This is a genomic window from Bacillota bacterium (genome assembly GCA_012727955.1).
Taxonomy (GTDB): domain Bacteria; phylum Bacillota; class Limnochordia; order DTU087; family JAAYGB01; genus JAAYGB01.
In genome coordinates, this window is the sequence record JAAYGB010000036.1 from 1 (window position 1) to 57,671 (window position 57,671).

At 55.2% G+C, this 57,671-nt stretch carries 57 protein-coding genes and 3 other annotated features (1 of these 60 running past the window's edge); of the genes, 49 read left to right on the forward strand and 8 right to left on the reverse strand.

What is annotated here, in order from left to right; translation table 11 throughout:
• Positions 1-985 (reverse strand): D-alanyl-D-alanine carboxypeptidase (locus GX030_06465; protein ID NLV92018.1); only part of this gene is annotated, 985 nt, incomplete at its 3' end.
• A 68-nt stretch (positions 986-1,053) separates the two neighbouring features.
• Between GX030_06465 and ligA the strand changes: the two genes are divergently transcribed.
• From ligA to GX030_06510, 9 genes are all read left to right on the forward strand, one after another.
• Positions 1,054-3,126, forward strand: a complete 2,073-nt coding sequence (ligA, locus tag GX030_06470; protein ID NLV92019.1) for an NAD-dependent DNA ligase LigA — start codon at positions 1,054-1,056, stop codon at positions 3,124-3,126.
• The gene (gene gatC / locus GX030_06475) at positions 3,127-3,426 is read left to right on the forward strand and encodes an Asp-tRNA(Asn)/Glu-tRNA(Gln) amidotransferase subunit GatC (GenBank protein NLV92020.1); all 300 of its coding nucleotides are present in this window, start codon (positions 3,127-3,129) and stop codon (positions 3,424-3,426) included. It begins immediately after the preceding gene.
• A 12-nt stretch (positions 3,427-3,438) separates the two neighbouring features.
• The gene (gene gatA / locus GX030_06480) at positions 3,439-4,917 is read left to right on the forward strand and encodes an Asp-tRNA(Asn)/Glu-tRNA(Gln) amidotransferase subunit GatA (GenBank protein ID NLV92021.1); all 1,479 of its coding nucleotides are present in this window, start codon (positions 3,439-3,441) and stop codon (positions 4,915-4,917) included.
• Positions 4,910-6,355, forward strand: coding sequence for an Asp-tRNA(Asn)/Glu-tRNA(Gln) amidotransferase subunit GatB (gene gatB, locus GX030_06485; GenBank protein NLV92022.1), 1,446 nt, complete (start codon positions 4,910-4,912; stop codon positions 6,353-6,355). The genes gatA and gatB overlap by 8 nt, the downstream gene beginning before the upstream one ends.
• Before the next feature lie 202 nt (positions 6,356-6,557).
• Complete coding sequence (gene nifV / locus GX030_06490; protein ID NLV92023.1) at positions 6,558-7,727, forward strand: homocitrate synthase; 1,170 nt, start codon at positions 6,558-6,560, stop codon at positions 7,725-7,727.
• 27 nt (positions 7,728-7,754) lie between these two features.
• Positions 7,755-9,026: a 3-isopropylmalate dehydratase large subunit gene (locus GX030_06495; GenBank protein NLV92024.1), complete on the forward strand. Its 1,272-nt coding sequence runs from the start codon at positions 7,755-7,757 to the stop codon at positions 9,024-9,026.
• Positions 9,010-9,510, forward strand: a complete 501-nt coding sequence (locus GX030_06500; protein ID NLV92025.1) for a 3-isopropylmalate dehydratase small subunit — start codon at positions 9,010-9,012, stop codon at positions 9,508-9,510. Before GX030_06495 ends, GX030_06500 begins: the two co-directional genes overlap by 17 nt.
• Positions 9,511-9,656: 146 nt before the next feature.
• Positions 9,657-10,547: a DMT family transporter gene (locus GX030_06505; protein NLV92026.1), complete on the forward strand. Its 891-nt coding sequence runs from the start codon at positions 9,657-9,659 to the stop codon at positions 10,545-10,547.
• A 79-nt stretch (positions 10,548-10,626) separates the two neighbouring features.
• Complete coding sequence (locus GX030_06510) at positions 10,627-11,094, forward strand: transcriptional repressor (GenBank protein NLV92027.1); 468 nt, start codon at positions 10,627-10,629, stop codon at positions 11,092-11,094.
• Between the two features lie 22 nt (positions 11,095-11,116).
• Here the strand turns inward: GX030_06510 and phoU are convergent, their stop codons facing one another.
• The 6 genes from phoU to GX030_06540 are packed head-to-tail and all read right to left on the reverse strand — an operon-like array spanning position 11,117 to position 16,346.
• Positions 11,117-11,824 (reverse strand): phosphate signaling complex protein PhoU, encoded by a 708-nt coding sequence (gene phoU / locus GX030_06515; GenBank protein ID NLV92028.1) that lies wholly within the window; start codon positions 11,822-11,824, stop codon positions 11,117-11,119.
• Positions 11,825-11,845: 21 nt separating this feature from the next.
• Positions 11,846-12,601 carry an ATP-binding cassette domain-containing protein gene (locus tag GX030_06520; GenBank protein NLV92029.1) on the reverse strand — a complete coding sequence of 252 codons (756 nt, stop codon included), beginning with the start codon at positions 12,599-12,601 and terminating at the stop codon, positions 11,846-11,848.
• Positions 12,594-13,406 (reverse strand): hypothetical protein, encoded by an 813-nt coding sequence (locus tag GX030_06525; GenBank protein ID NLV92030.1) that lies wholly within the window; start codon positions 13,404-13,406, stop codon positions 12,594-12,596. Before GX030_06525 ends, GX030_06520 begins: the two co-directional genes overlap by 8 nt.
• Complete coding sequence (locus GX030_06530) at positions 13,406-14,191, reverse strand: hypothetical protein (protein ID NLV92031.1); 786 nt, start codon at positions 14,189-14,191, stop codon at positions 13,406-13,408. Before GX030_06530 ends, GX030_06525 begins: the two co-directional genes overlap by 1 nt.
• Before the next feature lie 38 nt (positions 14,192-14,229).
• A complete protein-coding gene (locus GX030_06535; GenBank protein NLV92032.1) occupies positions 14,230-15,624 on the reverse strand; it encodes a cell wall metabolism sensor histidine kinase WalK in 1,395 nt (464 codons plus the stop codon).
• Positions 15,621-16,346 (reverse strand): response regulator transcription factor, encoded by a 726-nt coding sequence (locus tag GX030_06540; GenBank protein ID NLV92033.1) that lies wholly within the window; start codon positions 16,344-16,346, stop codon positions 15,621-15,623. The genes GX030_06535 and GX030_06540 overlap by 4 nt, the downstream gene beginning before the upstream one ends.
• A 146-nt stretch (positions 16,347-16,492) precedes the next feature.
• Positions 16,493-16,749 (forward strand) — a binding site (T-box leader).
• A gap of 141 nt (positions 16,750-16,890) precedes the next feature.
• Here GX030_06540 and GX030_06545 point away from each other — a divergent pair.
• The 3 genes from GX030_06545 to GX030_06555 are packed head-to-tail and all read left to right on the forward strand — an operon-like array spanning position 16,891 to position 21,405.
• On the forward strand, positions 16,891-19,557 hold the full coding sequence (locus tag GX030_06545; protein ID NLV92034.1) for a valine--tRNA ligase: 2,667 nt from the start codon (positions 16,891-16,893) through the stop codon (positions 19,555-19,557).
• 6 nt (positions 19,558-19,563) lie between these two features.
• Entirely contained in the window at positions 19,564-20,877 is a 1,314-nt protein-coding gene (locus tag GX030_06550) for a bifunctional folylpolyglutamate synthase/dihydrofolate synthase (protein NLV92035.1), read from the forward strand.
• A gap of 30 nt (positions 20,878-20,907) precedes the next feature.
• A complete protein-coding gene (locus tag GX030_06555; GenBank protein ID NLV92036.1) occupies positions 20,908-21,405 on the forward strand; it encodes an SPOR domain-containing protein in 498 nt (165 codons plus the stop codon).
• A gap of 93 nt (positions 21,406-21,498) precedes the next feature.
• Here the strand turns inward: GX030_06555 and GX030_06560 are convergent, their stop codons facing one another.
• Complete coding sequence (locus tag GX030_06560) at positions 21,499-22,527, reverse strand: aldose 1-epimerase family protein (protein NLV92037.1); 1,029 nt, start codon at positions 22,525-22,527, stop codon at positions 21,499-21,501.
• A gap of 181 nt (positions 22,528-22,708) precedes the next feature.
• Here GX030_06560 and GX030_06565 point away from each other — a divergent pair, with 181 nt between their 5' ends.
• The 37 genes from GX030_06565 to holA all read left to right on the forward strand — a co-directional run.
• Complete coding sequence (locus tag GX030_06565; protein NLV92038.1) at positions 22,709-22,927, forward strand: heavy-metal-associated domain-containing protein; 219 nt, start codon at positions 22,709-22,711, stop codon at positions 22,925-22,927.
• Between the two features lie 17 nt (positions 22,928-22,944).
• The gene (locus GX030_06570) at positions 22,945-24,240 is read left to right on the forward strand and encodes an MFS transporter (GenBank protein ID NLV92039.1); all 1,296 of its coding nucleotides are present in this window, start codon (positions 22,945-22,947) and stop codon (positions 24,238-24,240) included.
• Between the two features lie 86 nt (positions 24,241-24,326).
• A complete protein-coding gene (spoIID, locus tag GX030_06575) occupies positions 24,327-25,331 on the forward strand; it encodes a stage II sporulation protein D (protein NLV92040.1) in 1,005 nt (334 codons plus the stop codon).
• Positions 25,332-25,525: 194 nt separating this feature from the next.
• The gene (trxB, locus tag GX030_06580) at positions 25,526-26,470 is read left to right on the forward strand and encodes a thioredoxin-disulfide reductase (protein NLV92041.1); all 945 of its coding nucleotides are present in this window, start codon (positions 25,526-25,528) and stop codon (positions 26,468-26,470) included.
• A gap of 128 nt (positions 26,471-26,598) precedes the next feature.
• Entirely contained in the window at positions 26,599-27,531 is a 933-nt protein-coding gene (cysK, locus tag GX030_06585) for a cysteine synthase A (GenBank protein ID NLV92042.1), read from the forward strand.
• 150 nt (positions 27,532-27,681) lie between these two features.
• A complete protein-coding gene (locus GX030_06590; protein ID NLV92043.1) occupies positions 27,682-28,293 on the forward strand; it encodes a septum formation inhibitor Maf in 612 nt (203 codons plus the stop codon).
• 43 nt (positions 28,294-28,336) lie between these two features.
• Complete coding sequence (gene radC / locus GX030_06595) at positions 28,337-29,044, forward strand: DNA repair protein RadC (protein NLV92044.1); 708 nt, start codon at positions 28,337-28,339, stop codon at positions 29,042-29,044.
• 21 nt (positions 29,045-29,065) lie between these two features.
• Complete coding sequence (locus tag GX030_06600; protein NLV92045.1) at positions 29,066-30,094, forward strand: rod shape-determining protein; 1,029 nt, start codon at positions 29,066-29,068, stop codon at positions 30,092-30,094.
• 37 nt (positions 30,095-30,131) lie between these two features.
• Positions 30,132-30,980 (forward strand): rod shape-determining protein MreC, encoded by an 849-nt coding sequence (mreC, locus tag GX030_06605; GenBank protein NLV92046.1) that lies wholly within the window; start codon positions 30,132-30,134, stop codon positions 30,978-30,980.
• Between the two features lie 34 nt (positions 30,981-31,014).
• A complete protein-coding gene (gene mreD / locus GX030_06610) occupies positions 31,015-31,503 on the forward strand; it encodes a rod shape-determining protein MreD (GenBank protein ID NLV92047.1) in 489 nt (162 codons plus the stop codon).
• Between the two features lie 132 nt (positions 31,504-31,635).
• Positions 31,636-32,244 carry a septum site-determining protein MinC gene (minC, locus tag GX030_06615; protein NLV92048.1) on the forward strand — a complete coding sequence of 203 codons (609 nt, stop codon included), beginning with the start codon at positions 31,636-31,638 and terminating at the stop codon, positions 32,242-32,244.
• A 53-nt stretch (positions 32,245-32,297) separates the two neighbouring features.
• On the forward strand, positions 32,298-33,098 hold the full coding sequence (gene minD, locus GX030_06620) for a septum site-determining protein MinD (GenBank protein ID NLV92049.1): 801 nt from the start codon (positions 32,298-32,300) through the stop codon (positions 33,096-33,098).
• Between the two features lie 17 nt (positions 33,099-33,115).
• A complete protein-coding gene (minE, locus tag GX030_06625) occupies positions 33,116-33,406 on the forward strand; it encodes a cell division topological specificity factor MinE (protein ID NLV92050.1) in 291 nt (96 codons plus the stop codon).
• A gap of 119 nt (positions 33,407-33,525) precedes the next feature.
• Positions 33,526-34,680 (forward strand): rod shape-determining protein RodA, encoded by a 1,155-nt coding sequence (rodA, locus tag GX030_06630; GenBank protein ID NLV92051.1) that lies wholly within the window; start codon positions 33,526-33,528, stop codon positions 34,678-34,680.
• A 123-nt stretch (positions 34,681-34,803) separates the two neighbouring features.
• Positions 34,804-35,055 (forward strand): hypothetical protein, encoded by a 252-nt coding sequence (locus GX030_06635; protein NLV92052.1) that lies wholly within the window; start codon positions 34,804-34,806, stop codon positions 35,053-35,055.
• A gap of 34 nt (positions 35,056-35,089) precedes the next feature.
• A complete protein-coding gene (locus GX030_06640; GenBank protein ID NLV92053.1) occupies positions 35,090-35,968 on the forward strand; it encodes a peptidase M50 in 879 nt (292 codons plus the stop codon).
• Positions 35,969-36,063: 95 nt separating this feature from the next.
• A complete protein-coding gene (locus GX030_06645) occupies positions 36,064-37,956 on the forward strand; it encodes a TIGR03960 family B12-binding radical SAM protein (protein ID NLV92054.1) in 1,893 nt (630 codons plus the stop codon).
• Positions 37,937-38,665, forward strand: a complete 729-nt coding sequence (locus GX030_06650; GenBank protein NLV92055.1) for a DUF2344 domain-containing protein — start codon at positions 37,937-37,939, stop codon at positions 38,663-38,665. The genes GX030_06645 and GX030_06650 overlap by 20 nt, the downstream gene beginning before the upstream one ends.
• A gap of 3 nt (positions 38,666-38,668) precedes the next feature.
• Entirely contained in the window at positions 38,669-40,360 is a 1,692-nt protein-coding gene (locus GX030_06655) for an Rne/Rng family ribonuclease (protein ID NLV92056.1), read from the forward strand.
• 99 nt (positions 40,361-40,459) lie between these two features.
• Positions 40,460-40,537, forward strand: a sequence feature (ribosomal protein L21 leader region).
• A gap of 14 nt (positions 40,538-40,551) precedes the next feature.
• On the forward strand, positions 40,552-40,863 hold the full coding sequence (gene rplU / locus GX030_06660; GenBank protein NLV92057.1) for a 50S ribosomal protein L21: 312 nt from the start codon (positions 40,552-40,554) through the stop codon (positions 40,861-40,863).
• A 6-nt stretch (positions 40,864-40,869) separates the two neighbouring features.
• Positions 40,870-41,220 (forward strand): ribosomal-processing cysteine protease Prp, encoded by a 351-nt coding sequence (locus GX030_06665; GenBank protein NLV92058.1) that lies wholly within the window; start codon positions 40,870-40,872, stop codon positions 41,218-41,220.
• 30 nt (positions 41,221-41,250) lie between these two features.
• Entirely contained in the window at positions 41,251-41,544 is a 294-nt protein-coding gene (rpmA, locus tag GX030_06670; protein ID NLV92059.1) for a 50S ribosomal protein L27, read from the forward strand.
• A 136-nt stretch (positions 41,545-41,680) separates the two neighbouring features.
• Entirely contained in the window at positions 41,681-42,979 is a 1,299-nt protein-coding gene (obgE, locus tag GX030_06675) for a GTPase ObgE (GenBank protein NLV92060.1), read from the forward strand.
• A 54-nt stretch (positions 42,980-43,033) separates the two neighbouring features.
• Positions 43,034-43,324: a ribosome assembly RNA-binding protein YhbY gene (yhbY, locus tag GX030_06680; protein ID NLV92061.1), complete on the forward strand. Its 291-nt coding sequence runs from the start codon at positions 43,034-43,036 to the stop codon at positions 43,322-43,324.
• Positions 43,325-43,361: 37 nt separating this feature from the next.
• Positions 43,362-44,510: a glutamate 5-kinase gene (gene proB, locus GX030_06685; protein NLV92062.1), complete on the forward strand. Its 1,149-nt coding sequence runs from the start codon at positions 43,362-43,364 to the stop codon at positions 44,508-44,510.
• 5 nt (positions 44,511-44,515) lie between these two features.
• The gene (locus tag GX030_06690) at positions 44,516-45,769 is read left to right on the forward strand and encodes a glutamate-5-semialdehyde dehydrogenase (protein NLV92063.1); all 1,254 of its coding nucleotides are present in this window, start codon (positions 44,516-44,518) and stop codon (positions 45,767-45,769) included.
• A gap of 24 nt (positions 45,770-45,793) precedes the next feature.
• On the forward strand, positions 45,794-46,438 hold the full coding sequence (locus GX030_06695) for a nicotinate-nucleotide adenylyltransferase (GenBank protein ID NLV92064.1): 645 nt from the start codon (positions 45,794-45,796) through the stop codon (positions 46,436-46,438).
• Complete coding sequence (locus tag GX030_06700) at positions 46,431-47,339, forward strand: site-specific DNA-methyltransferase (protein NLV92065.1); 909 nt, start codon at positions 46,431-46,433, stop codon at positions 47,337-47,339. The genes GX030_06695 and GX030_06700 overlap by 8 nt, the downstream gene beginning before the upstream one ends.
• A complete protein-coding gene (locus GX030_06705) occupies positions 47,340-47,924 on the forward strand; it encodes an HD domain-containing protein (GenBank protein NLV92066.1) in 585 nt (194 codons plus the stop codon).
• A 4-nt stretch (positions 47,925-47,928) separates the two neighbouring features.
• Positions 47,929-49,257 carry an LCP family protein gene (locus GX030_06710; GenBank protein ID NLV92067.1) on the forward strand — a complete coding sequence of 443 codons (1,329 nt, stop codon included), beginning with the start codon at positions 47,929-47,931 and terminating at the stop codon, positions 49,255-49,257.
• 24 nt (positions 49,258-49,281) lie between these two features.
• Positions 49,282-49,635 carry a ribosome silencing factor gene (gene rsfS, locus GX030_06715; protein NLV92068.1) on the forward strand — a complete coding sequence of 118 codons (354 nt, stop codon included), beginning with the start codon at positions 49,282-49,284 and terminating at the stop codon, positions 49,633-49,635.
• A gap of 93 nt (positions 49,636-49,728) precedes the next feature.
• Positions 49,729-50,100 carry a carboxymuconolactone decarboxylase family protein gene (locus GX030_06720; GenBank protein ID NLV92069.1) on the forward strand — a complete coding sequence of 124 codons (372 nt, stop codon included), beginning with the start codon at positions 49,729-49,731 and terminating at the stop codon, positions 50,098-50,100.
• A 5-nt stretch (positions 50,101-50,105) separates the two neighbouring features.
• Complete coding sequence (locus GX030_06725) at positions 50,106-50,891, forward strand: class I SAM-dependent methyltransferase (protein ID NLV92070.1); 786 nt, start codon at positions 50,106-50,108, stop codon at positions 50,889-50,891.
• A gap of 42 nt (positions 50,892-50,933) precedes the next feature.
• Positions 50,934-51,153 (forward strand) — a binding site (T-box leader).
• A 55-nt stretch (positions 51,154-51,208) separates the two neighbouring features.
• Positions 51,209-53,686 carry a leucine--tRNA ligase gene (locus tag GX030_06730; protein NLV92071.1) on the forward strand — a complete coding sequence of 826 codons (2,478 nt, stop codon included), beginning with the start codon at positions 51,209-51,211 and terminating at the stop codon, positions 53,684-53,686.
• A 128-nt stretch (positions 53,687-53,814) separates the two neighbouring features.
• Entirely contained in the window at positions 53,815-54,231 is a 417-nt protein-coding gene (locus GX030_06735) for a helix-hairpin-helix domain-containing protein (GenBank protein ID NLV92072.1), read from the forward strand.
• Positions 54,228-56,819, forward strand: a complete 2,592-nt coding sequence (locus tag GX030_06740) for a DNA internalization-related competence protein ComEC/Rec2 (protein NLV92073.1) — start codon at positions 54,228-54,230, stop codon at positions 56,817-56,819. Before GX030_06735 ends, GX030_06740 begins: the two co-directional genes overlap by 4 nt.
• 87 nt (positions 56,820-56,906) lie before the next feature.
• On the forward strand, positions 56,907-57,671 hold the 5' portion of the coding sequence (gene holA, locus GX030_06745; protein NLV92074.1) for a DNA polymerase III subunit delta. Its footprint extends 234 nt past the window's final position; 765 of the gene's 999 nt are visible here — the first part of the coding sequence; it begins with the start codon at positions 56,907-56,909; the stop codon falls past the right edge of the window.

Below are 57,671 nucleotides of genomic sequence, written 5' to 3' on the forward strand. Positions count from 1 at the left end.
CCTGGGAACAATCCTGGAGGGCCACGGCCTCCAACCGGGGAGCAACGGCGCCTTCAATCTGTAATTCGGCAATCACCTGCCCCTTGGTGGCAATGGGGATCAGGTGGAAATTATCAAAACCGTAGTTGAGCAATCGGGTGGAGTCACTCCAGCGATCACTGGAGCCCAGGACCACGCTGATCAATTGCCGGCCGTCTCGGGAAGCTGCTGCCACCAGGCAGTGACCGGCTTGACTGGTTGTTCCCGTCTTGACTCCGTCGGCGCCGGCATAGCTCCACAGCAGTCGGTTGGTATTGCTCCAGTGCCGGGGAATGCTTTGGGGCGAATAGTTCTTGGTTCCAACAATCTCGGCGAATTTGGGATAGAGCAAGGCTACTCGAGAGATCATGGCCAGATCATAGGCAGTAGTATAATGTCCCGGGTGATCGAGACCGTGGGGGTTTTTCCATTGGCTGTTGGCTGCCCCCAACTCCTTAGACCGGAGATTCATCTCTTTGGCAAACTCCGACACAGAGCCCTGGAGGTGCTCGGCGATGGCTACGGCTGCATCGTTACCGGAGCGCAACAACAACCCATGCAGCGCTTCCTCTAGGGTTAGTTTTTGCCCGGCAACCAGGGCAGCGGTAGACCCTGGAGTGGCATCGGCATTGCGGCTGACGGTGACGACATCATCTAGACGTCCTGTCTCTAGAGCCAACAGGGCGGTCAGCACTTTAGTGGTGCTGGCCGGTGCCCGACGGACATGCTCGTTCTTGGCATAAAGCACAGTGCCGGTGGCGTTTTCCACCAAGATGGCTGCTTGGGCTGAAATATTGACTCCCTGGGCGTAATCGTCCACGTAGGTGATGGGAGGACCGGCGCCCAGCTTGACCCATGCCGGGGTACTAGGTTGGTCCCGATTACCGGTCAGCACCAGCCACGACCCGAAGGCCAATCCTAGGCACAGCAGGACCAGCCAACGCAAGCGACGGCGAGGAATAAACATCTGTCGCCACACTCCTTGCTTCTGATACCTTAGACTCCAAACAGATCTATGTACTGGCGGTGGGCTTTATGAGTGAATTTGCACAGTTGACCAACAATCGATTGAGTGAGCTCGAACTTACCGGGCTAAATGAGACCAGGGCCCAGGAGCTGGCCCAGGAACTGCGCCAGAGAATTGAGTATCACAGCTATCGCTATTATGTCCTGGATGACCCTGAGATCTCCGACGGGGAATATGATGCCCTTTATCGGCAGTTGGAGCGGCTGGAGGGACAGTTTCCCCAGCTGATTACCCCCCAGTCTCCCACCCAACGGGTGGGAGGAGCGCCCCTACCGGGGTTTGCTACCGTTACCCATCGAATCCCCATGCTCAGCTTAGGTAACGCCCTGAGCCTGGCAGAACTGAGGGACTTCGATGTTAGGATTCGGCGAGGACTGCCGGGGGAGGAAGTTGCCTATGTGGCTGAGCCGAAAATCGATGGGCTGGCGGTTTCCCTTCTCTATGAGAATGGAAACTTTGTCCTAGGAGCAACTCGGGGTGATGGCCGCCAGGGGGAAAACATCACCCAGAACCTGAGAACCATTAAGGGGCTTCCCCTGCGTCTGCGGCATTCGGCTCCCCCGGTGGTTGAGGTACGGGGAGAAGTTTACATGAGCAAAAGGGCCTTTGAGCGCCTTAATGCCCTCCGATCAGGGCAAGGAGAGCCGGTCTTTGCCAATCCCCGCAACGCTGCCGCCGGTTCTCTCCGACAGCTGGATCCTAGGATTACCGCAGAGCGGGATCTGGACATCTGGCTCTATGGGCTGGGGTATACCGAGGGAGTTGATCCTGCCAGCCATTGGGAGGCTTTGGAGCTGTTGCGGGGGTGGGGATTGCGAGTCAACCCTCTGACTAAACGCTGCGAGAGTATCGATGAGGTGATTGCCTACTGTGAAGAGATGGAGGGAAGGCGCAGCTCCTTGGGCTACGACATCGATGGGGTGGTGGTGAAGGTAGATTCCCTGGCCCAGCAAGAGGAACTGGGGTTCACCGCTCGCAGTCCACGGTGGGCCATTGCCTTTAAGTTTCCTCCGGAAGAGGCAACCACCGTTGTGAAGGATATTATCGTGCAGGTGGGAAGAACCGGGGCCCTAACCCCCTTGGCGATTTTGGAGCCTGTGGTGGTGGCTGGGTCCACCGTTGCTCGAGCCACACTGCACAATGAAGATATCGTCAAGGAAAAGGATATTCGCATCGGCGATACCGTCATCATCCGCAAGGCCGGTGATGTGATTCCCGAAGTGGTCAAACCGGTGGTATCTAAGCGGCAGGGGACAGAAAGAGTATTTGTGATGCCAGCCGCCTGTCCCGTCTGTGGAGCGCCGACCCATCGAGAGGTCGGGGAAGCCGTTACCCGTTGTACCGGTGACCGATGCCCCGCCAAACGCCTGGAAGGACTGGAGCATTTTGTGTCCCGGGATGCGATGGACATCGAAGGACTGGGTCCTGCCATCATCTCACAGTTGGTGGAGGCAGGCCTGGTGGAAGATCCCGCGGACCTCTACAGTCTCACCTTTGACCAGCTCATCGGTTTGGATCGAATGGGACAAAAATCCGTAGAGAACCTGCTGTCGGCCATCGAGAGAAGCAAATCCGCGGGCCTGGCCCGGGTGCTCTTTGCCCTGGGAATTCGGCTGGTGGGGGCCGGTGCGGCCCGGGATCTAGCGGAGCATTTCGGGGACATCGATAAGGTAATGAATGCTTCCACCGAGGAACTGACAGCGATACCGGCCATCGGCGACAAGATTGCCGCCAGTGTCCGAGAGTATTTTTCCGACCCAGAAAACTTAGCCCTGATCCAACGCCTCAAAGACGCCGGAATTGCTATGACGGAGGATCAGACCGCTTCCCCAGCGGCCAGTGAGAACCCCTTGGCTGGCAAGACGGTGGTGATTACTGGCACCTTGGATAGCATGAGCCGTAAGGAAGCCCAGGAATTGGTGCGCTCCTTGGGAGGTAAGGCAACGGGCTCCGTGAGCAGGAATACCGACTATCTGGTGGCCGGTGCCAATCCCGGCTCAAAATACGACAGGGCGGTGGAATTGGGGATCGAGATTTGGGATGAGCAGGAGTTCCTGCGCCAGACAGGGAGGGAAAGCTAGATGGGTGTCGATATCGATAACGACCGGGTCCGCCAACTGGCTCAGGTTAGCCGCCTAAAGCTAACGGAGGATGAGGTCGAGACCTACCAAGCCCAGCTCAGCAGTATTCTAACTACCATCAGTGAAGTGAAGACAATGGACACCGAGGGCGTTGAGCCCATGCTCTATCCTCGGGTGTTGGGTAATGTGATGCGGCCCGATAAGGCTGGGGACTCGATGCCCCGGGAACAGGCTCTGGCCAATGGTCCCGTGGTGAAGGACGGAATGTTTCAAGTCCCACGCATCCTAGAAGAAGAATAGGGGGAGTTAGTGATGTCTCTATTTACTATGACGGCCCATGAGCTGAAGGACAAGCTGCTCTCCCGGGAGATCTCGGCGATGGAGCTGCTGGATTCGGTGTATGGGCAAATCGAAGGGGTTGAACCGCAGGTTCAGGCCTATATTACGCTGACCAAGGAGCTGGCCCAAGAGCAGGCCAAGGCCGTCGATGAAGGGTTTCAAAGGGGCAGTGCCCAGGCCGGTGCCGGAATTCCCATCGCGATTAAAGATAACATCTCCGTTGCGGGAGTTCCCAACACCTGTGCCTCCAAGATGTTGGCCAATTACCGGCCGCCCTTTCACGCTACAGTGGTGGAGAAGCTAATCGCCGCGGGAATGCCCATCCTAGGCAAGACCAATATGGATGAGTTTGCCACCGGCTCCTCGTCGGAGAGTTCCTGGTATCACCCAACCCGCAACCCTTGGGATTTGGCTCGGGTACCGGGGGGGTCCAGTGGGGGCTCTGCCGCCGCGGTCAGTGCCGGGGAGGCAATTTGGGCCCTGGGGACCGATACCGGGGGTTCCCTGCGGCAACCGGCAGCCTTTTGCGGCGTGGTCGCGTTGAAGCCTACCTATGGATTGATCTCCCGCTATGGGGTGGTTGCCGTGGCCTCTTCCCTAGATCATGTGGGTCCGGTAACCAAGGATGTTACCGACTGCGCCTTGCTGCTGCAAAGGATCGCGGGATACGATGGCCGGGACTCCACCTCAGCCCAGGAGGAGATTCCCGATTACGCCAGCTACCTGCAAACAAACATTCGGGGACTGCGAGTTGGGGTCCCGAAGGAATTCCTTTCCCTCGACGGGCTCGATGGAGAGGTTCGCCAAGGGGTGGAAAGGGCAATCAAGCTCTATGAAGAACTGGGAGCTGCCATCATTGAGGTAACTCTGCCCCATATTCATCAGGCTTTGTCGGTGTACTACATCATCATGTCGGCGGAGGCCAGTTCCAATCTCGGTCGCTATGATGGTGTCAGATATGGGTATCGCTGTGAAGATGCCGGGGATACCGTATCGATGTTTAGTCAGACCCGGAGTGAGGGCTTTGGTCCCGAGGTGAAGCGGCGCATCCTTCTGGGTACCTATTTGCTCAGCAGTGGACAGTATGAGACATATTATCGCCAGGCCCAGCGAGCCCGGACTTTGATTGCCCGGGATTTTCAGCAGGCCTTTGCCCAGTGTGATGTGATCCTTGGTCCGACGGTTCCCACTACAGCCTTTGAGCTGGGAGCCCGCCGGGATGACCCCCTCGAGATGTATCAATCGGATATCTATACGGCGCCGGTGAATCTCGCGGGACTGCCGGCGATGTCGGTTCCCTGTGGTTTGGATTCCTCTGGGCTGCCCATGGGATTACAGCTAATTGGTCCTCACTTTGGGGAAGGAACCCTGCTAAAGGCAGCCTACGCCTATGAACAGGCCTCCGGTCATTATCGACTGCGGGCACCGGTGGAGGTGAAGAACAATGGCTGAATATGAAGTGATTATCGGCTTAGAGGTACACGCGGAACTGCTAACCCAGTCCAAACTCTTTTGCCGGTGCAGCACCAAGTTTGGTCAGGAACCCAACACCCAGGTGTGTCCCGTTTGTCTGGGACTGCCCGGTACCCTGCCGGTACTAAACAGCAAGGCAGTGGAATATACCATAAGAGCCGGACTGGCTTTGAATTGTACTATTGCCGACATCAGTAAGTTTGATCGCAAGAACTACTTTTACCCCGATTTGCCCAAGGCCTATCAGGTTTCTCAGTTTGACCTACCCCTCTGCCGGGAAGGTTATATTGACATTGCCACCGAGGGGGGAAGTCGCCGGATCGGCATTAACCGCATCCACTTAGAGGAAGAGGCCGGGAAGTTGATGCATGCCGGTGACAATATTGTCGGGGCTGAGTATTCCCTGGTGGATTACAACCGCGGTGGAATCCCCCTGATCGAAATCGTCAGTGAGCCGGATCTGCGCAGCCCCGAAGAAGCTCGCCTGTACCTGGATCAACTGAAGAGTACCCTACAGTACATTGGTGTCTCCGACTGCAAGATGCAGGAGGGTTCCCTGCGTTGCGATGCCAACATTTCCCTCCGACGCAAAGGAGAGCGGGGCTTTGGTGTGAAGTCAGAGATTAAGAACCTCAACTCCTTCCGAGCAGTGCAGCGGGCCCTGGAGTATGAGGTCAAGCGGCAGCGGGCGGAGCTGGAGGCTGGGGCTACCCTGATTCCCGATACCAGGCACTGGGATGAGGAACGGGGCATTACTGTGCAGATGCGCACCAAGGAAGAGGCCGATGATTATCGGTATTTCCCCGATCCGGACCTGATGCCCATCACCATCGAGTCTAGTTGGGTGGAGGAGATACGGGCCACCATTCCAGAGCTGCCCCAGGCCCGGCGGGAGCGGTTTATCCAGGAGTACCAACTGCCGGAGTACGATGCCCAGATCTTGACGGTGAGCCGAGAGTTGGCTGACTTCTTTGAGGAGTGTGTCAAGGAGTATGCCGACCCGAAACCGGTGAGTAACTGGATTATGGGAGAGCTCCTTCGGGTAGTCAATCCCGCGGAGGATGGACTAGGGGCTTTGGCTATTACCCCGACCCATCTGGTGTCTTTACTGAAGTTAATTGACGAGGGAACAATCAGTGGTAGTGTCGGTAAGGATGTATTTGCTGAGATGATTGCCACAGGGAACATGCCTGAAGACATCGTGGCTGCCAAGGGTCTGAAACAAATCAGCGATGTCGATGAGCTGATGGCGATAGTTGAGCAGGTCATCGCCGACAACCCTAAGTCCGTCAGTGATTACCGGGCCGGAAAGACCAAGGCCTTGGGCTTCTTGGTCGGGCAAGTAATGCGAGCCACCAAGGGTCAGGCCAATCCCCAGAAGGTAAACGAATTGTTAGTCAAGGGTCTCGAAGGGTAAAGCGACGGCTCTGGCTCCCTTTGCATGTATACATCGCGTATGGCAGGGTTTTGCGGCCAGGATCGCTAAATTGACTTCAATAGCGAACCAGTGTGTATCACGCAAGGGGTTGGAGAATAGTCCCTTTCAGAGATTGTGTACTAATTTGGGAGGTTCCGGCAGCTGTTGGCAATCTTACCTAATTTAGGGAGGTCTTGAGACAATGAGTAAACTCGATCGCTTCAATACTCCGGTGTATATAGTCGATACGACCCTGCGAGACGGAGAACAAACTGCTGGAGTAGTTTTCTCTAATGCCGAAAAGATCCGTATTGCCAAGCTGTTGGATGAACTTGGCGTTCATCAGATTGAAGCCGGGATCCCTGTCATGGGTGGAGATGAAGCCGAGGCAGTCAAGGAGATTGTCCGCTCCGATTTGCGGGCCAGCATCATGGCCTGGAATCGGGCCGTGGTGAAGGATGTAGAGGCTTCCCTGCGCTGCGGAGTGGATGCCGTGGCCATCTCCATCTCCACCTCGGATATCCACATTCAGCACAAGCTGCGCACCAGTCGCCAGTGGGTACTGGATAACATGACAGCGGCAACGGAGTTTGCCAAGTCCCACGGCCTGTATGTTTCCGTCAATGCCGAGGACGCGTCTCGTTCTGATATGGACTTTCTCATCCAATTTGCCCTGGCGGCCAAACAGGCTGGAGCCGACCGACTGCGGTACTGCGATACCGTGGGCATTATGGAGCCCTTTACCATCTACCAACGGGTTAAGGAGATAATAGATAAGACCGGACTAGATGTCGAGATGCATACCCACAACGACTTTGGCATGGCCACTGCCAATGCCCTGGCGGGAATTAGAGCCGGAGCGAAATTCGTTGGTGTGACCGTCAATGGTCTAGGTGAGCGGGCTGGTAATGCTGCCCTTGATGAAGTGGTGATGGCGCTAAAGCACATTAACCAGATGGACCTGGGTTTGAAGACCCAATCCTTCCGAGAAATCGCCGAGTATGTTGCTCAGGCGTCGGGCCGCACCCTGCCGGTGTGGAAGGCCATCGTTGGTACCAATATGTTTGCCCATGAGTCGGGGATCCATGCCGATGGGGTTCTCAAGGAAGCCAGTACCTACGAGGTTTTTGCCCCGGAAGAAGTAGGTCTGCAGCGACAGATCGTAATTGGAAAACACTCTGGTTCCAAGGCACTGTTGATGAAATTCTCCGAGTATGGAATTCAGTTATCTGAACAGGAAGCCAATGAACTGCTGGTGAGAGTTAGGGCTACTGCCGTTGAACTAAAACGGGCCCTCTTTGATAAAGAACTGGTTTATATCTATGAAGACTATTTGCGAGACAAGGAGAGGGAGGCCAGCGCCAGCAGTTAAGCAAAGTAGAGGGGGAGGAAGTAGTCTTTGGGCCAGACATTAGCTGAGAAGATCTTGTCGCGCCGAAGCGGAAGACACTTAAGAGCGGGGGACCTGGCAGTGGTCAATGTCGATCTGACCATTACCCAGGATGGAACGGGGCCCTTGGCTGTTCGGCAGTTAGAGAAGATGGGTTTGGTGCAGGCTGCCTGCCCAGAGCGGACGATATTGTTTATTGACCATGCCGCACCTAGTCCCCGCCGGGAGCTTTCCAATGACCACATCCTGCTGCGGGAGTTTGCTGCCAAGACGGGAGCAGTACTGTCCGACGTCGGGGCCGGGGTTTGCCATCAGATTGTCGCTGAAGAGTATGCCCGGCCCGGCGATGTGATTATCGGGGCTGATTCCCATACCTGTATGGCGGGGGCCTTGGGAGCCTTTGCCACCGGGATGGGGTCCACCGATGTTGCGGTGGGTATTGCCTTGGGGAAGACCTGGATGCGAGTTCCCGAGACCTTTCTGATTCGGGTTCAGGGTGAGCTGCAGCCAGGGGTGACGGCAAAGGATTTGATTTTGCACATCATTGGGCTCATCGGTGCCGATGGAGCCACCTACAAAGCCCTGGAGTTTGCCGGGGAGACCATCGAGGCGATGCCGATGACGGAGCGCCTCACCCTGTCCAATATGGCTGTGGAGGCAGGGGCCAAGGCCGGGTTAATCGCAGCCGACGAGGTTACCCGTCGGTACTTGGCAGAGATGGGACGGGAAGCTGATTACAGTCCCCTCAGCGCGGATCCCGATGCGGAATACGAGCGGGTAATTGACATCGATGCCTCTACCCTGGAGCCGATGATTTCCCTACCCCACACCGTCGATAACACTAAACCAATTAGCGCCATCGGCGAGGTGAAGGTGGATCAAGTTTTCATCGGATCCTGTACCAATGGTAGAACCGAGGACTTGGCGGTAGCGGCTCAGATTCTAGCCGGGAGGAAGGTTCATCCCCAGGTACGGTTAATCGTAGTGCCGGCTTCCAGACGGGTCTTCTTGGAGAGTTTAGCTGCTGGGTATATCACTACATTAGTTGAGGCGGGAGCGGTGGTGCTGGCACCGGGATGTGGTCCCTGTGTTGGGGTCCACGAAGGGATTCTCGGCGATGGAGAGGTTTCCCTGAACACCTCCAATCGGAACTTCCAAGGTCGGTTGGGAAATCCTTCAGCCTACATCTATCTAGCCTCTCCGGCGGTGGCCGCGGCCACTGCGCTGACCGGAGTGATTACCCATCCCAAGGAGGTCTTAGACGATGCAGCTGCGCGGTAAAGCTTGGAAGTTCGGCGACAATATTTCCACGGACCATATCGCTCCCGGTCGGTTGTTTCACCTGCGCTCCAATCTGCCGGAGCTGGCAAAACATGTCTTGGAGGATGCCGATCCCCAGTTTGCGGCGAAGGTTCAGCCGGGGGACTTTGTCGTCGGGGGGAATAACTTTGGATTGGGCTCCAGTCGGGAGCATGCCCCCACCATCATCAAATTGGCGGGAGTCAGCGCGGTCCTGGCCAAATCCTTTGCTCGGATTTTCTTCCGCAACGCCATTAATGTCGGCTTGCCGGTGGTAATCTGTGATACCGACCGCATCGATGCCGGTGATCAGCTCTTGGTGGACGTTGGGGCTGGGAAGGTGCACAACCTAACCAAGGACGAAATCTTGACCGTTTCGCCCCTTCCCGATGTGATGCTGCAAATTCTCCAGGACGGGGGATTAGCAGCTCATGTAGCCAAATACAGGGACTTGCGGGTTGAATAGTTAGCAATTAATCCTTTGGAAGACGTGTGAAAGCTGCCTGCTACAGATCATCTCTAGCCGGCGGCTTTTCCCTTGTTATGGCAAGTAGGGCCAACTTTGCACTCAAACTAGATATGAAATAGAAAGCGAGATAGAAGGTGAATTCGTTGTCGCAGAATAAAGCAAGACTTGCCGATCTGTCCCTCTTGGGATCTACTGTGATCTGGGGCGGGACCTTTCCGGTTATCAAGCTTCTGGTTGGGCAGATGACGCCCCACTATCTGGTGGGAATTAGATTCTTGGTGGGATTCTTGGCTTTGACGGTCTTTTGCTTACCCCGCTTGCGACGGCTCGATGGGCGCATTCTAAAGATCGGCACCCTCTTGGGCCTGGTGCTTTGGGGTGGATACATAACCCAGACCATGGGCCTGCAGTACACCAGCGCCTCTAAGGGAGGATTTATCACTGGGTTATCGGTGGTCTTTGTCCCCATCCTCTCCGCATTGTGGTTGAAGAACCCGCCTCGGCCTTCGGCAGTATGGGGAGTGGTCCTGGCCACCGCGGGCTTGGCCTTTCTCAGCCTGGACCTTTCCACGGGTTTTTCCGTCGAGATTGGGGATCTACTGATTTTGGGCTCTGCGGTGCTCTGGGCACTGCAGGTAGTGATTGTGGCCCGGTATGCTCCCCAGATGGATTCGCTGCTTCTCGCCTGGGTGCAAATCGGTACCGTGGCGGTGGCAGGCATGATTTTCGCCGGAGTGACGGAATCGCCGCCGATAGAGTGGGGAGCATCGCTGATCCTTGGGCTGCTGTATCTGGCGGTCTTGGCTACGGCCCTGTCTTTAGCGGTACAGATTTGGTCACAAAAATATACTTCACCCACTAGAGTGGGCATTATCCTTGCCATGGAACCGGTTTTTGCCACGATTTTTGCCAGGATCTTCCTCGGTGAAGTGCTCAGTGCGAAGGCAGTGGCGGGCTGTGGCCTCGTTCTGGCGGGGATGCTCCTGGCTGAGGTCAGCCCTCTAGAAAGGTGGCAGGAAGGGAGAAGCGCTTAGGTTTTGACAGGAGGGGCAAGAGCACGTATGATTAGATTGTGACCCTTTGTGTCAAATACCATGGAAGGCGGTGGTGAAGCTGGACGAGCAGACCCTTGCGAGAATCAGAGAGCAGTTAAGTGATCACGATCATCGTCTCACCCCGCAGCGCCAAGCGATACTTCAGGTTCTGGTAGAGCAAGGTAATCCGCAGCATATGAGCGCGGAGAAAATCTTCATGGAGGCGAAAAAGCTTCATCCGGAGTTGGGACTGGCTACGGTCTATCGTACCCTTGAGATCTTCGAGAAACTGGGGATTGTGTACAAGCTGGAGTACGGCGATGGGCAAGCCCGGTTTGAATTCAATGATAATGTCGAAGAGCACTACCATCATCACTTGATTTGTCTTGGTTGCGGCAAGATCCAGGAGTTCAACGATGACCTCCTGGAGGATATGGAACGTGCCATCGCTCAACAGGCCGATTTTGACATCACCGATCACTGTCTCCGGTTTTTTGGCTACTGTTCGGAGTGCCGCAAGAGTCGACAAGGAGAGAGAACTCCGTAGCTACCCTACATTGGACATCCTCTCATTCCGGGGAATTAGCAGACCCCACCTCAAGGTCATCGCTATCCGCGTGCATCAGCCTTTCCCCTGTCAGATAGTAAACTACGCTTTCGGCGATGTTAGTTGCATGATCGCCAATGCGCTCTAAGAATCGGGCCACGAAGAGCAGAGTAACTGCTTGCGTGGCTCGATTGCTGTCTCCGCCCTCGGCAACAAAGCCCAGCAGTTCTTCATGGAGAAAATGATAGGTCTCATCGACGCTGTGATCCATCAGCAATACTTCCCGAGCCTTAGCGGCATCTTGATGGACGAAGGAATCCAGGCAAGCCTGGACCATGATCTCGATGTGTTTGGCGATGTGGGGAATGTCGATCAAGGGCTTGATCAGCGGTGAATCACCGATTTGGATGGTGGTTTCCGCAATGTTGGAGGCCAGGTCTCCCATCCGCTCTAAATCCCGAATCGACCGCAGGATGCAGTAAATCCGGCGCAGATCCCGGGCTACCGGTTGAAACATCGCAATAACCTGCAGACCTTGCCTTTCCAACTCTACTTCTAACTCATCAATGATATCGTCATCCTCGACAACCTGCCGAGCCAAGTTAAGATCCTGTTCCAGCAACGAGCGGACGGCACTGTGGAGGCTTTTTTCCACGAGGCCGCCCATGGTCAACAGCGATTGTTCGATGCGGCGCAGGGCTGCATCCAAAGCTTCACGGGGCACTGTCATCACCTTCCATGCAACAGGGGCTCAATCGTTATAGTGTTCGGTTATAAACCTTTCCGTGGCGCTATTGGCCGGTCGCTCCAGCACCTGGGCGGTGGGGCTGATTTCCACCACTTGCCCCCGGTGCATAAAGATCGTGACATCCGTCAGTCGAGCCAGTTGCCTTACCTGATTGGTGGCAATGATGACTGTACACTTACTGGAGGCACGGCGCAGGGCCTTATCCAGCAGGTCCGTCTCCACGGGATCTAGTCCTCCTCCTGGTTCTGCCCACAGGATGTGGGTGGGGCTAACGGCCAGGGCGGAGGCTAGGGCCAGTCGGGGTATTTGGGCAGGACAGACGCTGGCAGCAGGTTCACTGAGCCTGGGTCCCAGCTCCTCCCATAGGTCGACGGCCTCCAGGGCTTGCTCTACCCGGTCGGCCATGGCCACCGGGCGGGACCATCGTCGAATCCGCAGGCCCGTGGCCACATGATCGTAGATGGACCCCGGCAGGGGCAGGGGGTTGGATGGGATGGTTACCACCATCTTGCGAATTTCCTGGGGTTTGGTCTTGCGGGAGTAGACCTTCTGGCCTTTGTAGAAGACCTGTCCCGATACGTCGATGGGGCCGTCTAGCTCTAACATACGATTCAAGGCCCGCAACAGGGCAAGGATCCCAGAGTTACGATCCCCCAAGAGGCCCGTGACCTGCTGGTCGGGAAAGTCTATGGTAACATTGGAAAACAAGGTTCTTCCGTTCTGGACAACGGTAAAATCTTGACAGCGTAGTTCACTCACATTGGTCACTCCAAATAGTGAAGAAATGTCCTGGGCCGGTGTAGACCTCCCAGCTGCGACGAGATAAGCGATAGGCGATATGGTTAATGATCATACTCATGCCCAGCAGCAACAGGAGTTCCACCGTAGTGATCTGTAAAGCGGTGGGAGTACCCGATGCTGCCGCCCACCCCATCCACAGTTGGGCCGGGGGGAACATCCAATGGGGGGCAAAGATGCCAATCAACAGAACCTGCCCCAGGATCCTGGTGGTGAGAAAGGGAACCAGGTCCAAGGTATGGTGGAGCGCCTGCTTCCAATAGATGATGCGCACAATCTGCCAGCGGGTGGCCCCTAAACCCTGCATTGCCTGCCAGGTGACCTGTCTTGTGGCAGCCATTCGGTTCAAAGAGTAATGGGCAAACCAGCTGCCGTTGGCGATGACCACTAAGGCCAAGGCGGTACCGGTGGGGTGGTTGGTGCGCTGCAGGATTAGTCCGCCGACGGGAATGAGGAGAATTGGCGGGATGGCAGCAATGGCCGCAATCAGCCGCCGACTGCGACGAAACCACCGATTTGATAGGCTAGCGCTGATTACTACTACCCCCAGGAAGATCACCGTTGCGATCAGGGCTAGACTAAAGGCGGTGAAGAGACTGCTCTGGAAGATTGCCATCAGCAGATTCCAGTCTAGCCGGATCTCTTCCATCCCACTGACGCTCAGCGCGCGGAAAATTAAGAATAGGAAAAGGCCAAAGGGTAATAGGATCGGAAGGCTGGCTGGTACATACATTCTCAAAACATTAGGTCTGCCAAAGCGACGCATTATTCCACTCCTCCCCAAAGAGGTCTGCGACAAGCCCCAAGTTGGGTCACAGTATGGATTGTCAGTAAGATTAACAGGGGGACCTTGTGGGAGGCAATGTGAGATACCAGCAAAGGCCCGAGTCGGCCCACTAGATCCGCTGAAATGCTGGTAGCCAAGGTCACGGGAGAATGGAGGATCAGAAGAGATATAGCTCCTTCCAGTGCTGCGAAGGCCATGATGGGAAGAAGGTTACGAAAAGTAGCCCTTTGCGCCTTGGGGATGATGAGGATCTGAAATATCTGCCTCCGAGAACCTCCCAAGCCGAAAAGGGTTTCTCGCCAGGTTGCTGGAGTAGACTCTAAGTTTGCCAAAATCTGAATTGTCAACCTGGGGAAGCTGATACTGCCAAGAACAATGGCGAGGTAGACAATCGAGGCTGTTGGAGACCAGATTCTGGTTGAGGCCAACAGGGGAACGGCAGCGGCAAATCCCCACAGGGTTAGGGGGGATTGCGCAATCACCAGTAACACCGTAAACATTTTCTCCTTCGCGGTGTGGGGCAACATGAAGACACACACCGCGGAAAAAAATGCTAGGGGTAGGGCCACGATGACCACCAGCAAAGCTACTGTGATGGTACCAGCAATGGGTATCTCCAGATTGCCCGCACTCAGAGAGGGGATATTACCGCTGGAGCCTGCTGTCGGTAAAGCCAGAATGATAGCCGCCAAACAGACTGCCACGGCGATAACAATGACCAACGACTCTGAGCGCGAGACCTTCACCTCACTTTGTACTTGCATCATAGTCCCTCCTCATACCGGTGCCTTGCCCAGACTGCCTACTCTGCTCTGGGCAGAGTCACTGTAAAGGCGGTACCTTCACCAAGTTCGCTTTCCACCGAAATAGTGCCCTTGTGTCTTTCAACGATGTGTTTCACGATGGCCAGACCCAGCCCCGTACCTCCCATTCCCCGAGACCGGCCCTTATCCACTCGATAGAACCGCTCGAAAACTCGAGGAAGGTGTTTGGCAGCAATCCCGACTCCATTGTCGGCGATTTCCACCACAATTTCCTTAGCAGTGGTCTCGATGACATTAACCCACACACTACCCCCGGCTTCCGTGTACTTGACTCCATTGTCGATCAGGTTAATAAAGACCTGATGGAGCATCTGCTCATCGCCGGCCACCGGCGGGAGCTCCGGGGGAATGTCCCTGTGGATAGTGATGTTCTTAGCTGTGGCCTGGGGGCCACAGGTGGCAATGCTGTTTTCCAAGACCTGTCTTAGGTTTACCGGTTCTGGTTTCCAGGCTTCGTTACTAGCCTCAATTTTCGACAGCTTCAAGAGGTCATTGACAATCGCCACCATACGGTCTGTTTCCCGGGCAATAATGGGAAGAAAATGGGCGATGCCCTCGGGATCCTCAGCGGCCCCATCGCTGAGGGTTTCCACAAACCCTTTAATTGACGTTAAGGGAGTCCGCAGCTCATGGGAGACATTGGCCACAAAATCTGACCGCATCTGCTCCAGACGCTTAAGTTCCGTCACATCGTGGAGGATGGTGGCTACTCCTACGGCGTTACCCCGCTCGTCGGTAATGGGGGTCGCGTGGGCGCGCATAATTCTCTGGGAGGGGGTAAAAAGGTTCACTTCTTGTACCGAAACCGCCTTTTCTCCCAGGGCCTCGTTAAAAGCCTTAATTAGGTCGTAATTGCGGACAATGCTCAGTAAATCCTGTCCTTCCAAATCGACATCGGGATCGACGCCCAGGAGACTGCGGGCCGCGGGATTGCTCAGAATAATTCGCAGTTCCTGATCAACGATAATCAGTCCGTCGATCATCGTCGCTGTGATCCCACTGAGCTTGATCCGATTGGCTTCCGCCTCCGCCATAGCTTCTCGATACTGGCTGGTCATGTCGTTAAGGGCATCGGCCAGCAACTGTAGGCTATGGCTGGTATTAGGCGCGAGCCTCACCTTCATATCGAAGTTCCCAGCGGCAATGCGGCGAATGCTGCCCAGGAGTTCTTCGAAGGTGAGGGATAGCTCCCGGCGGACAAAGTACAACACAATTCCCAAAGAAACTACCAACAATACAGACAGGATAGCCGCGCTGGGAACAAACTCTGGCACTAATTGGGGAAGGACATATCGGGCCACGGCTAATCCAATAGCGTTTACACCGGCGAGAATAGCTAAAATCCGCGCCAGTACCGGATCTTTTAGACTCATCTGCGACCCTCAACCTTGTAACCAACCCCATGCACCGTGTGAATGTAACGGGGATTGGTGGGATCGTCGTTCAGTTTCTGCCGCAAGCGGCGGATATGAACGTCAACGGTCCGGGTTTCACCACCGTAATCATAGCCCCACACCGTCTCCAGCAGCATATCCCGGCTGAGAACCTTGCCTTGGTTCTTGACCAAGAGTAACAGGAGTTCAAACTCCTTGGGCGTGAGGGCGATGGGTCTTCCGGACTCGGTGACCTCGTGGCGGTCAATATCGATGACCAGCTCGTCGAGGCGAACCTGGGTAGTCTCCTCCATAGGATAGGCACGGCGGAGTACCGCCTTGATGCGAGCCATCAGCTCCTTGGGACTGAAGGGTTTGGTGATGTAATCGTCGGCTCCCATTTCCAACCCAGAAACCCGCTCAGATTCATCACCCTTGGCCGTTAGCATGATAATCGGGGTGTTGGACTCCTTGCGGATGGCTTTACAGACTTCCCAGCCATCCATGGTGGGCAGCATAATATCTAGAAGCACCAAATCCGGCTGGTTGACCCGAAAGATCTCTAAGGCTTCCGGACCATCCTCCGCCATCACAGCGGTGTAACCTTCTTTTTCCAAATTAAACCTGATAAGTTCGCGGATCGATTCCTCATCGTCCACCACTAAAATTAACTCAGCCACAGGACCTCTCCTTTCAAAACGAGGTTGATTATGGGCAAGCATAGTCAATTATAGAATACCATAAAATTGTTACGATATTGTTGCTGCCGCCGGCAGTAACCGGTGACAACCAAGGCACACCCAAGCCCTTAGCCCTGGTCTTGACAAGTGCTGCCCATCAACGTATATTAATTGTATACATCAACAAGAGCAGGACCATGATGGGGAGGAGTAGGCGAGATTCTACTTGCCAGAGAGGGAAATCCACCGGCTGAAAGGTTTCCTAAGTCAAGAATCGCCGAAGGTCGCCCCGGAGTCGCCGTCCCGAAAGTATGGCTTTGCCCGAAGCAGAGCAGTAACGAGTAAGGCCGGCCGGGAGAGCCCGTTATAGCTAAATGAGGGCCCGGTACACTGGGATTGTGTCGGGAATTAAGGTGGTAACGCGGAAGCTGCTTTCGTCCTTTTGGCGAGAGGAGCTTTTTTGTTTTATTGGATTTCCGGGCAACATGGAACGGAGAGTACGCGCTTTTCTTGGGCTACACTGCTTGAGGGTAGTGGGGACCGGACTGAAGAGAGAGGAAAGGGATAGAGAAAGGGGTTGGACAACGTGGCCAAGCAAACACAGACCCAGGGTTTACCGACGGTCTTTGATCCCAAGGCCGTGGAAGAAAAATGGTACAATCACTGGAAGGAGAAGGGGTATTTTCATGCCGAGGTAGATAAGAGCAAAGAACCCTTTTCCATCGTGATTCCGCCCCCGAATGTGACGGGCCAACTCCACATGGGTCATGCCATGGACAACACGATGCAGGATATTTTGGTGCGGTGGAAACGGATGCAGGGGTATAACACCGTCTGGATTCCCGGTACCGACCATGCCGGCATTGCCACCCAAATCAAGGTGGAAGAGGCCCTGCGGGAAGAAGAAGGATTGACTCGTCATGATCTGGGTCGAGAAAAATTTTTGGAGAGAGTTTGGGCCTGGAAGGAAAAATATGGAAACCGAATCCGGGAGCAGTTGGAGACTCTGGGGGTTTCCTGCGATTGGGAGCGGGAACGCTTTACCATGGATGAAGGCTGTAGTAAAGCGGTGCGAGAGGTCTTTGTGGAGCTGTACAACAAGGGCTTGATTTATCAAGGCAGCTACATTATTAATTGGTGCCCTCGCTGCAATACCGCCCTGTCCGATGTGGAAGTGGAGCATGAGGAGCAACAGGGCAAGATTTGGCACATCAAGTATCCTTTGAAAAATGGACAGGGGTACATCACCATTGCGACCACGAGACCGGAAACGATGCTCGGTGATACCGCGTTGGCCGTTAATCCCCAGGATGAACGCTATCAAGACTTGATCTCGGAAACGGTGATTCTGCCCCTGATGAACCGGGAAATTCCCATCATTGCCGACGATTATGTCGACATGGAGTTTGGAACGGGAGTGGTGAAGATCACCCCAGGCCATGACCCCAACGACTTTGAGGTGGGAATGCGCCATGGACTGGAAATCATCATGGTCATTGGAGAAGATGGATCCATCACGGAGGCCGGCGGCAAGTACGCAGGAATGGATCGCTACGAAGCCCGTCGGGCAGTGGTCCAAGACTTGACGGAGCTGGGCCTTTTGGAGAAGGTGGAGGAACACCAACACGCGGTGGGTGGGTGCCAGCGCTGTGGGACCACCGTGGAACCCTTGGTTTCCAAACAATGGTTTGTGAAGATGAAACCCCTAGCCAAGCCGGCCATCGAGGCGGTAGAGCAGGGTAAAGTTCGCTTTGTTCCCGAGCGCTTTGCCAAGAACTATCTCCACTGGATGGAAAACATCAGGGATTGGTGTATTTCCCGGCAGTTGTGGTGGGGACACCGGATTCCCGTGTGGTACTGCCAGGATTGTGACGAGGTAATCGTGGCTAAAGAGGACCCCACCAGCTGTTCCAAGTGCGGCAGCCAGAATCTAGAGCAGGATCCCGACGGCTTGGACACCTGGTTTAGCTCGGCCCTTTGGCCCTTCTCCACCATGGGATGGCCGGAGCAAACTCCGGAGTTAGAGCATTTTTATCCTACTTCGGTGTTGGTCACCGGATTTGACATCATTTATTTCTGGGTAGCGCGGATGATCTTTACCGGAATTGAGTTTATGGGTGAGGTTCCCTTCCCCGATGTTCTCATCCACGGGTTGGTCCGGGATGCCCAGGGGCGCAAGATGAGCAAGTCCTTGGGTAACGGTGTCGATCCCATCGAGGTGATCGAGGAATATGGGGCCGATGCTCTCCGGTTTACCCTGGTTACCGGTACCTCGCCGGGAAATGATACCCGGTATGAGCCGGAGAAGGTGGAGGCCAGTCGGAACTTCGCCAATAAGATTTGGAATGCCAGCCGCTTCGCACTGATGAATCTCACGGACTTCGATCCCGAGGCAGCAGACCTTGAGGCCTTGGAGTTGAGTTTGCCGGATCGATGGATTCTCAGTCGGTATCAGACGGTGATTCGGGAAGTGACCCGCAGATTAACCCGCTACGAACTAGGGGAAGCCGCCAGGGAGCTGTATGACTTCATCTGGAGCGAATTCTGCGACTGGTACATCGAGCTGGTTAAGCCTCGGTTGTACGGAAGGTTCGGTGATGGCGCCAAGGCAACTAGTCAATACGTGTTGTGGTCGGTCCTGCGGGGAACCTTGGAGTTGCTGCATCCCTACATGCCCTTCCTGACGGAGGAAATTTGGCAGCAGCTGCCCCACCAGGGAGAGACCATCATGTTGGCTTCCTGGCCCAAGGCCGACGAGCAATGGGATGATCCCCAGGCAGAGCAGGACATGGAGACCGTCATGGAGCTGATTCGGGCTATCCGCAATGTGCGGGCGGAGAACCAAGTGGCTCCCGGTAAGACCATTACCGCCATCGTTCATGCCTCACCGGAGAAGCAGCAGTTGGTAACAGATAGTGAGGAGTACCTGAAGACCCTGGGCAAGATCAGCGAACTGACGGTAGCTGGCCTAGAGGCCGATAAGCCCGAAAAGGTGGTGACGGCTATTGCCGCGGGAATTGAGATCTACTTGCCTCTAGCGGATTTGGTGGATTTGGAGCAGGAGATTCAGCGGCTGCAAGGGGAATTGGAGAAAACCCAGCAGGAGATTAGCCGCTCCCAGGGCAAACTGGCCAACGAAGGCTTTGTTAACAAGGCTCCCGAAGCCGTGGTAGACAAAGAGCGAGCCAAATTGGCAGCTCTCTTGGAGCAGGAGGAGCGCATTCGAGCTCGCCTGGCAGAGTTACAGGAGTAGAGGACGATGGTGGGGGTTAAGCAGTATCTAGATTCCTTGGCCAGGTTTGGTTCCAAACCTGGCCTGCTTCGTATGACCAAAGCCTTGGCCCTCTTGGGCAATCCCCAGGACCGGCTCAAGGTGATTCACGTTGCCGGGACCAATGGAAAGGGCTCTACCTGTGCCATGTTGGCTTCGGTGCTCCAGGCCGCGGGCTATCGCACGGGCCTATACACCTCACCCCACTTGGTGCGGTTCAATGAGCGAATTCGCATCGATGGTCAGTGCATTACCGATGGTGAAATCGAGGAGTATGGCCGCAGGGTTATTGAGGTGGCCAAGGCCGTTGCGACCGCCGATGACCCGATGACCTTTTTTGAAGTCACTACCCTGCTGGCCTTTGAGTATCTGGCGGCCAAGGAAGTGGATGTGGCGATTGTCGAAACGGGATTGGGAGGCCGTCTAGATGCCACCAACATCGGGGATTGTCTGGTGTCGGTGATCACCCATATTGCTTGGGACCATGGGGAAGTCTTAGGCGACAGCCTAGCCAAGATCGCTCGGGAAAAGGCCGGCATTATTCGTCCCCGTCGACCGGTGATAGTTGGTCCCCAAGACGACGGGGTACTGGCCGTGATCGGCCAGGAGGCGGCGGCAAAAGGCTCACCTCTGATTCATGTTTCCCGGGAGGTTCTGCCGGAGTACCAATTGCTGGACTCGGGGATGGAGCTATCTTGGCAGGATGGATTTACCATCAGGCTGCCCCTGCAAGGGGTGTATCAAGTGGCCAACTGCGCTCTGGCCAAGGCGGTGATCTCTGTCGTCGGTGACCTGGGTCTGCCCGTCCCAGAGGGCGCATTGCGACAGGGTCTGGAGCGGGTAAGTTGGCCGGGACGGATGGAAGTGATTCGCACCAGTCCCACCATAGTGCTCGATGGGGCCCACAATCTCGATGGGGCTCACTCCTTGAAAAGAACCCTGGATCAACGCTGGCCTAAGCTTCCCATCGTCTATCTCTTTGGTTTGACGGGGAAGAAGCCGGTGGCCGATATGGTCCAGGCCCTGATTCGCCCCGGGGTCTCCTTTGTGGTGACCGAGGTGGGTCATTCCCGTACTCCTGCGGTGCCGATGCAGACCATTGCCGATGTCTGTCAAGGACAGGGTGTTGATGTTTATCTAGCCCAGGAGCCGAAAACTGCCCTGACGACGGCCTTGGAAATTCTGCCCCCAGGAGGGTTGCTCTGCGTCTGTGGTTCCTTGTATCTGGTGGGAGCGGTGAAGGAATTGTTGGGAAATCTTGATCCAGATCCCGGCAACGGGAGAAGGAATACTTCCCGCTGAGCCGAATTTTGACGATGTGGGGGTGAGGATGTGGCAAAGGCTGGGAAAGGCTCAAAAGCCAGTGAACTGTTTTTCGTGATTGGAGGAGTGGTTGCCACCGCGGCCGTTGGTACTTTTCTCGGTTACCTGGTGGGCTCCTATGCTGTGGAGATGCTGACCGGTCCTCCTGCCGCGCGTCAGGTTCGGTCTGTCACCGTCAATGGTGACAGGGTAGCTCAAGAATCGCCAGCCCCCCAGCCGGCTAGTACACCGAGTCCACAAAGGACCAGTCAATCGACTCGGTCGGAGCCGGCAGCGGCACCTAGTGTGTTGTATCGCGTTCAAGTGGGAGCCTTTTCGGTGCGCTCCAATGCTGAAGCTCTGGCTCAGCGTCTGAAGGAAGAAGAGGGACTGCCCACCACTATCGCTGGGACTGGCCCCTTCCGAGTTCAGGTGGGAGCCTTTGCGCAAAGGTCCAATGCCGAAGCGCTCTCGGAGACTCTCAAGGCTAAGGGGTATCCGGTGCTGGTGGTACAGACTACGAACTAACGAACAAAGAGATGTAGGACATTGCTAAGAGTATAGTGCTCAGGCAAGAGAGCAAAGGACGGTTGGGAAGGGGTCTCAACCGTCTTTTTTGATCTAGGGTAAAATTTCCACCTTGAGGTGGTAACAGCGGGACTCCCCTGGCTCGAGAAACTGCAGCGTCCCCCGCTCCCGTTCTTTGGCTCGCCCTTCGACCCAGCAGTTGGCAGGCTCCAGACCCAGGACGTATTCTCCTTGGGCGGTCATCTTCCATTGAGTAAACTTCGGCAATTGGGCTGTGTTGTAATGGAGGGCCATACCCGACCATCCATTGAGGCTGGGGTTAATCACCTTAACCGTGACAGGACCGTCGCTGGGGTTCATTTCATGGTAGAAAACCTGCTCCTGATAACCGGGAATCGGTGGGGTAAACTCGGCGTAGGTGTCGATGCCCGGGGCGGCGATATCGTCCCGGGGAAGGATTTTTTGGGCAGGGGTTACCAGTCGGGTGTCGGGACCGATGAGGGGAAATCCCAAATTAATGTGATACAAAAGCATCAGGGGTGTGGTTTGGTATCCGGCATTGGTCACTTTATCCTCCACCCAGAAGGCCGGCTCTCCCAATTTCATCGCAATGCGTCGCTCTAAGGTCAGATTGGCGGCGAAAACCTCTGTTTCCCTCACTATTCCACGACATTCCAGGTAGTAATCGTCCCCTTTCCAATAGCCCCGGTAGCTCACCCTTTCCCCGGGCGTATTACCGATGCGCCCATGCATTCCCAGGGCTTCGCCTTCGTCGCTAGCCGCCGCTCCCGCGGTGGTCAGTCCACAGGTGGCCAAGAAACCACCACCGAAGGTGCGCAGCCAGCGTCGTTCAGTGTTGTCATAGTAGGCGGGGTGGGTTACTCCCACCGCCGACAACCAATTGAGGGACTGGCCGCAGTAACGGACGGCCCCCAAATCTAGACAGCGGTCCACCAGCACTTCCAAGGATAAGCCACTGCCGTTGTCAAGCTCGACGGTTCTCACGCCCTTGGCTTTACCATCGATGTAGGTCTTGGCTTCGATGGGTGCGATTTGATCCATGGAGCCGACGTATTCCAGCAGTTGCTCCCTTGTGTACTCTTTTCCACCAAAGGTTGCCACGGGTTCGCCTCCTTGTCGTTAGCAGCTGTCGGTATTGCCTAAGCAGTTCGGTACCCCGGAAACTTTTCCTTCCCTGGTAAAAAGCAAGGACCGGTGCCTAGGATTTATTCGTTAACCCTGGTGGGATGAGGGAATACTAGCCTTGCTAGCACTTGAGCTGCCAGGGAAGGGAGGAGAGAGTATGGCTCTACCAAGACGCCAGGAGTTTCGGGTGGATGGCATGTCCTGTCAACATTGTGTTCAGGCCATTAAGGACAATGTCGGCAAACTCCATGGTATCGACAGGATTGAGGTAGACCTAGACAAACAAACGGTGACGGTGGAGTACAACGCCGAACAGGTGGATACCGAGGCCATCGAAGGGGCCATTGCCGGCGCCGGGTACGACATTGTCAAGTAATGTAAAGGGGTAGAACTGTGTCCATTAGAAGTGGTCCAGGAGACCGAGTCAGCGGCGAAGTGGGTAGGGTAGTGAAGTCCGGCGCTGGGCAGGGCGGGGCAGGTCCCGGCAGGGTCAACCTCTGGTCCTTGGCCTTTGTCGCCCTGTGCCTGGTACCGTTTGTCATGGTCTTGGGAAACTCCATGTTGATCCCAGTGTTTCCCAAGATAGAATCGGCTTTGTCTTTATCACAGTTTCAAGTGGGTCTGTTGGTAACGGCCTTTTCTTTGCCGGCAGGCCTGTTGATTCCCTTCGCAGGGTTCTTGTCTGACCGGATTGGCCGCAAGAAGATCATTGTGCCTGCCCTGGTGGTCTATGGCTTGGGGGGTCTGGTGGCCGGACTTGCCTCACTGTGGTTACGGGATCCCTACAAGGTGATTATCGCAGGGCGAATCATTCAAGGTGCCGGTGCCGGCGGGACCTATCAGTTGGCCATGGCCCTGGCCGGGGATTTGTACGGCCGGGAGAATATGCCCAGAACTCTAGGGGCGCTGGAAGCCAGCAACGGCCTGGGGAAAGTAGTCAGTCCCATTTTAGGTTCGGCGGCCATGGCCATCAGTTGGTACTTACCCTTTTTTGTCTACGGGATTTTCTCCATCCCCGTGGCCGTATTGGTCCTGTTGGCGGTGAAGGAATCCAATCCCGGAGGAGAAGGGAAAAGCACCGCCCAGTATTTTTCTTCGGTGAAGGAAATCATCAAGGAAAAGGGACTGTCCTTGGCGGTAACCTTTGTGGTGGGATTTGTTGCTTTGGGAATGCTCTTTGGACTGCTCAGTTACCTCTCCGATGTCCTGGAGCAAAAGTTTCATTTGTATAACCTGCGCAAGGGTTTTGCCATTGCTGTCCCGGTCACGGTGATGGCCGCCACCTCCTTCTTTGGTGGAATCTGGCTGCAAAGGCGAAAGCACTTACTCAAGGCGACCATTGTACTGGGGATGGCCTTGACCGCCGCGGCCTTGTTTACCATTCCCATCTTTGACAGCCCCTGGTACTTCTTTGCCGTTGTGGTGATCGCCGGCCTGGGAATTGGCATGGTACTGCCGCCGTTGAACACCTTGATAACCGGCTCCGCTGACCCTGAGGAGCGGGGGATTATCACCGCTTTGTACGGAACGGTGCGGTTTACCGGGGTTGCCGTGGGGCCACCGGCCTTTGGTCTGATTGGCTTTGATAGCCCTTGGTTGTTTGCCGCTGCTGCCGCGATTACCGGCGTGGCCGGGGTGCTGGGATGGCTGTTTGTCGATCAGGAAAGGCTCTTGAGCAAGGCTGCCTAGTTTCGAGGCTTGGGTGGCAATCCCAGCAATTGCAGTTCTGAGTAGACCTCTCCCCCCATATCATGAGTGCTATGGGGGGATTAATCTTGTTGTCACTCCGGTATTATCGCTATCGTTTCTATCGCTTTATCTATAGTCGTCGTCGGTTTGGACACCGCAGACTGACGGTCGGAGTGCTCCTTGCTTTGGTCCTGGCCGGGGTGTTTGTGGCCGTCAGCTTCATGGACTATTTCTCTCGGGGAAATGAATGGAAAATTACTCTGCTGCAGGCCGACATCGGGAAAGAGATCAGTCTTTCCCTGGAGGAGTATGTGGCCGGAGTCCTGGCAGCGGAGATGCCGGCAACCTTTGGCCTAGAGGCCCTCAAGGCCGGTGCCGTTACCGCCCGTACCTATGCTCTGCAGCGGATCATCGCCAAACAAACCCTTCCCGGCACCAATGCCCACGTCTCCTCGGATCACAGGGTGTCCCAGGCCTATCGATCAGTGGAACAACTGCGGGCCACTTGGGGGATGGCCAAATTCCTCGTCGCCTGGCCCAAGATTCGCTTGGCGGTAACCTCGACCCGGGGACAGGTACTCACCTACAACGGCCAGCTGATTGATGCCTTGTATCATTCCACCAGTGGCGGAGTGACCGCCAATTCCGAGGATTACTACTCCACCGCGGTGCCCTACCTGCGGTCGGTACCCAGCCCCTGGGAGGAGCACTCACCCTATTGGCGCACCGAGGTGTTTATTTCCTGGCAGCAGCTGACCGATGGGCTGGGATTAGCCCTTGCTCCCCAGGAGTTGGCTCAGGGCAAGGTTGTTCCCAGGGTGGAGGCCTATCCCAATGGTCGCACCAAGGCTTTGGTATTGGGGGAACACCGGTTTAACTCCCGCCAGGTGCGGGAGCGGCTGGGACTTCGGTCGGCGTGGTTTACTCTGGAACCTAACCCCCAGGGCGTGATCTTTCATTTGCGAGGCAATGGTCATGGCGTTGGACTGTCCCAATATGGCGCGGATGGTCTGGCGGCAGCGGGGTACAAGTACGATGATATTCTTCTGTATTACTATCCCGGTGCTCACCTGGTTCGCAGCTACTATTAGTCCTTGATGGGGCCCCCGGCGCCCGATGACGAGTTTACTCTACCGGGGGAAAGGGAAAAAAGGGTGGTAAGGCAAAGAAAAATAAAGGCTTCATCCCGCAAGTAGTTCCTGGTGATCCAAGGCGGGAAGCCAAATTTACTCACTTAAAGTGGACACACTAGAATTAGTGGTTGATATGGGAGGCGCAAGTGGCGATGACTGATAAGACAGCCAATCCCGTAGACGTCGCGGTAATTGGCGGCGGACCGGCGGGGTTAACCGCGGCTTTGTATGCCGGCAGAGCTTTGCTTTCGGTAAGGGTAATCGAAGGAATGGGTACCGGGGGACAGATGTTTACCACCGCGGTGGTGGAAAACTACCCGGGGCTGGGAGTAGTGGATGGCCCAACGATTTCCCAGAAGATGGAGGCCCAGGCCAGGGAGTGGGGCGCTGAGATTGAATTTGGGCAGGTCCAAGGCATCTCCGGTTCCTTGGAAACGGGTTTTACTTTGGATATGGGTGAAGGGAACGAACCGATCCTGGCCCGAACGGTGATTGTCGCGTCCGGCTCCACCCCTCGGAAGCTGGGAGTTCCCGGGGAGGAAGAGTTCCAGGGACGAGGGGTGTCCTATTGCGCCACCTGCGATGGCGCCTTTTTCCGCGACAAGCGACTGATTGTCGTCGGTGGAGGAGACTCCGCTGTAGAGGAAGGACTGTTCCTGACCAGGTTTGCCAAATCCGTCACCATCGTTCACCGCCGGGATGAGCTGCGGGCCAGTCCGGTACTGCAGCAGCGGGCCAGGGACAATGAAAAAATGCAGTTCATCTGGAACTCGGTGGTGGAAGCAATTCAGGGGAACAAGACCGTCAATGGCGTTGTCCTGCGGAATGTGAAAACCAACGAAATTACTAACCTGGATATCGATGGAGTCTTTGTTTACATTGGCCAGAATCCCAACGTCAGTTTCCTGAATGGGTTGGTGGAACTGGATGGGATGGGATTCATTCAGGCCGGTGAGGATTGCGTCACATCGGTTCCCGGCATATTCGCCGCCGGTGATGTGCGCACCAAGCCCCTCCGCCAGATCGTAACCGCCGTGGCCGACGGAGCGGTGGCGGCAATGCAGGCGGAACAGCTTCTGGCTGTCAGTAAAGGTTAGTCTAGGCAAAGAATCCCGTTGTTGACAGAGCTTTACTGTTTTGGTAAACTAAATCCGAGAATTCCGAGTGGAATACCAGAGATTGAACCCGTTGGTTGAGACCAACCGATGATTTGGGGGTTATGGTTATGGCTAGGAAAGCCGATAGCATCGTGAGTCTAATCGGACAAACGCCGGTGGTCAAACTAAATAGAGTTGTTCCCGAGGGTTCCGCGGAAGTTTGGGTAAAGCTAGAGTCCTTTAATCCCGGCGGTAGTGTCAAGGACCGCATCGCAGCCAACATGGTGAAAAGGGCAGAAGAAGCGGGAGCCTTGAAGCCCGGAGGTACCATCGTCGAGCCAACCAGCGGCAATACCGGGGTAGGACTGGCAATGGTGGCCGCGGCCAAGGGATATCGGTGCATCTTGGTGATGCCCGATACCATGAGCATTGAACGGCGTCGGCTGCTGCAGATGTATGGCGCTGAGTTGGTGCTGACCCCTGGGACCGAGGGGATGAAGGGAGCCATCGCCAAGGCGATGGAGTTGGTCGAAAGTAATCCTGGTTACTTTATGCCCCAGCAGTTTGAAAATCCCGCCAACCCAGAAATTCATCTCCAAACCACTGCCGCGGAAGTTTGGGAGCAGATGGAGGGACAACTGGATGCCTTTGTCTCCGGGATTGGGACTGGGGGAACGGTTACCGGTGTCGGCAAGGTTTTGAAGGAAAGGTTGCCTGAAGTAAAGATCGTGGCCGTGGAACCGGTAAACTCTCCAGTTCTTTCTGGAGGACAGCCAGGTTCCCACAGGATTCAGGGCATCGGAGCAGGCTTTGTGCCTCAGGTTCTAGACACCGAGGTTCTCGATGAGATTGTCACCGTCGAGGATAACGACGCCTTCCAGGCCGCGGGTCGCTTGGCTCGGGAAGAGGGGATTTTAGTCGGTGTTTCCAGTGGAGCTGCTGTGGTTGCCGCTTTGCAGGTGGCCAAGAAGCTGGGGGCAGGCAAGAGGGTACTGGCGATTTTGCCGGATACCGGTGAGCGCTACTTGAGTATGGCGGAGAATTTCTTGTCAGCAGAGTAAGGACTAAATTGACGGGGTAAACACCGGGCGCGAGGGGGAGTGCGGCCTTCCCTTCGCGCCCCTTCTATTTGCCCTGGGTTTCTGCTCTTAACGAAGGAGTTTGCCCGCTATCTGCAGAAAGAGACTAAGAAGTATTTGGGAGGTTCGTTTGTGGAGCTAATTTTGGCGTCTGCCTCACCACGCAGGAAGGAACTATTGGAGCAAATTGGACTGAAGGCGCGGATCCTCGTCCCTCAGGTGGATGAAAGCAGAGTCTCTGCCTCTGCTCCGGCGTCGCTGACGATGGAACTAGCCCAGCTCAAGGCTAAGGATGTTGTGGCTCGGTACGATTGGAGTCAAGGGACAAGCCCCCGGTGTTTGGTCTTGGCCGCCGATACCGTGGTGGCTTTCCAGGGGCAAATGCTGGGAAAGCCAGGGGACGAAGGAGAAGCGATTGGAATGCTGCAGACCCTTCAGGGACAGACCCATGAGGTGGTCACCGGGGTATGCCTGTTGGCAGCCGAGCAAGGAGTGGTGCAGACCACGTCGGTCTGGGCGGAAACCACTCGGGTTACCTTCCGGGATCTGACTCCGGCTGAGATTGCGGCCTACGTCAAGACCGGCGAACCCTATGACAAGGCCGGTGCCTATGGGATTCAGGGTCGAGCTGCTGCCTTCGTATCGGGTGTCGAGGGATGCTATTTCAATGTGGTAGGTCTACCCCTCGGGAGTTTGTGCCAGAGGCTCAACGAACTGGGATTGCCCCCTTGGAGACAGTGGTAAGCCGACACCAGCCATGCCCGATGTTAGGCTGGAGGGCTGGTAAGTGTCCACTCTATTAATTCGTGATTTACCTGAATCGGAAAGACCACGGGAGAAGTTGTTGAAGTATGGTGCGGCGGCACTATCTAATCGAGAATTGTTGGCGTTGCTGTTGGGAACGGGAACAGCCAGCGAAAGTGCACTACAATTGGCAGAAAAGATACTGGTACAAGCTAGAGGACTAACGGGATTGGTCGATATGACCGTGGAGGAGCTGCAGCAGATTAAGGGTGTGGGCCCAGCCAAGGCATGCGTCCTTTTGGCGGCGGCGGAGTTGAGTTTTCGCTTGGCGGAGGCCAGTCGAGGTTCGGGTCCACAGGTGCGCTCGCCACGGGATGCCGCAGATCTCCTGATGATGGAGATGAAACATCTAGATCGAGAGTATTTCCGCATCATCTTACTGGATACTAAACACAGAGTGATTGACACTCCCGTCATTTCCATTGGCAATCTCAATTCTTCTATCGTTCATCCCCGAGAATTGTTCAAAGAATGTATCCGTCGCAGTTGTTGCGCGGTGATCCTGGTCCACAATCATCCCAGCGGTGATCCCGAACCTAGTTCCGAGGACTTGGAGGTGACCCGCCGGATCGTTGCCGCGGGCCGGTTGTTGGGGATTAACGTCTTGGATCATATTATTATCGGTGACAATTGCTTCATTAGTTTAAGTGAACGAGGTTTGATCAGGGTGGGGTCGGATAGCCCACTATAGACCGGAGAAGGGGCGAAGGCAATGTTTGGGCTCTCCAAAGATATGGGAATTGACCTGGGGACTGCTAACTCTTTGGTATACGTGAAGGGCAAGGGAATTGTACTGCAGGAGCCGTCGGTAGTGGCTATTGAGCGGGATAGCAACGAGATTCTGGCGGTGGGTAATGAAGCAAAACGAATGGTCGGTCGTACTCCCGGCAATATTGTCGCGGTGCGGCCGATGAAGGACGGAGTCATCGCCGACTTCGATGTCACGGAGCGAATGCTTCGGCACTTCATTGGGCTGGCCAGCCGCAAGCGGGGCATCTTTCGGCCCCGAGTGGTGGTGGCAGTACCCTCTGGGGTGACGGAAGTGGAGAAACGCGCGGTGATTGACGCGACACTGTCTGCGGGAGCAAAGGATGCACGGCTGATTGAAGAACCAATGGCCGCGGCCATTGGAGCGGGACTTCCTGTGCAGGAGCCCACGGGAAATATGATTGTTGATATCGGTGGCGGCACCACCGAGGTGGCGGTAATTTCCTTGGGTGGAATAGTGTCCCATCGCTCAATTCGGATCGGCGGAGACGACATGGATGAAGCCATCGTCCAGCATGTGCGGCGTACATACAATTTGCTCATCGGTGAGCGAACCGCCGAAGACATCAAGCACGAGGTGGGTACCGCCCATCCCGCGGAGGCCGAAGATGGTGTGCATAAAGAGGTCCGCGGTCGAGACCTGGTGACCGGATTGCCCAAGACCGTTGCTGTAACGGCCAAGGAAATCCATGAGGCCTTGGCGGAACCCATTGCGTCGATAGTAGAAGCGGTCAAGGTGACTTTGGAGCGAACGCCCCCGGAGTTGGCTGCCGACATTATGGACAAGGGTATCGTGATGGCCGGAGGAGGCGCGTTGTTGTCTGGTTTGGATCGGTTGCTGTCCGATGAGACCGGCATGCCGGTGTATTTGGCGGAAGATCCGTTAACCGCGGTGGTCATCGGGACAGGCACCGCCCTGGAGCATTTTAATGTCCTGCAACGTGTGTTGATTACCCAGAAACGACTGGGCTAATTGACCGTAAACCTCACAGCTGATACAGGTGGTACCCTTGAAATGGGACTTGAAACGTTGGCGATGGGTAGCGGTTGTGGTAGTGATCTTGACCATAGCCGCTACCATTTACGTAACTAGTTATTCCCGCAGAGAAATTACCGGCGTTGAAGCTTTACTCCGGGACTTTGTCGCGCCCGTAGCCCGTGGATTGACCCAGGCGGCCCAAAGCATTGAGAACTTCTTTGGGAATCTAGCGGAGGTGTCCCAACTGGCGGCCGCCAATCGACAGCTAGAGGAAGAGATCCGGCAGCTGGAGATGCAGTTGGCCGTTAGTGCCGGATATGAGCGCCAGGTGATGATTCTGCGCCGGGCCCTCAGCTTCCGGGACAATCACCGATATGAGATACTGGCCGCGGAAGTGGTGGGACAAGAGCCGGTAAACTGGCACAACTTTGCTTTGATTAATCGGGGCATGAAGGACGGCGTGCGGCCGGGAATGGCCGTTGTGGCCCCGGAGGGAGTAGTGGGCCAGGTGCGCAACGTCACCGCCAGGACCGCGGAGGTAATGCTGATGCTGGACTCCCGCAGTTCCATTGGCGGCCGATTGGTGGATAACGGGGAATTGGTCTTGGTAACAGGACAATCCTCCCAACCGGAAAGCCCCGTGGTTCGCTCCCTAGTCCGGGATTCCCAACTGCAGGAGGGAGACCAGGTAGTTACCTCCGGAAACAGTCGGATTTTCCCTGGGGGACTTCTCCTGGGCACTGTAGTCGATGTGACCGCTGATCCCTATGGTGACAATAAGACCGGCGTTTTAGAGCCAGGAGTTGATTTTAGTCGTTTAGATGTGGTATTTGTCTTGCTATCTACCGATGAAGGGGACGAGGAGGAAATTGAACACTAGACCCTGGACAAGTCAAGATGGTAGGGGGAGTACCATGTGGTTTGGTAGTTATCTTCTCTTGTCCTTGGTGGCTGTACTGCTGCAGATGACGGTGTTTCCCACCTGGTTTGGCCCCTTTCGCCCCGACCTAATTACCGTTATCACCATCGGCGTGGCTTTGCATCGCGGGCCCAAGCTCGGGGCCGGGGCAGGAATCATCGGAGGGATGATCACGGATTTATTGACGGGGTATTTCCTGGGCATGGCTGCCCTGACCAATGGGCTGGTGGGTTGGATCATTGGCCTTTTGGAACCGAAATTCTTTAAAGACAACATGATTGTGCCGATACTTACTGTAGTTGCCGGTACTTTGGTGCAGCAGGTGGGTTATTGGCTATTGATGATGGCCTTTGGCCGCACCCTACCCCTGGGTTACATTCTGACCCAGGTGATGGGACCGGTGGTCCTGTGCAATGGGCTTGTGGCATGGCCCATTTTTCTTTTAATTCGGCAGGTAGAGGATTTTCTCGCGGAAGTGCAGTGAATCTCGCCCTGGGGAAGGACATCGCCGGCCGCTAGCGAAAATGTATCTGAATACAGGATCTTTATGAACTAGTTATCTACGAGGTGTGTTATGGGCAAGGAATTGGTTTCACTGAAGGGAACAAAGGAGGGGTTGATCCTTGCTATAGCACCCAAGAGCGATTTTGCCGCAGTGATTGCAGCTCTGGAAGCGAAGTTAATGACAGCCAAGGACTTCTGGCGAGGAGCGACGGTGACCATTAACAGTATTCCCGCCCAGTGGACGGATCGGGAGCGGGAGCAACTCCTTGCTTTGCTGGAACAATTTGAGATGGTATTGAAGGTCAGCTTTGCTCCAGTCCAATCGCAAGCTCACACCGCAGGGGTGCTGCCGAATAACGATTGGCATCGGGCGGGAAACAACGCCCTGATCGTGAAACGAAATCTACGCTCGGGTCAAAGGATTGTCCATGACGGCAGTTTGGTGGTAGTGGGCGACGTCAATCCCGGGGCGGAGTTAGTGGCCACCGGCGATATTATCATTTTAGGTACCCTGCGGGGAATGGCCCATGCCGGTTCTCAAGGAGATGTCACCGCGGTGGTGATGGCCCTGAGTCTCCAGCCAATGCAGCTGCGAATCGCCAACTACATATCCCGGGCTCCCGATGGCCCCATGGAAACGCCGGCATTTCCCGAGGTTGCACGAATCAGCGGTGATCGAATTGCCGTTCAGGAGTATTCACCCCTATTGTTGTTCAACTAGATCAGCCAGGGACTCAAGGCCTCTCAGCGACTCTGGTGTCAGGAGGTATTATGATGCCTTGTAAGGTGATAACCATAACCAGTGGCAAGGGTGGAGTGGGCAAGACTACCACCACTGCGAACATCGGTACCGGTCTGGCCATGGCCGGCCATCAAGTCTGTTTAATTGACGCGGATATTGGGCTGCGTAATCTCGATGTGGTATTGGGATTGGAAAATAGGATTGTCTATGACATCACCCATGTGGCCGCAGAGCAGTGCCGCCTAAAGCAGGCACTGATTAGGGACAAGCGTACCCAGAATCTGTTTCTCCTACCGGCGCCCCAGACCAAGGAAAAGGACGCGATTAGTCCCGAGGAGATGCGGTCAGTAGTGGATATGCTCCGGGAAGAATTTGACTACATCCTCGTCGACTCTCCGGCTGGGATTGAACACGGATTTCGCAATGCCATTGCCGGGGCCGATGCTGCCATTGTTGTCACTACTCCCGAAGTTGCTGCCGTCCGGGATGCAGATCGAATTATCGGGCTTCTGGAAGCAGCAGAGATCCGAGAACATTGGCTGGTACTCAATCGGGTCCGTCCCGACATGGTCAGACGGGGCGATATGATGGGACAAGAGGACGTCCTGGAGTTTTTGGCCATTGACTTGTTGGGAGTAGTTCCCGACGACGAGAATATTATTGTGTCCACCAACAGGGGCGAACCGGTGATCCTCGAATCCAAGAGCAAGTCTGGACAAGCCTATCGCAACATTGTTCGCAGGATTAAGGGAGAGGACGTGCCCTTCATGTCCCTTGAGGAGGACTCTTTCCTGCAGCGGATCAAACGGGTCATCGCCGGGTACAGCAGCTAATTTAAGGAGGGGGCAGTGTGTTCGATTTTTTCCGACAGCTTTGGGACAAAGAGGAGAGGGCGGCGAGGGGATCCAAACAGGCAGCCAAGGAACGGCTGCAGCTGATCCTGGTACACGATCGTGCCGACATTTCGCCGCAGTTACTGGACTCTCTCAAAGAAGAATTAATCGCAGTGATCTCTAAGTATATGGAGATCGATGACGAGGGCTTTGCTGTCGATCTTAAGCACTGCGACAGTTCCGTAGCCTTGGTGGCTAATATACCCGTGCTGAAGCTGAAACGTTCCGGTGAGAGCCCATCCCGGTAGTGAAAAGCTCTCGGGATTAATTGATGCGTATTTCCCATGGGTGAAAAGAAACCTTTCCGGCTTTTGGGAAAGGTTTTTTGTTACCAGGGGTTCGTCACGGGGCAGAATAAACTTTGAACATGGGAGGGTTGTTGGTGCTGGTGGACAAGAAGCTGTTGCGCAACGTGGATTGGGTCTTGGTGGCGACGATCCTACTATTAATTGGCTTTGGGATGATTGTGATCTACAGTGCCACCAACCGTACCATAGGCCCTCTTATCGGCTCTCCCTTCTACCATGTCCGGCGCCAATTGGTGACGGCGATGGTAGGAATAGCTGGGGCGGTGGTAGTAGCTTCCGTGGACTATCGGGTTTTTGGCCGGTACTATCGGGCCATCTACTTTGCTACCTTGGGAATGTTGGTCTTAGTCTTAATTGTCGGTAACACCGTCAAGGGCACCACGGGATGGCTGCGCTTTGGCTCCTTGGGAGGAATTCAGCCTGCGGAGTTGGCCAAGCTGGCGATAATTATTACCCTGGCCCGGTACTTGGAGCTGAAGGAGAATATCGAGTCCTGGCGGGATTTGGTAGGTCCCTTTGTCCTAGTAGGGGTGACCATGGGCTTGATTTTGCTGCAACCGGACTTTGGAACGGCCCTAGTCTTTGTCGGTATTCTCTTTGGGATGTTGTGGGTGGCCGGGGCTCCTGCTCGGTACCTGGTAACCATTGCCCTCAGCGGATTAACGGTCTTTACCGTGGCAGCCATTCTCACCAAACAGGGGTATTTGACCATCCTCAAGCCCCACCAATTGGATCGGCTGCTGGTGTTTTTGGACCCCTACGCCTATCGGACTGGGGCCGGTTGGAATGTAATTCAGTCGATGATCGCCATCGGGTCCGGTGGTTTCTTTGGTAAAGGGATGTTTGCAGGGTCCCAGACCCAGCTGAATTTCCTACCGGAACATCACACAGATTTCATCTTCTCCGTTGTCGGTGAGGAGTATGGGTTTATCGGCACCCTCTGTCTCTTAGGGTTATTTGCGCTGTTGTTGCAGCGGGGGCTGAAGGTGGTCCAATCCTCTAAGGATCGCTTCGGGGCCCTGTTGGCGACGGGAATTGTATCGATGTTTTTGTTTCATATTCTGATCAATGTGGGGATGACCCTGGGGATTATGCCGGTAACGGGAATTCCCCTGCCCTTTATTAGTTTTGGGGGCAGTTCCCTGTTAACTAACCTGTTGGCCTGTGGCTTGTTGGTTGGGGTCCACATGCGAAGGCAGAAGATCCTCTTTTGATCAAGTAATAGGGAAATCAAAGAGTCATGGAAGTCTTGCGGTAAGGCAGCCCGGTGGGGTCTGTCTTACCGCATATTCGTTTTAGCCGCCCCATATATTGTCATCAGACGAGGGGGTGGGGCTGTGGAGCGCTGGTTGAGAAACCTGGTCTTTGCAGTGGTGCTGGTGCTGTTGGTGGTGCTCTTGCCCGAGACCGAGGGTACATTGCTGCATCGCTTCCAGTCAGGGTGGAGGCAGGCAGCCCAGCGAGTGGAGGAGCTTCCCCTAGGCCAATGGACCCAACAGGTGCTGGAAGGGCTCGACGGAGTTGGTTTGGGACAATTGCTGGATCGCGTTGCCTCGTCGGCGCGCTGGATAACTTCTGCCGTACGGTAACAGCTGGGTTGGAGGCAGTCGGGGGAATGGTGCCATGATCGTTGGCAAGATACTGGGAATTAGGCTGCGCCTCAATTGGTTTTTTCTCCTGTTGCTGGGGTTAACCTGGTGGGTGGGAATCCTGCCCCAGATCCTGCTGCTCTTTGCCATCGTGTTGCTCCACGAATTCGCCCATGGGCTGGCAGCCAGGGGGTTTGGGCTCAAGGTGGAGGAAGTGGAGCTGCTTCCCTTTGGCGGAGTAGCAAGGATTTCCGATCCCTTGGAACATGATCCGGGAGTGGAGGCCACCGTTGCTATTGTAGGACCTATGACCAATTTCTTTCTTGCTCTCTGTGGAGTGATGATTCGGCCCTATCTCGATTCTGAGCCCCTGGTGGAGTATTTTATTCAGGCCAATTTGATTCTCGGCGGTTTTAACCTGATTCCCGCGCTGCCCCTGGATGGGGGCAGGATTCTGCGGGCATATTTAACCCCAAGGCTTGGGTGGCGGCAGGCGACGGAGCAGGCGGTACGCCTAGCTAAGGTGATCAGTGTTATTCTTGTCCTGTTAGGGATTGCTCTGCTTTATACCAATCAGGTGAATGTCAGCTTGATTGTCATTGCCTTTTTTGTGTTTTTTGCCGCGGATCGAGAAAAGAACCTGGCTCCCTACACCTTTATTCGCTATCTGGTGGGAAAAAAGGAGGAGTTGACCCAACAGGGGGTGATGTCTGCCGAGCCCTTGGTGGCCCAGGCCCACGTTCCCGTCAGAGAGGTAGTGAGGAAATTCGGTCCCAAAAGGTATCATTTGGTAGCGGTGATCGATGCCGAGGGCCGAGTAGAGCAAGTGTTGAGCGAATGGGAGGTGCTCGATGTTTTCCTGGAACGGGGAGTCGACATTCCTGTGGGAGAGGCCAAACCCCCTAGCCAATGACCGGCGGCAGGAATGAGTCTTCCCAATGGGGAATAATGAAGAAGGCAGATTATTGCCTATCGGTCGTGGATAGCACAGGTCAGTAATGGAGGTATATGGTGAGTAGCATTAGTCTAGAGCAATTGGATCGCATCCTTCCCCTGGTCAGCAAGCCCGCTCGGTACACCGGAGGGGAGGTAAACGCGGTCAAGAAGGATTGGTCAAAGGTGGATGTCACCTTTGCCCTAGCCTTTCCCGACATCTATGACGTTGGTATGGGGCACCTGGGGTACAAGATTCTCTATAGTATCCTGAATCAACGGGACTATGTTGCCGCAGAGAGAGTCTATGCCCCTTGGGTTGATATGGAGGCAAAGATGCGGGAGCATGGGCTTCCCCTCTTCTCCCTGGAATCAAAGCGCCCCATCAAAGAGTTTGATCTCGTCGGTTTTACCCTACAGTACGAACTTAGCTACACCAATATCCTCAATATGCTGGATCTGGCTGGGATTCCTCTGCGCAGCTGTGACCGCACCGAGGAGCACCCCCTGATTATCTCTGGAGGACCCTGTAGCGTCAATCCTGAGCCCTTAGCTCCCTTTCTCGACGTAGTCTACATCGGTGATGGTGAAGAAGCCGTTCTGGAGATTGTCGATTGTTATCGGCAATGGAAACAACAGAGCGGCTCAAGACAGGCTTTGCTGCAGAGCATGGCCCAGATCCCCGGTGTTTATGTCCCGGAATTTTATCGGGTAGAATATGGTGCAGAGGGTTTCTTGCGGGAGAGAAGGGTAATAGAAGAGGGAGTTCCCGCTAGGATTACTCGTCGGGTAGTAAAGGATCTCGACGCCGCTGCCTATCCGGAGCGGTTTGTCGTACCCTTAATCGAAGTGGTTCACGACCGAGCGATGGTGGAAGTGGCCCGGGGCTGCACCCGGGGATGTCGATTCTGTCAAGCTGGGATGATCTATCGGCCGGTGCGAGAGCGCAGTCTCGAGACATTGAAAGGGCAAGTGCGGGCGTTGTTGGCAAACACAGGATACGATGAAGTATCTTTGACCTCCCTTAGCACCGGGGATTACACCTGTATCAAAGATCTGATTATCGATTTGGTGAAGGAGTTAGGGGATGACAACGTTGCCCTGTCCCTTCCTTCGCTGCGGGTGGATTCCTTCTCCGTGGACCTGGCCCATGAAATTCAGAAGACCAGGAAGACTGGATTAACCTTTGCCCCGGAGGCGGGAACGCAACGGCTGCGGGATGTGATTAACAAGAATGTTACTGAGTCAGATTTGCTGGCCGCTGTGGAAGGGGCCTTTCGCAAAGGTTGGGACCAGATCAAGCTGTACTTCATGATTGGATTGCCCACGGAAACCGATGAGGACATTCTCGGGATTGCTCGATTAGCCCAGCAAGTACTCCGGATGGGCCGAGAGATTCGAGGCGCCGCCGGCAAGGCAGGACGAGTCCAGGTCACTGTTAGTGTGTCTTCCTTTGTTCCTAAACCCCACACACCCTTTCAATGGGAGGCACAGGACTCTATGGCAGAACTGGAGCGCAAACAGGCACTGCTCCGGGACAATCTGCGGCATAGAGGGATAAAGTTTTCCTACCATGATGTGAAAGCCAGTTTCCTCGAGAGCGTCTTTGCCCGAGGAGATCGGCGGGTTGCCGAGGTTTTGGAAGAAGCTTGGCGTCGGGGATGTAAATTCGATTCTTGGTCAGACTATTTCCGGTTCGATTTGTGGATGGAAGCCTTCGCCGCTCAAGGAGTTGACCCCTATTGGCATGGGCCCCGGGAGCGGCAGGAAGATGAATTACTCCCCTGGGAATTTGTGGATACCGGTGTTACCCATCGGTTCTTGTTGCGGGAACGCCATCGAGGTTATCGAGCAGAAACCACCGCCGATTGTCGCTTTGATGCCTGTCCCGGCTGTGGGGTTTGTCCGGGACTAAAAGTCGATAATCTGCTAGTGGGAGGGGCTACCGGTGGCGATCATCAGAATTAAGTATGAAAAATTGCAGCCTGTGCGGTACATCTCACATTTGGATTTGATGCGAGCCTTCGAAAGGGCGCTGCGACGGGCCCAGATGCCTATAGCCTACACACAGGGATTTCATCCTCGCCCAAAGTTCTCCCTCGCTTCGGCCTTGGCAGTGGGAATTACCAGTGAGGCAGAGTACGGGGACTTTGAATTGGTACAAGCTGTTAACCCCGAGGAGTTTGCTGCCAAGGTGAATGCTTATTTACCCGAGGGCGTCAGGATCCTAGCGGCCAGTCTGGTAGCCGAGGACACTCCGAAATTGATGGCTGTGGTGGACCGGGCCACCTATCGTTGTATCGCCAGTCCCACCCCGGGTGTTGATATTGAGGCCGTCACAGAGGCTGCGGACCAGCTAATGGCATCACCCCAGGTGGTGATTACCAGAGAACGCAAGGGCAAAATCCGAGAAGTAGATATTAGACCCTTTCTCTTCGATATTTCAGTAGCGCCAGCTCCCGATGAGTTAACTGAGCAGGATTTAGACAAGCTGGCTATTGATTTTGAGGTGGCCTCCGGTAGTGCTGGAAACCTAAGGCCGGAGGAGCTACTGCGATTGTTACCGATTGAACCGCATCAAACTATCCACAGAACTGGGTTATTTATCACGGTGAATGGGAAACCGGAGAGCCCAATGGAAGGTATTCCAAGGGGGGTTGAGAGTGAAGGGAGTTAACTCATGCAAAAAGAGATTATTATCAACTGCTCCGATGGCGAGAAGCGAGCAGCTTTATTGGAGGACCGCCGGTTAGTCGAAGTTTACTTTGAAGGCGGCAACCACGATAACATCGTGGGTAATATCTACAAAGGTCGGGTGGCCAATGTCTTGCCGGGTATGTCTGCCGCCTTTGTTGACATCGGACTAGAAAAGAACGCCTTTCTGTATATGGACGATGCCGTTAATCAGTTGAGCCGGGGAAAGATGCGGCCGGCAGCAAAGAAGGTCCGAAATATTCGCGATGTGGTTAGAGAAGGACAGGAAATTATTGTCCAGGTAACCAAGGAACCCATCGGCACCAAGGGCGCTAGAGTGGTTACCGAGTTGTCCTTGGCCGGTAGGTACACGGTTTTGATGCCCACAGTGGACTATATCGGTGTATCCCGGCGCATCAGTGACAAGAAAGAGCGGGCAAGACTGAAGGAAATTGCGGCCCAGATCCAGCCGAAGAACATGGGACTCATCGTGCGGACGGTGGCCGAAGGTAAGGGTGTCCAAGAACTCAAACAGGACGTAGAACTTTTGCTCAAGGTCTGGAAGACGACGAAACGACGGGCCAAGCGGTATCCGTCCCCCAGCCTCATCTACAAAGACCATGACCTGGTATTTCGGATGCTGCGGGATGTTTTCTCCAGTGATTTTGATAAGCTGATTGTCGATTCGCGGACAGAGTACGAGAAGATTTTGGATGTCTTGGATGTCCTGGCACCCCATCTGCGGTCTCGAGTGTACTACTACCATGAAGGGATCCCGATTTTTGAGTTCTACGGGATCGAGGCGGAGATCGGCAAAGCACTCCGTTCCAAGGTATGGCTGCCCAGCGGTGGGTATATCGTCATCGATCAGACCGAGGCCTTGACCAGCATCGACGTCAACACCGGCAAGTTTACCGGCTCAAAGAATCTAGAAGATACCGTGGTTAAGACCAATCTCGAGGCTGCCGAGGAAATCGCGCGGCAACTGCGCCTGCGGGACATCGGCGGGATTATCGTCATCGATTTTATCGATATGGATAGGAAGAAGGACGAGGAGTTGGTCTTGGCCCGACTGACGGAATGCACCAATGAAGAGCGAACCAAGACCCATGTCATCGGCTTTACCAGCCTGGGAATGGTGGAAATGACCCGCAAGAAGGTGCGGGAAAGTATTAAGGATACTCTCCAACAACCCTGTCCCTATTGCGCCGGTACCGGTAGAGTTTTGTCCGAGGAAACCCTGGCCCATCAAGTGGAACGACGAATTGTTGCTGCTGCCCGGGATGAGGATATCGCCGGGGTATATGTGGAGCTGCACCCCCAGATCGCTGCCAAGGTAATTGGTCCCGGTGGGGCCAATGTCCGCCGGTTAGAGGAGAAGACCGGGAAAGTGATTGTAGTTAAGGGCCGGGATGATTTTCACTTTGAACAGGTGGAAATTACCGCCACCCAAGATGAGGGCCACCTGGTCCATCGGGCCACTCCGGTCCATCAGGGACAAGTGCTGGATATGGAGGTACAGGATCTGCATTCCGGTCGGCCCACCGATGGAATTTCTCGACTCAATGGATACGTTGTCGATATTGAAGGAGCAGCGGATTACGTCGGGAAAAAACTCAAGGTCGAGATTACTAAGGTTTTTCGCACCTATGCTAAAGGCAAAATGATCAATGGATAGTCAAGAAAGAAAGCTTTATTGTCTCCTGCCCTTGGCAGATTGACAGGGATTTATTAGGTGTGGTATAGTTACCAAGTAAGTGCTTGTATGCTGGTTCTACAAGTGCTGCAACCGCTCATGTCAGGCTGTGCAAGTGTCCACTGCGACCGCCTGCCCATGGCGAGTCTCAGAGTTAAGGGAGGTGGGCCAGCATGTACGCGATTATCGAAACCGGTGGAAAGCAGTATAAGGTAGCTCCCGGCGATGTGATTCGGGTGGAGAAGCTTTCCAGCGAAGTGGATTCCGAGATTACCTTGGACAAAGTTCTCCTCGTGGAAAATGATGGTGAGCTCAAGGTGGGCAGCCCCGTTGTTGACGGTGCTAAGGTCACCGCTAAGGTTCTCAGCCACGGCAGAGGGAAGAAGATTCTTGTCTTCAAGTACAAGCCGAAGAAGAACTATCGGCGGCGCCAAGGTCATCGGCAACCCTACACCGAGCTTCGCATCGAAAAGATTGAGGCTTAGTGACCGATGATCAGGATCCAGATCTGGCGCAGGGCCACAGGGTCCATTGACCGTTTTCGCCTAGAGGGGCATTCTGGCTATGCGCCCTTGGGACAGGACATTGTCTGTGCGGCGGTATCGGCCTTGGCTCAGACCGCCGTCCTTGGTCTTATGTCAGTGGTGCAGATGGATGTAGAGGTAGAAGTCGACGCCGAAATCGGACTATTGGATTGTCGAATCCCACGGGCAGATAGGGGCAGTGATGCCACCTTAGACCAACAGGCAGCGATCTTGGAGACAATGGTGTTGGGACTGCGGGAAATCGAGGCGCAGTATCCCCAATACGTGACGATCAAGGAAATGACTACGGATAGATAACCTACGCCAACTAGACTGGAGGTGTAGCCAATGTTCAAGTTTAATCTGCAATTGTTTGCCAGTAAGAAGGGTGTCGGTAGTTCCCGTAACGGTCGTGACAGCGAGTCGAAGCGACTGGGAGTAAAGCGCGGGGATGGTCAGTTCGTTTCCGCTGGCAGCATCTTGGTGCGTCAGAGAGGTACCAAGTTCCATGCCGGTGCTAACGTTAGAGTGGGTAAGGATGACACCCTGTTTACCACCATCGATGGATATGTGTCCTTTGAGCGGCTGGGCAAGAGCAGGAAACAGGTAAGTGTGTATGCCGAACCGCAGGTAACTGCCTAGGCCCAAGGAACTGGCTGTGACAGACTTAAATATTAAGCCCTACTGCTGTTGTGCGGTGGGGCCTTTTTTGTCATCGGGGGAAAGACTAGGCAAGAGGAGTCAATAGAGCAATGTCCCAGGGAAGGGAGGATGCGAGATGCAATTTATTGATAAGGTAAAGATTTCCGTTACCGCCGGCAAGGGCGGCAACGGGGTGGTCCGTTTTCGCCGGGAGAAATATGTGCCCGCCGGGGGACCCGCGGGTGGCGATGGCGGGGACGGCGGTGACGTGATCCTCGAAGTGGATCCAAACCTGACTACCCTGGTGGATTTTCGGTATCGCCGGAAGTACAAAGCCCAGGATGGGGAGGACGGTGGTTCCTTCAATCGGTTTGGCAAAGATGCTCCCGATCTCATTATTGGGGTGCCGCCGGGTACCATCCTTAAGGACCCAGAGACCGATGAGATCCTGGCGGACATGACGGTGCCCGGCCAGCGGGTGGTGGTGGCCAAGGGGGGGCGAGGCGGGCGAGGAAACACCCGGTTCAAGAGTCCAACTCGGCAGGCGCCACAATTTGCGGAACAGGGTTTGCCGGGATGGTCCCGGGAGTTAGTCTTAGAACTAAAGCTCTTGGCCGATGTTGGCCTGGTGGGCTATCCCAACGTAGGGAAATCCACCTTCATCTCTCGAATCTCAGCGGCCAAGCCGAAGATCGCCGATTACCCCTTTACCACCTTGGTGCCAAACCTTGGTGTGGTGTCTATGGGTGAGGGCAACAGCTTCGTGGTGGCAGATATTCCCGGCCTCATCGAAGGAGCCCACGCCGGTGTGGGCTTGGGGCACGAGTTTCTCCGTCATGTGGAAAGGTGCCGAGTGCTGGTCCACATGATCGATATGTCGGGATACGAAGGTAGAGACCCTCGGGAGGATTACCGGCAGATTCTCTACGAACTGGAGCAGTACAGTCCGGAATTGGCCCAGCGGCCGCAAATTGTTGTGGCCAATAAGATGGATCTGCCCAACGCGGCTGTCAACCTGGAGGAGTTTCGCCGGGAGTATCCGCAACTGACGGTATATGAGATGTCGGCTGCCACCGGCCAAGGCATCGATGCTGTCCTTTCGGCGATGTGGTCGGTGGTTCGGGAGATGCGGGAGGCGGAACCGGTGAAGGAAGGTCAGGAGGTACCGGAGGTTCTGGTGCTGGAGCCTGCCGTGAAGAAGGCTGAACTTCGGGACTTCACCATCACCCAGGATGATGAGGACGAAGCCTTTGTGGTGAAGGGCCAAGGTCTCGAGGGGCTGATGCTTCGGATCGATTTCAACAATGAGGAGTCGGTCAAATGGTTTCTGCGACTGCTGGAGGATATCGGGGTAGTAGCCCAGCTGCGGGAAGCAGGTATTGAAGACGGCGATACCGTTCGGGTCGGAGAGTATGAGTTTGAGTTTGTCGACTAGACGCAGGAAAATCCAGTCAAGTCGGAGAAAATCCGGAGAAAGGCGGAAAGAGTTATGTTGACTAGTAAGCAGAGAGCCTATTTGCGTTCGCTGGGAAACGAGCTTGAACCCATTGTGCAGGTAGGCAAGGGGGGGCTGTCCCCCAATTTAATTACCCAGGTGGATGAGGCCCTAGAGGCTCGGGAGTTGTTGAAGGTTAGGGTTTTGAAAAACGCTTTAGCCGACGTGCGGGATGTGGCCGAAGAACTGGCGGAAGAAACCGATGCCGATGTAGTCCAGGTGATCGGTAATATCATTATGCTGTATCGTGAGGCCAGCAAAGACCCACAGATTATTTTGCCTTAGGCGTAAAGGGGGCATCGTTTTCCGATGAGAAACGAGTATCTTCCACAAGGCTAACCGGATTGTGGTCAAGGTTGGTACCAGCAGTCTGACCTATCCCACTGGGAAGCTGAATTTGCACCGTTTGGACAAATTGGCAGCCCAGATCGCGGATTTGTGGAACGAAGGCAGGCAAGTTATCCTAGTTAGCTCCGGGGCCATCGGAGCCGGCATGAGTCGCTTAGGTTTGACTCGACGACCGGTAACGGTTCCGGAAAAGCAGGCTGTGGCCGCCGTGGGCCAGGGCCAATTGATGCACATTTACGAGAAAATCTTTAGCGAATACGGCTGGGTGGTGGCTCAAGTCCTCCTCACCCGGAGCGACTTGGCAGAACGCCAGCGTCATCTCAACGCTCGCCATGCGCTGCAGACCCTGTTGAGTCTCAATGTGATCCCGATTATCAATGAAAATGACACCGTTGCCGTTGATGAGATCAAGTTCGGTGATAACGACACCTTAGCAGCTTTGGTGGCGGGACTGGTGGACGCGGACCTGTTGGTGCTTCTTTCCGATGTGGATGGCCTGTATGATAGGAATCCCCAGGAAGACAACAGCGCCCAGTTGATACCCCTGGTCACCGACGTTAGTCCCGAGCTGATGCAGGCCGCGGCTGGGGCCGGCACTGCCTTGGGAACGGGAGGCATGGTGACCAAGCTAAGGGCCGCTCGGATCGCGGTGAAATCGGGAATCCCCATGTGTATCGCCAACGCCGCCACCGAAGGGGTGTTGCGGGCACTGCTGGCGGGAGAGGACATTGGTACATTGTTTGTTCCCCAGTCCCGGGCCCTGGGCCAACGGAAGCAGTGGATTGCCTTCAGCAAGTCGCCGGCAGGGGCAGTGCTGATCGATGCCGGTGCCTGTCAGGCGGTGGTGGAGCAGGGCAAGAGTTTGTTGCCAGTGGGAGTGCTCCAGGTTCAGGGGCAATTTCGTAGCGGAGATTTGATTCAGCTTCTCAACGAAGAGGGAGTGGAGGTGGCCCGGGGCCTAAGCAATTACTCCTCCACGGAAGTCAGCCTCATTGCCGGCAAGCACAGTTCCCAGCTATCGGCAATTCTCAAGGGAGCCATCTATGAAGAAGTGGTGCATCGGGATAACTTGATTGTCAGTCAAGCCCCGTCGGAAAACACAAGTCTACCCACCGGGAGTTGATAAATATGTCCCTTCGTAACGATGACGTCCTGGCCAAGTGTCAAGGTGCAAAAGGGGCGGCTCCGATCCTCGCCTTGACGGCCACCGATGTGAAGAACCAGGCTCTTGCCAGAATCGCGGCAGCATTGACCGAGAATCAGGAAAGGATTCTGGCGGCCAATGCCGAGGATGTCCAGGCCGCGAAGGCCAAGAATCTCAGTGGGGCTCTCATCGATCGTTTAACCCTAACGGAGAGCCGAATTGCACAAATGGCCCAGGGGCTTTTGGAGATCGCGGCCCTACCGGATCCCATCGGCGAAAAGGTGCGGGGAATTCGGCGGCCCAATGGGTTGGAAATCGACCAGGTTCGGGTCCCCTTGGGCGTGGTGGGGATCATCTATGAAGCCCGGCCCAACGTTACCATCGATGCGGCAGGGCTATGTCTCAAGGCAGGAAATGCCGTGGTTCTGCGGGGAAGTTCCGATGCTCTCCGGTCGAATCAGGCCTTGGTTGCCATCGTGCGGCAGGAACTGCAGGCCCTGGGTCTGCCGGTGGATGCCGTCACTTTGATTGAAGATGTCAGTCGCGAGGCGGCGACGGAAATGATGAGGATGAATCAGTACCTCGACGTCTTGATCCCCCGAGGGGGAGCCGGTCTGATTCAGACGGTGAAGGAGACGGCCACGGTGCCGGTCATCGAAACGGGGGTAGGCAATTGTCACGCTTATATCGATGCCTCCGCTGATCTAGACATGGCCGAGGCCCTTGTGATCAACGGCAAGTGTCAGCGACCGGGAGTGTGCAATGCCCTGGAGACTTTGTTGGTTCATCGAGAGGTGGCCGAGGACTTCTTGCCGCGGATCGTTGTCTCCCTGAAGGACAAAGGAGTAGAGGTGCGGGGCGATGAGGCCACCCGGAGCTGGGTTGAGGTGGAGCCCGCCGCTGAAAGTGATTGGACCACAGAATACCTGGACCTAATTCTAGCCGTTAAGGTTGTGGACAGTCTAGAGGAGGCCATCGCTCACATCAATCGCTATGGGACCAAACATTCCGAGGCCATTGTGACGGAGGATTATTCCGCCGCTCGGTGCTTTATGCAGGCAGTGGATGCTGCTGCCGTCTATGTCAATGCTTCCACTCGCTTTACCGACGGTAACGAGTTTGGGTTGGGGGCGGAGATCGGGATTTCCACTCAGACCCTGCACGCCCGGGGTCCCATGGGCCTGAGGGAATTGACGACGACGAAGTATATCATTCAAGGTAACGGACAGGTTCGGTAAGAGGTTGGACGGGGAGGAAGGCCAATGGACGTCGCCCAGCAGGAGACACAGCAGCGGTTAGGAATTTTAGGGGGCACCTTTGATCCCATTCATATCGGGCATTTGTGTTTGGCCCAGGCAGCCTTGGAAGAGCTGCACCTCAGTCAGATATTGTTTATGCCCGCAGCCCGGCCACCCCACAAACAAGACCGGGCGGTGACTTCTGCCCAGGCTAGGATGGAGATGGTCCAACGGGCCGTCGCGGATAATCCGGCCTTTGCCGTTTCCGATTTGGAGTTGGCTCGCTCCGGCCCTTCTTACACCGTGGGTACCTTGGCACAGCTTGGGAGGCTTTATCCTGATTACCAGTTGGTGTTAATAATTGGTCTAGACTCCCTATTAGATATGGCCAGCTGGCATCGGCCCGAGGAGATCCTGCAGTCCAGTCATGTGGCCGTGGCTGCCCGTCCAGGGTTTTCCTTCCAGGATATAGAAGCAAGACTGGGAAGCTTGTTTGAACGCTATCGGTCCCGGATTCACTTTTTCTCTGCACCCCTGCTGGATATTTCTTCTACTCGCCTGCGGGAGCTGGTCCGACGGGGACGGAGTATTCGCTATCTAACGCCCGATGAAGTAGCGGATTTTGTCCGCCGGGAAGGGTTGTACCAAGAGGGGAATGAAGGTGAATAGGGACAAGGAGCTGCCCCTGGCCTTGACGGAGCGATGGACCCTGCCCCATCCCCAGTGGCCGCAGGCAACCTGGGACCTGGTCCTTCGGCACTGCAGCGGGGAGGAGTGGGTACAGGACTTGCCCGATGAGTGTATCGACTTGGTATACATCGATCCTCCCTTTGCTACCGGTCGGGAGTGGAAGATGCAGTGGGATGGTGGCGTCACGACAAGTTTTGCCGATCCCGTAGGTGACATCGAAGATTATACCCAGTGGTTGGCCCAAATCTTAGCCCAGGTCCATCGGGTGCTGAAACCTACGGGTTCCCTGTGTGTGCATCTTGATTGGCATGCCGTCCACTATGTCAAGGTGGCCCTCGATGGGATCTTTGGCTACAGTAACTTCAAGAATGAGATTATTTGGGCCTATCGGACCGCGGGAAACAGCAAGCGACACTTTGCCCGGAAGCACGACACAATTCTGCTTTACGCCAAGGATGTGAAAGAGGCAAAGTTTAATGTGTTGAAGCAAAGGTCCTATCTAAAAAAGCGTTATGGTTACGGAGCCCACTACCAGGAGCATTTCGATCCAGAGAGGCAGCAGTATTACACCGAGGTGTTGATGCGGGATGTGTGGACCGATATCCCGGCGCTAAAAGGGTGCAACCGAGAACGGGTAGGCTATCCCACCCAGAAGCCATTGAAACTGCTGGAACGCCTAATTTTGGCCACCACCGACCCCGATGATGTGGTCGCTGACTTCTTTTGCGGCAGTGGCACAACTCTGGAAGCCGCAGTGCGGCATGGTCGGCGCTTTTTGGGATGTGACATCTCCCAGGAGGCTGTCACCATTGCCCGGGAGCGGTTGCTGAGGGCCAGAAAGGCCTTGGCGCAAATGCAGTTATTCGAAGGAGAGCTGTAAGTGGATACCTTTGCCGAGATGGCAGCCAAAGTAGAAGGGATGGTTACCCCCCGGCGGTGGCGTCACATTCTAGGGGTGATGGAGACCGCAGAGGAGCTGGCGCTCAGGCAGAACTGCAGCCGGGAAGGGGCTCGAGTTGCTGCACTGCTCCATGATTGCGCTAAGGACCTTCCCAAGAACACCCTGTTGAAATTAATAGAAGATTCTGGTATAGTTTTGGATGAAGTTGAGGGGGAGCTTTACCCCCTGTGGCATGCCCCCGTAGGTGCGGTGCTAGCCCGCAGGGAGTTTGGGGTTACGGATCTGGACATTTTGGCGGCGATTCGCTATCATACCGTTGGTCGCGCGGGAATGTCCCTGTTGGAGAAGATTATTTATGTGGCAGATATCATTGAACCCAGTCGTGACTGGCCCGGGGTGGACAAGCTTCGCTCCTTGGTTTTTGCCGATTTTGCTGCCGGGTGCCTAAAGGCCCTTGATTCTGCCATCACCTTTATTTTGCAGCAAGGATCTTTGCTACATCCCGGGACGGTAGCAGCTCGCAATCAGTTGATCCGAGAGCAGCGGTCAGCAGAAAGAAGGTGACAAAGTGGCTCTAGAGAATACTCCGCAGGAGTCAATGCCAAACCAGGAGCCGGTCCTTGAGGAGGAACTGGCCCTCAAGCGGCAGGAGCTGGAGAAAAAACGAGCCTTAAGGGCCAGGAAAAGGCGTCAGCGGCGATTGTTTTATCTGTTCTTAGTAGTTTTGGCGCTGCTTCTGGCAGGAATTACGGCCTACTATACGATGCAGCGGAATTTTGCGCTACCGACAACTGTGGGTTCATTGCATCGAGGAGAGGATCCAACGGGAGAGACTCCTTTGCTGGGAAGATTTGACGTGGTAGTTCTGGGGGCCGATGAAAAGCCCGACGATCCCGGCAGAGCAGACACAATTATGGTTGCATCCATTGATTTTGATCACCGGCGCTTGTCGGTGATTTCTGTTCCCAGGGATACGATGGTAACTATTCCCGGTCGGCCCGGTAGGCAGCGAATCAATGCTGCCTATGCCTACGGCGGTCCGGAGCTGACGGTGAAAACTCTTTCCCAGTTGTTTAATATTCCTTTGCAATATTATGTTAGAATAGATTTCCAGGGCTTTATAGATATCGTTGATATTCTCGGTGGGGTCACCGTCGACATTCAGCGGCCGATGTATTATGAAGATCAGGCCCAGGGTTTGATCATCGACTTGAAGCCGGGCCTGCAAAGGTTAACTGGAGAACAGGCTCTGGGTTACGTGCGTTTTCGGCATGATGGTCTAGGGGATGTCGCGTTGGTGGATCCCAACCGCAATGTGTATGATGGGCGGATCAATCGGCAGCAGAAGTTTATCAAAGCCTTTCTCGATGAGCTGCTTCACATCAGAACGGTAACTAAGATTCCCGCCTTGGTTCACTCGGTGATTGGTGCCGTTGAGACCAATATTCCCTACTTCCAGGCGATGCGGTTGGCGATGCTAGCCAGCCGAATCGAGGACGGGACCTTCCGCAGTTCCGTGGTGCCGGGCACCTCAGCCCTGGTGGAAGGGGCCAGTTACTGGGTGGCCGACACCGATCGGCTGGAGTTGATGGTGAAGCGAATGATTTTGGGGGAAGATCAGATTACGGTAGAGGTACTCAACGGCAGTGGGATTCGAGGGGCCGCTAGGCAGGTAGCGGAAGGCCTAACCCAACGGGGGTACGCGGTGTTGGGGGTAACCGATGCCGATACCTATGATTATGAGAAGACCCAAATCTTCGCTCGGCCGACCCATGACAGCGCGGCCAAAAGCCTTGGAGAGGTTCTCAACACTGGCAGTATCACTCTAACCAATGACATTCGCGGTAATGATATCGATATGGTGGTTATTGTCGGGAAGGACTATCGGATTGAGTAGGAGTTGGGCAAGGAGGGAAGCCAGCTGAATTCACGTAAGGTATTGGAGACAATCGTGGCGGCTGCTGAGGATAAGAAGGCAGTGGATGTAGTGGTGTTGGACTTGCAGGAGATTACCATCATTGCCGATTACTTTGTGATCTGCAGTGGTGAGTCCACCCCACAGGTACGCGCCATCTATCGCGGTATCATGGATGATCTGGCTGAGATAGGTGTAACGCCAAATTGGCGCAGTGGCTCTGAAGAGGGCGGATGGGTGCTGTTGGACTATGGCGGCATCGTTGTCCATGTGTTTCACCACAGCCAACGGGAGTACTATGATCTGGAAAACCTCTGGGGAGACGCAAAGCGCCTGACGCCCGAGGAAATTTTGGCCTAAGGCTCAATTGATCAGTTGCAGGCAGATACCTATAGAGAAGGGGTATCTGCCTGTTCATCGCGGCAGCGACGGGATAGAGGGGAGATATGATCGATGGACAAGCTGCAGGAATTTCGCGAGTATCGCGAGAGGATGAATGAGAAGATTTTAGCCGAGGGAGATCGGGCGACAAAGCGGTTTTTCTCCTTAGATTCCTATGCCTATCGGCCGGGGGCCTTGGATTGTAAGACCAAGGAGTTGTTGGGTCTGGTGGCCTCGGCGGTGCTGCGCTGCAACGACTGTATCGCCTATCATATCATTCGGGCGGTGCAGGAAGGGGCTACCGATGATGAGATCAAGGAGACGCTGTCCATTGCTTTGATCGTTGGCGGCTCCATCGTGATACCCCATCTGCGTTATGCCTATGATCTTCTGGACCAGGCCCGGCAGGCACAGGCCGAGGGCCATCTCGAGGAATTGGAGTAGCCAGGATGCTGCCAAAACCAGAGGGAGCCTACGGAATCTTAGCCCGATTTTACGATGAGTTGATGTTGGAGGCCCTTGACTACTCCCAGTGGTTTGCCGCACTCCGGCACCTTCTCGCCAAAGAGGGCAAGCCTTTGTCACCACATCATCGGGTGTTGGACCTGGCCTGTGGCACCGGATTGATGACAGAGCAGATGGCCCAGGCGGGGTATCAGGTAATTGGGGCAGACCTTTCCGAGGAGATGTTGGCGGTGGCGGAGCAGAGGCTGCGCCGGGCTGGACATTCGGTGCCCCTATTGCGAGCGGACATGAGGGACTTTGACCTGGGGATCACCTTTGACTGTGTTTTTTGTCTCTGTGACAGTCTGAACTACATAGAGGATTCAACTCAGCTGCCGGAAGTCTTTGCCTCTGTGGCTAGAGCCCTGAAACCCAACGGAGTCTTTGTCTTTGATGTCAACAGCGAGTACAAGCTCAGTCAGATTTACGGCAGCAATACCTATGCCGAAATCAGGGATGGCTGGTCCTACATTTGGGAAAACACCTATGACCCTGAACAAGGGATTTGTCAGATGGACCTGGCCTTCTATATTCAGGATCCCGATGGCAGATTTACCCAGTATCGGGAGCGACACTATGAAATCGCCTTGGACCATGAAGAGATAGTCCGGGCCCTGGCCAGTACAGGGTTTAGTCTCTTGGGTGTATACGGCGATGACTTTGTCACTTCCCCGGGATCAGACACTGAGCGATGGACCTATCTTGCCGTCAAGGGGAATGTCGGATCTTGATCTTAACTTAGCTGAATGATAGACTAGAGGAAAATTGTGTATACAAAGTCGATGCAGAGGAGTAGTACTCCGAACCCGATTCTGACAGAGAGCCGATGGGTGGTGGAAATCGGTGAATTGGCCGGGGGAATCTCGCCTCGAAGACTCCGCAGTGAAGAACATCCTTCCTAGCTGTGGACGGTTGACGCCGTTATCGTTAAAAAGTGGGCAGTGGGGAACACTGTCAAAATGGGTGGTACCGCGGGTAACTCTCGTCCCTAATGTGGGATGGGGGTTTTTTTAATATTGGTTACGATGAGTTTTGGAGGTGGAGTCACGTGGATGAAAGGTACAATTTTCACGCCGTGGAAGCCAAGTGGCAGAAAAAATGGAGTGACAGCAAACTCTACCAAGTGGTAGAGGATGAAAATAAGGAGAAATACTACTGCCTCGTAATGTTTCCCTACCCTTCGGGACGCCTACATATGGGGCATGTGCGCAACTACTCCATCGGCGATGCCATTGCTCGCTTTCGTCGTTTGCAGGGATACAATGTGCTGCATCCCATGGGTTGGGATGCCTTCGGCCTGCCGGCAGAGAACGCGGCAATTAAGAACAACACTCACCCCGCCAAGTGGACCTGGGAGAACATCGAGTATATGCGGGCCCAGCTGCAGCAGATGGGGATCAGCTATGATTGGGACCGAGAGGTGGCTACCTGCCATCCCGATTACTACAAATGGACCCAATGGATCTTCCTCCAATTTTACAAACGGGGTCTAGCCTACAAGAAAAAGGCATCGGTTAACTGGTGTCCCTCCTGCAGTACGGTGCTGGCCAACGAGCAGGTGGTCAACGGTGCCTGTGAACGGTGTGATACCCCGGTGACCTTGACGGATCTGGAGCAGTGGTTCCTGAGAATTACCGACTACGCCGATGAGTTGCTGGCGGATCTCAAGGAATTGCCGGGCTGGCCGGAGAGAGTCAAGACCATGCAAAAAAACTGGATCGGCCGCAGCGAAGGTACTGAGATCACCTTTGCCATTGAAGGGCTCGATGAGACCATCAGTGTGTTTACCACTCGGCCAGACACGGTATTTGGAGTCACCTATCTGGTCTTTGCCCCGGAACATCCCTTAGTGGACCGGCTGATTACCGGAACGGAGCAAGAGGCCCAGGTGCGCCAGTTCATCAAGGAAGTTCAAGCCGAGGATGAGTTTGCTCGGGCCGCGGAAGATACGGAAAAGAAGGGAATGGAGATTGGCGCCTATGCCATCAACCCCGTCAACGGTGACCGGGTGCCGATCTTGGTTGCCAACTATGTTCTGATGGGCTATGGTACCGGTGCTGTGATGGGGGTTCCAGCCCACGATGACCGGGACTTTGCCTTTGCTAAGAAATATGGGCTGGAGATTCGCCCGGTAATTAAGCCCGTTGACGGCCAGCTTCCAGAACCTATGACGGAATCCTATATTGAAGATGGGGTGCTGATTAACTCCGGAGATTTCACCGGAATGGAAAACAAACAGGCGATGGTGGAGATCACCAAGTATCTGGAGAGCAAGGGCCAGGGATGCTTCAAGGTGAACTATCGGCTGCGGGACTGGCTGATTTCTCGGCAGCGATACTGGGGCACTCCCATTCCCATCGTCTACTGTGATCAGTGCGGCATCGTGCCGGTGCCCGAGGACCAGCTTCCAGTGATGTTACCAGAGGATGTTGAGCTGGTGGCCGGTCGTTCTCCGTTACCCACCTGTGAGGAATTTGTCAATACCACCTGTCCCCAGTGTGGCGGTCCAGCTCGGCGAGAAACCGATACCATGGATACCTTTATCGATTCCTCCTGGTACTTCCTGCGGTATTGTGACCCGACCAATGCCGGTGAGCCCTTCGCCAAGGAGAAGGCCGACTATTGGATGCCGGTGGATCAGTACGTTGGCGGAATTGAGCACGCTATTTTGCACCTGCTCTATTCGAGATTCTTCCAAAAGGTGCTCCATGACATGGGAATGACCAAGGACATTGAGCCGATGAAGAATCTCTTAACTCAGGGGATGGTGCTCAAGGACGGGGCGAAGATGTCCAAATCCAAGGGCAATGTCGTGGACCCCAGCCACATTATTGAGCAGTATGGTGCCGATACCGCCCGGTTGTTTATGCTCTTCGCCGCTCCCCCGGAGAGAGACCTGGAGTGGAGCGAGGCTGGCGTGGAAGGAGCCTACCGGTTCATTAACCGAGTCTGGCGTCTCTTTGCCGCTTGGATTGACCGGGTAGCCCCAGTCAAGGCGGCCGTCAATCCCGACGAGCTCACCAAAGCGGACCGGCAAATGCGCCGAATCGCCCACCAGACGGTGCGAAAGGTAACCGAGGAGATGGAATCGGGCTTTGGCTTTAATACTGCCATCAGTGCTAACATGGAAATGGTCAATGCCCTGTACAAATACACCGATGAGGTCGGGGAAGCGGCAAGCCTACCGTTGTTAAGGGAATGCTTTGAGTTCTTGGCCTTGAGCCTGGCACCCTTCGTGCCCCACGTTGCCGAGGAGCTGTGGGAGGCTCTGGGTAATGGGGAGTCGATCTTCCTGGCCACTTGGCCTAAATGGGATGAGGAGGCCACCAAGGCCGAGGAGATCACCATTGTGGTGCAGATCAACGGCAAAGTGCGGGATCGACTGGTTGTTCCTGCCGACAGCGATCAGGAGGAGATTAAGGAACAAGCTCTAGAGAGCGAGCGGATCCAGGAAATGATCCTGGGTAAGGAGATCGTCAAGACTATTGTCGTTCCGAAGAAATTGGTCAACATCGTCGTCAAGTAACGAAAGGATCCTTGGATAGAGCGTTGAAAATAACAGACAGAAGGCCTGGCCGTGCCGGCTAGCCTTATCTTTAGCAGCTCCATGCCCCTAAGCCGTGCCCCGAGTGGGTACCCTTGGGGGCTTTTGTTATGAAATTATCGAGAAGAGAAGATATTGTTCTACTGCTGCTGGCCTTTCTGGTTCTCAGTGGGGCGGGGTTTCGTCTGTGGCTGCGAGAAGGTGATGTGATCATTGAAGTCTGGGAGGAGTCGGAGGCCAGTCTAGTCCAGGGCTCTTCCAGTTTCGAGGGAGCTGAGTCCCTGCCTTCAGTATCAACCCCGTCCTTTGCCGAAACTGGAGCGGCAGAGGCCCTTCGGATTAATGTCAATACCGCCTCTGCCTGGGAACTGGAGCGACTTCCGGGGATCGGACCGGCCTTGGCAGGGCGAATTGTGGCGGAACGGGAAAGACATGGACCCTTCATCACCGTCGATGAATTGGTTCGAGTCAGCGGCATCGGGCCAAAGGTCTTAGAGAGATTGCGTCCCCACGTGATCGTCAAATGAGACGCCGGTGGACAAGGTGGTTCCGTCGGCTTTACTACCATCCCCAGCTCAGGTTTCCCGTAGGGTATTGCCGGGAGTATGGCAGCGCTGTTCTCTCTAGGATGCTTCCGGAGCGTCGCCGGCGGTGGAAACTGCTGGTGAGCCTTGGGGGATACGCCCTGGGCATAGGTCTTGGGGAGTACACCAGTCTGCAACTGCCTCAGGCAGCGCTGGTGCTGGCGATGATCCTTCTGGGCAGCGGAATATGGTGGTGGCGATATCGCCGGCTAAATGGCCTGTGGCGAGTTGGGGTAATCCTTGCCCTTGGCCTTGTCTGGACCTGTTTGCGGGCGCCGGTAGCGCCCCAGGGCCCTTGGCTGGAGCGTCCCGGGACCATTACCGGTACGGTGGTTGGCCTAAGAAGCAGGGAGAGGGACCGAACCCAAGTGGTGGTCCAGGTGGATAGGGTGTACTATCCCGATCTTGAGCAGCCCAGCGGGAAGGTTTCCTTCAAAGACTCTCCCTTGAACCCAAGGCCCAAGGTCCTGCTCAATATCTATCATCACGGGCAGGAAGGGGAGAGGGAAATCCTTGCGGGACTGGTTCCGGGACGGCGCCTTTCCTGGCAGGGGGCCTTGCGTTTGCCCGTGGATTCGGGAAACCGAGGCCTTTTTGACTACCGCTCCTATCTGCGCCGCCAGGGGATAGTCTATACCGCCAGTACCGACTTGGCGAAGCTAACCAGCGGTGACCTGCAGGGATTCATGGTTTGCCGCTGGATTCACCACTGGCGGCAGGGAATCCTAGATACCATCGAAGAGTTGTTCTTGCCGGCAGAGGCGGCTATCGTCAAGGGATTGGTACTGGGAGATAAGCAGGACATTCCCCAGGAGACAACCCTGATGTGGCAGAGAGCCGGGATCAGTCACTTGCTGTCGGTGTCGGGACTTCACATCGGTTTGGTTTCCAGCTTGGTCCGTCGGTTAGCCGCCAAGCTAGGGGGAGGAGGGAGCTTAACTTCCTGGGTGGGAATCGGTGCCGCGGTGGGGATGGCAGCTTTGGCGGGATGGTCCCTGTCGGCACTGCGGGCATGTCTGACGGCGACCCTAGTTGTGCTCTTGGCCCGACGGGAAGAAGAGTCTACCAGGAAGGGGTCATCGGGTACCGACGGGTTCTCAATCCTGTGCATTGCTGCCTGGATAGTTTTGATTTTGTATCCCCTGGCGCTCTTTGACGTGGGGTTTCAGTTATCCTACTCAGCGGTTCTGGGAATTCTGTTGCTAAATTCCCGGTGGCACCGGGGACAAAAACCCAGTAGAATCGGTGCCAGCCTGGGTATCTCCCTGGCCGCGGGATTGGGCACCTTGCCGGTGGTGGCTTGGTACTTCTTCAGTGTACCCACCTTGGCACCCCTGGCCAACTTGGTGGCGGTCCCCTTGGCGGGTTTGATTTTGCCCTTGAGCCTGGGGGCTGTGGTGGGGGCTAATCTATGGACGCCCCTGGCCCGTCCCTTCGCGCTGGCTGCCACTGGGTTGATTCGAGCCCTGAAGGCGGTGGCTGGGGTCATCGCCAGTGTTCCCGGCTCCCATCTCCTGGTGGGCCAACCGCCGCTGCCGCTCATCCTGGTCTATATCGCACTGCTTTTGGTGGTCTTGCGGGGGTTGGAGCGACTGCAGTTTCTCGGAAGCCGAAGTCGAAACCAGCTGTTGCTGGCCTTGACTCTAACGGTAGCAGGGTTCCTGCTGTGGGCTCCTTTGCTGCAGGTCGATTATGCCCGCTTTTCCTTGACGGCCATTGACGTCGGTCAGGGAGACAGCTGGTTGGTTCGGGATGGAACCGGACTGTCCCTATTAATCGACGGAGGAGGTAGCGATCCCCGCTACTCCAGCTTTGACGTTGGCAGTCGGATCACTGTGCCCTACCTCCAGCGTCGGGCCTTGGCCCGGGTCCATGGAGTGATCAATACCCATCCCCACCTGGACCACATCGGGGGACTGTTGACGGTGGTTGAGACCATCCCGGTGAAGGTGGTGGTGGACAACGGCAATCCCGGGAATGCTCCAGCAGCTTGGCGCCTGCGTCAAGGGGCAACCCGGTGGGGAGCCCAGCCGTTGACGGTATCCCCGGGCCAGCGGGTGCAAATTAGGACCCAAGAGTCCACAGTGACGGTGTGGCGTCCAGCCCCGGAGGGGACAGTCAATGACAATGATTTGTCCCTGGTTACTAAGATCCAATCTGGGCCCTGGAGCTTCTTGTTGACGGGAGATCTGGAGAGGGCCGGAATCGAGGCTCTCCTGAATACTTCGGGAGTGGATCTGTCCGCAGATGTCCTGCAAATTCCCCATCATGGTGGTCGCAATTCCCTGTTGGGACCTTTGATCCGACGGGTGAACCCCAAGCTGTGCGTCATTTCCGTTGGAAGGAACAATTTCGGTCATCCCGCTGGAGAAACCCTGGATCTCATGGAGCAGTTGGGAATTCCCTATTTGCGTACCGATCTCCATGGGGAGATTAACCTGATCCTTGGCCAGAGTGGTCGGTACGGAAGGGAAGGAAAGACCCTTTTGGTAACCACGGGCAGGGGAATCACAATGCAGGTCACGAAGTGAGTAGGGTGTGGTCTATCAGAACCCGGGGAAACCGCCGGGGATCTTGGTTGTTAGTTTCAGACTTAGCTTGGTAGCGGGGGTATTGGGATGGATGCAAGACCGGTGACAATCATTATCTCAGAGGATACCAAGGCGGCAGCCGATAAGGCTTTTGAGATTCGCCAGGGGCTATTAACGGAAGAAAGCGACTGGAATCACAGTGAGCATGATGGTCAAGAGGCAGAGGTTGATGTCATCTTGGGTGATCTCCTCACCCCGCCCTTCATGGGGGGAACCAAGGTAGTTACCGTCAAGAGGGTCGATGGGCTTGCCGCCGACGATCTGGTGAAACTCGGCGAAACCTTGGGAGAACTGCCTCGGGGAGTATACTTTCTTGCCACGGCAGTAAAGATCGACAAGCGGGGACGATTCTACCGCAAAATCAAGGAGCTCGGGGAGTTCATCGAGCTGGATCAAATCTCCGCTGCCCAGCGTCTGGGGTGGGTGAAGAAGACTGCCGCTGAATTGGGGCTTGTGGAGCTGTCTGATTCCGCGGCGCAGATGCTCATTGAGCGCAGCGGCGGCAGCTTTACCTGGATTCAAGGGGAATTGGGGAAACTAGCCAGTTACTGCGGCAGCCTTGATAGACCAATTTCCAGCCAGGAGCTGGAGTCCCTAATCAGTGCCGGTTGGTCTGAGGTGGATTCAACGGCATCCTTCCAATTATTGGACCAAATCGCTGCGGGAAATACCAAGGGTGCCCTTGAGTTATTACACCGCCTATTGGAGTCTGGTCAACCGGCTCTGGCCCTCTTTGGGACGCTGGCGTGGCAGTATCGCATGGTGGTGGCCGCAGCCTCGCTATTTCAGGCG

What these genes read in the sequence shown, in the direction of transcription:
- GX030_06600 (NLV92045.1), top strand. Translation starts at nt 29,066, where the DNA reads ATGTTTGGGCTCTCCAAAGATATGGGAATTGACCTGGGGACTGCTAAC.
- ligA (NLV92019.1), top strand. Translation starts at nt 1,054, where the DNA reads ATGAGTGAATTTGCACAGTTGACCAACAATCGATTGAGTGAGCTCGAA.
- GX030_06550 (NLV92035.1), top strand. Translation starts at nt 19,564, where the DNA reads ATGGTGGGGGTTAAGCAGTATCTAGATTCCTTGGCCAGGTTTGGTTCC.
- minD (NLV92049.1), top strand. Translation starts at nt 32,298, where the DNA reads ATGCCTTGTAAGGTGATAACCATAACCAGTGGCAAGGGTGGAGTGGGC.
- GX030_06740 (NLV92073.1), top strand. Translation starts at nt 54,228, where the DNA reads ATGAGACGCCGGTGGACAAGGTGGTTCCGTCGGCTTTACTACCATCCC.
- gatA (NLV92021.1), top strand. Translation starts at nt 3,439, where the DNA reads ATGTCTCTATTTACTATGACGGCCCATGAGCTGAAGGACAAGCTGCTC.
- cysK (NLV92042.1), top strand. Translation starts at nt 26,599, where the DNA reads ATGGCTAGGAAAGCCGATAGCATCGTGAGTCTAATCGGACAAACGCCG.
- rpmA (NLV92059.1), top strand. Translation starts at nt 41,251, where the DNA reads ATGTTCAAGTTTAATCTGCAATTGTTTGCCAGTAAGAAGGGTGTCGGT.
- GX030_06655 (NLV92056.1), top strand. Translation starts at nt 38,669, where the DNA reads ATGCAAAAAGAGATTATTATCAACTGCTCCGATGGCGAGAAGCGAGCA.
- GX030_06540 (NLV92033.1), bottom strand. Translation starts at nt 16,346, where the DNA reads ATGCTTGCCCATAATCAACCTCGTTTTGAAAGGAGAGGTCCTGTGGCT.
- GX030_06735 (NLV92072.1), top strand. Translation starts at nt 53,815, where the DNA reads ATGAAATTATCGAGAAGAGAAGATATTGTTCTACTGCTGCTGGCCTTT.
- GX030_06665 (NLV92058.1), top strand. Translation starts at nt 40,870, where the DNA reads ATGATCAGGATCCAGATCTGGCGCAGGGCCACAGGGTCCATTGACCGT.
- trxB (NLV92041.1), top strand. Translation starts at nt 25,526, where the DNA reads ATGACTGATAAGACAGCCAATCCCGTAGACGTCGCGGTAATTGGCGGC.
- rodA (NLV92051.1), top strand. Translation starts at nt 33,526, where the DNA reads ATGGGAGGGTTGTTGGTGCTGGTGGACAAGAAGCTGTTGCGCAACGTG.
- GX030_06640 (NLV92053.1), top strand. Translation starts at nt 35,090, where the DNA reads ATGATCGTTGGCAAGATACTGGGAATTAGGCTGCGCCTCAATTGGTTT.
- GX030_06500 (NLV92025.1), top strand. Translation starts at nt 9,010, where the DNA reads ATGCAGCTGCGCGGTAAAGCTTGGAAGTTCGGCGACAATATTTCCACG.
- gatB (NLV92022.1), top strand. Translation starts at nt 4,910, where the DNA reads ATGGCTGAATATGAAGTGATTATCGGCTTAGAGGTACACGCGGAACTG.
- GX030_06725 (NLV92070.1), top strand. Translation starts at nt 50,106, where the DNA reads ATGCTGCCAAAACCAGAGGGAGCCTACGGAATCTTAGCCCGATTTTAC.
- yhbY (NLV92061.1), top strand. Translation starts at nt 43,034, where the DNA reads ATGTTGACTAGTAAGCAGAGAGCCTATTTGCGTTCGCTGGGAAACGAG.
- nifV (NLV92023.1), top strand. Translation starts at nt 6,558, where the DNA reads ATGAGTAAACTCGATCGCTTCAATACTCCGGTGTATATAGTCGATACG.
- obgE (NLV92060.1), top strand. Translation starts at nt 41,681, where the DNA reads ATGCAATTTATTGATAAGGTAAAGATTTCCGTTACCGCCGGCAAGGGC.
- GX030_06535 (NLV92032.1), bottom strand. Translation starts at nt 15,624, where the DNA reads ATGAGTCTAAAAGATCCGGTACTGGCGCGGATTTTAGCTATTCTCGCC.
- GX030_06525 (NLV92030.1), bottom strand. Translation starts at nt 13,406, where the DNA reads ATGCGTCGCTTTGGCAGACCTAATGTTTTGAGAATGTATGTACCAGCC.
- GX030_06530 (NLV92031.1), bottom strand. Translation starts at nt 14,191, where the DNA reads ATGCAAGTACAAAGTGAGGTGAAGGTCTCGCGCTCAGAGTCGTTGGTC.
- GX030_06690 (NLV92063.1), top strand. Translation starts at nt 44,516, where the DNA reads ATGTCCCTTCGTAACGATGACGTCCTGGCCAAGTGTCAAGGTGCAAAA.
- GX030_06645 (NLV92054.1), top strand. Translation starts at nt 36,064, where the DNA reads ATGGTGAGTAGCATTAGTCTAGAGCAATTGGATCGCATCCTTCCCCTG.
- GX030_06565 (NLV92038.1), top strand. Translation starts at nt 22,709, where the DNA reads ATGGCTCTACCAAGACGCCAGGAGTTTCGGGTGGATGGCATGTCCTGT.
- GX030_06720 (NLV92069.1), top strand. Translation starts at nt 49,729, where the DNA reads ATGGACAAGCTGCAGGAATTTCGCGAGTATCGCGAGAGGATGAATGAG.
- mreD (NLV92047.1), top strand. Translation starts at nt 31,015, where the DNA reads ATGTGGTTTGGTAGTTATCTTCTCTTGTCCTTGGTGGCTGTACTGCTG.
- phoU (NLV92028.1), bottom strand. Translation starts at nt 11,824, where the DNA reads ATGACAGTGCCCCGTGAAGCTTTGGATGCAGCCCTGCGCCGCATCGAA.
- gatC (NLV92020.1), top strand. Translation starts at nt 3,127, where the DNA reads ATGGGTGTCGATATCGATAACGACCGGGTCCGCCAACTGGCTCAGGTT.
- GX030_06695 (NLV92064.1), top strand. Translation starts at nt 45,794, where the DNA reads ATGGACGTCGCCCAGCAGGAGACACAGCAGCGGTTAGGAATTTTAGGG.
- rplU (NLV92057.1), top strand. Translation starts at nt 40,552, where the DNA reads ATGTACGCGATTATCGAAACCGGTGGAAAGCAGTATAAGGTAGCTCCC.